The organism is Pseudomonas sp. 20-5 (genome assembly GCF_056782835.1).
This window is the reverse complement of the sequence record NZ_CM165584.1, coordinates 5397434-5452161: the sequence shown is the minus strand read 5'-3', so window position 1 is coordinate 5452161 and position 54728 is coordinate 5397434. Positions and strand designations below refer to the sequence as shown.

The window sequence follows — 54728 nt, the reverse complement described above, 5'->3', positions numbered from 1 at the left end:
GGGCTGCTGTTCGGCGAGGCCAACGACGGTCTGGTCGGCCAATGCTCCAGCCACCTGGGCAGCGTGGTGAAGGACAACTACCGGATGGACCATCTGGACGAAGTCAACCAGTTGCTCGGCCTGGTCAGCCTGTTCGAGAGCGACCCGACCCAGGTCTATCGGCAGCATGCCAATCGCCTCAGGAACGTCGGACTCTGATCCGCTCGCCGGGTCGCCGCAGCCCTAGGCGACCCGGCATTAGTCTTTGGTCTAATGGCACCTGGATATCACCTCCTGTTCGCGCGCCTCGCGGCGTTCGGACCTGTCCCGATTCCGCGCACCTTGCTGGACAAGGTTTGCGCCGCCGTGTAATGACTCCGGTCAAGGCAGAAAAACCCAGCGTTCGTGTAGGGTTCGCTGCCCCGTAGCCATGCCCGGCTGGCGTACCTCGCCAGGCTGGCTATCTTTTAACCAGAGACATCCGGCCATGTCCCGGGTGTCCTTTGCCTGATGCAGGAGATGCACGATGGATATGAACCGTCGGCAATTCTTCAAGGTCTGCGGTATAGGCCTTGGAGGATCGAGCCTTGCGGCGCTCGGGATGGCCCCCACGGAGGCCTTCGCCGACCAGGTCCGCCACTTCAAGCTGGCGCACACGGTCGAGACCCGCAACACCTGTACCTACTGTTCGGTCGGTTGCGGCCTGATCATGTACAGCCAGGGCGACGGCGCCAAGAACGTCGCGCAGAACATCATCCATATCGAGGGCGACGCCGACCATCCGGTCAACCGCGGCACCCTCTGCCCGAAAGGCGCCGGCCTGCTGGACTACATCCACAGCCCGAACCGCCTGAAGTATCCGGAAGTGCGCGAGGCCGGCTCCAGCGAGTGGAAGCGCATCGAGTGGGACGAAGCCCTCGAGCGCATCGCCAAGCTGATGAAGGAAGACCGCGACGCCAACTTCGTCGAGAAGAACGAGCAGGGCCAGACCGTCAACCGCTGGTTGACCACCGGCTTCCTCGCCGCGTCCGCCTCGTCCAACGAGGCCGGCTACATCACCCACAAGGTGATGCGCTCCCTCGGCATCCTGGGATTCGACAACCAGGCGCGTGTCTGACACGGCCCGACGGTGGCAAGTCTTGCCCCGACGTTTGGCCGTGGAGCCATGACCAACCACTGGACCGACATCAAGAATGCCGATCTGGTGCTGATCATGGGCGGCAACGCCGCCGAAGCCCACCCGTGCGGATTCAAATGGGTCACCGAAGCCAAGGCGCACAACAAGGCGCGGCTGCTGGTGGTCGATCCGCGTTTCACCCGTTCCGCCTCGGTCGCCGACTACTACGCGCCGATCCGGACCGGCACCGACATCGCCTTCCTCGGCGGCCTGATCAACTACCTGCTGGAAAACGACAAGATCCAGCACGAATACGTGCGCAACTACACCGATGTCTCGTTCATCGTGAAGGAAGGCTTCAGCTTCGAGGACGGCCTGTTCAACGGCTACGACGCCGAGAAGCGGACCTACCCGGACAAGTCCTCCTGGGGCTACGAGATCGGTGAGGACGGCTATGCCAAGGTCGACCCGACCCTGACCCACCCGCGCTGCGTGTTCAACCTGCTCAAGCAGCACTACAGCCGCTACACCCCGGACGTGGTGAGCAACATCTGCGGTACGCCGAAGGACATGATGCTCAAGGTCTGGGCGGAAATCGCCGAGACCTCCAAGCCGGGCAAGGTCATGACCATCATGTACGCCCTGGGCTGGACCCAGCACTCGGTAGGCGCGCAGATGATCCGCACCGGCGCGATGGTCCAGCTGCTGCTGGGCAACATCGGCATGCCCGGCGGCGGCATGAACGCCCTGCGCGGCCACTCCAACATCCAGGGCCTGACCGACCTCGGCCTGCTGTCCAACTCGCTGCCGGGCTACCTGACCCTGGCGATGGACGCCGAGCAGGACTACGACGCCTACATCGCCAAGCGCACGGCCAAGCCGCTGCGCCCGGGACAGCTGTCCTACTGGCAGAACTACGGCAAGTTCCACGTCAGCCTGATGAAGGCCTGGTTCGGCAAGTCGGCGACCAAGGAAAACAACTGGTGCTACGACTGGCTGCCCAAGCTCGACATGCCGGGCGCCGGCTACGACGTGCTGCGCTACTTCGACATGATGTACCAGGGCAAGGTCAACGGTTACTTCTGCCAGGGCTTCAACCCCATCGCCTCGTTCCCCAACAAGGCCAAGGTCGGCGCCGCGCTGGCGCGCCTGAAGTGGATGGTGGTGATGGACCCGCTGGTGACCGAGACCTCGGAGTTCTGGCGCAACGTCGGCGAGTACAACGACGTCGACACCGCCAGCATCAAGACCACGGTGTTCCGCCTGCCCACCTCCTGCTTCGCCGAGGAAGACGGCTCGATCGTCAACAGCGGCCGCTGGTTGCAGTGGCACTGGAAGGGCGCCGAGCCGCCGGGCCAGGCGCGTCCGGACATCGCCATCATGGCCGGGCTGTTCCACCGCCTGCGCGAGATGTACCGCAAGGACGGCGGGGCCTTCCCCGACCCGATCCTCGGCCTCGACTGGTCCTACCTCAAGCCCGACGAACCGGGCCCGGACGAACTGGCCCGGGAGTTCAACGGCAAGGCCCTGAGCGACCTGGTCGACCCGGCCAACGGCATGATCCTGGCCAAGGCCGGCGAGCAGTTGCCGGGCTTTGCCCTGCTGCGCGACGACGGCAGCACGGCGAGCGGCTGCTGGATCTTCGCCGGCTCCTGGACCCAGCAGGGCAACCAGATGGGCCGCCGCGACAACAGCGACCCCTACGGCATGGGCCAGACCCTCGGCTGGGCCTGGGCCTGGCCGGCGAACCGGCGGATTCTCTACAACCGCGCCTCGGCCGACGTCAGCGGCAAGCCGTGGGACCCGGAGAAGAAGCGCCTGGTGTGGTGGAACGGCAAGTCCTGGGGCGGCACCGACGTGCCCGACTACAAGGCCGACGTACCGCCGGAAGCCGGGATGAACCCGTTCATCATGAACCCCGAAGGGGTGGCCCGCCTGTTCGCCGTCGACAAGATGGCCGAAGGCCCGTTCCCCGAGCACTACGAGCCGTTCGAGACGCCGATCGGGGTGAACCCCTTGCACCGCGACAACCGCAAGGCGATCAGCAACCCGGCGGCACGGGTGTTCAAGAACGACATGGAACTGTTCGGCACGGCCGACGAGTTCCCCTACGCGGCGACCACCTACCGGCTCACCGAGCACTTCCACTACTGGACCAAGCACTGCCGGCTGAATGCGATCACCCAGCCCGAGCAGTTCGTCGAGATCGGCGAGGCGCTGGCCAAGGAGCTGGGCATCAATGCCGGCGACAAGGTCAAGGTCTCCTCCAACCGCGGCTACATCAAGGCGGTGGCGGTGGTGACCAAGCGCATCCGCCCGCTGCAGGTGGACGGCAAGACCGTGCACCACGTCGGCATCCCGATCCACTGGGGCTTCGCCGGCATGGCGCGCAACGGCTTCCTGGCCAACACCCTGACCCCCTTCGTGGGCGACGGGAATACCCAGACGCCGGAGTTCAAGTCGTTCCTGGTCAACGTGGAAAAGGCGTGAGGTGAAACATGAGTAGTCAGGACATCCACGCCCGCTCCGCGACCACCACGCCGATGCCCTCGGTGCGGAACCAGGAGGAAGTGGCGAAACTGATCGACGTGTCCAAGTGCATCGGTTGCAAGGCCTGCCAGGTCGCCTGCTCGGAATGGAACGAGCTGCGCGACGAGGTCGGCCACAACCACGGCACCTACGACAACCCCATGGACCTGACGGCCGACTCGTGGACGGTGATGCGTTTCACCGAGCACGAGAACGAGGCCGGCAACCTCGAGTGGCTGATCCGCAAGGATGGCTGCATGCACTGCGCCGAGCCGGGCTGCCTGAAGGCCTGCCCGAGCCCGGGGGCGATCGTGAAGTACGCCAACGGCATCGTCGACTTCAACCAGGACAAGTGCATCGGTTGCGGCTACTGCATCACCGGTTGCCCGTTCGACATCCCACGGATCTCGCAGAAGGACCACAAGGCCTACAAGTGCAGCCTGTGTTCCGACCGCGTCTCGGTGGGCATGGAGCCGGCCTGCGTGAAGACCTGCCCGACCGGCGCCATCGTCTTCGGCAGCAAGGAGGACATGAAGGAACACGCCGCCGAACGCATCGTCGACCTGAAGAGCCGCGGTTACGAGAACGCCGGCCTGTACGACCCCGAAGGGGTGGGCGGCACCCACGTGATGTACGTGCTGCACCACGCCGACAAGCCGTCGCTCTATGCCGGCCTGGCCGACCAGCCGAGCGTCAGCCCGCTGGTCAGCCTGTGGAAGGGCGTGACCAAGCCGCTGGCGCTGCTGGCCATGGGCGCCACGGTGCTCGCCGGGTTCTTCCACTATGTGCGCGTCGGTCCCAACCGCGCGGACGACGAGGAAGACCACGGGCAAGCCGAGGCACCGGTGCACCAGGTCGATCCGTCGGTACACACCTTTGACCCGCACGAGCGTCGTTGAGCCTGCGCGCGGGCGTTGCCGCCGGTCCTCCGCGACCCGGCGGCAGCGGCGGCGCTCTCGAGGAGTCGGAAATGAAAAATGAAATCCAGCGCTACAACGCCAACGAGCGCAGCAACCATTGGGCCGTGGCGATCCTGTTCTTCATGGCCGGGTTGTCCGGGCTGGCGCTGTTCCACCCGGCGCTGTTCTGGCTGACCAACCTGTTCGGCGGCGGTCCCTGGACGCGTATCCTGCACCCCTTCCTGGGGCTGGCGATGTTCGTCTTCTTCCTCGGCCTGGTGGTGCGCTTCGCCCACCACAACCGGGTGCAGAAGAGCGATATCCAGTGGCTCAAGCAGTGGCGCGACGTGGTCAGCAACCGCGAGGAGAACCTCCCGGAAGTCGGCCGCTACAACGCCGGGCAGAAGCTGTTGTTCTGGGTGCTGCTGCTGAGCATGCTGACCCTGCTGGTCACCGGCATCGTGATCTGGCGCCAGTACTTCAGCGCCTGGTTCGGCATCGAGGCGATCCGCCTGTCGGCGCTCCTGCACGCCTTCGCCGCCTTCGTCCTGATCGCCAGCATCATCGTGCACATCTACGCCGGCATCTGGGTCAAGGGCTCGATGGGCGCGATGCTCTACGGCAAGGTCAGCCGCGCCTGGGCGCGCAAGCACCATAACGGCTGGCTGAAGGAAGTCGGCAAGGGCGAGGAGCACTGACGCGTATAGTGTCGCCATCGCCCGACCGGAGGCCCCAGCGATGGGGCCTTTGCATTCATTCCGCGCCCCTCCGGGCGCCCGATCGTTGCGGCGCGGCCCACCGGCCCGCCGGCGCAGACCCGAGGAGTTCCCGTGTCACGCACCATTCTTCAGCCGGGGCAGATCGAAGCCGCCGCCAACATTCCCCCGCACCTGCACCAGCCGTCGCGCGACCTGTTCGCCCGCCGCGGCGAGCGTCTGCTGCAACTGGCCGAGGGGCACCCGATGGGCGACTACCTGCGGCTGGTCGCCGGTCTCTGCCGGCTCCAGCAGGCGCTGCTGGACAACCCGCCGGCCCTGGCCCCGCTCGACCCCGAGCGCCTGCGCAAGAGCCGCGAGCACGGCATGCCGCCGCTGGCCTACGACCTGCTGGTGCGCGAAGGCGCCTGGCTGCCCTGGCTGGATGCCCTGCTCGCGGGCTACCCGGCACCGGCCAACGCCGCCGTCGGCGCGGCACTCGAACAATTGCGCGAAGCCGATGAAGGCCAGCGCAAGGCCTGGGCCATCGCCTTGCTCAGCGGTCAGTTCGACCTCCTGCCGGCGGCCCTGGTGCCGTTCCTCGGCGCCGCCCTGCAGGTAGCCTGGAGCCATTGGCTGCTGGGACTGGAGGAGGGCGCGGTGGTCGAGACCGAGAGCCGGACCCTGTGCCCCGCCTGCGGCTCGCCGCCGATGGCCGGGATGATCCGCCAGGGCGGCAAGGAAACCGGTCTGCGCTACCTGAGCTGCTCGCTGTGCGCCTGCGAATGGCACTACGTGCGGATCAAGTGCAGCCACTGCGAGGAAAGCAAGCACCTGGCCTACCTGTCCCTGGAGCATGACGGGCAGCCGGCGGAAAAAGCCGTGCTGCGCGCCGAGACCTGCCCCAGTTGCCAGGGCTACCTGAAGCAGTTCTACCTGGAGTTCGACCGCCACGCCGATGCCCTTGCCGACGACCTGGCCAGCCTGGCGCTGGACATGCGCCTGGCCGAGGACGGCTACCTGCGGCGTTCGCCGAACCTGTTGCTGGCCCCCGGCGGCGAATAGCCGAAGACGCTGCGGGCCTGCGCCGACGCGTCTATGATGGGCGTGTCGGTGACCCTACCCTGTGGATAAGGTTTCTCCATGAGTTCCGTTCGCTTGCCTTCGGTCGACCGCCTGCTGCGCAGCGCGGCGGCCGCTCCCCTGCACCAGCGCTACGGCCGCGAGGCGCTGCTGGCGACCCTCCGCGACCTGCTCGAGGAACTGCGCGAGCCGGCCCGACGCGGTGCCCTCGCCGAGATCGAACTGAGCGAGGCGGTGCTCGCCGGGCGCGCCGGCGAACGCCTCGCCGCGCAGCATGCCAGCCGCGTGCGGCGGGTGTTCAACCTGACCGGCACGGTGTTGCATACCAACCTCGGCCGCGCCCTGCTGCCGGACGAAGCCATCGAGGCGATCACCCTGGCCGCGCGCTACCCGCTGAACCTGGAGTTCGACCTGGCCAGCGGCAAGCGCGGCGACCGCGACGACCTGATCGCCGGGCTGATCCGCGAACTCACCGGCGCCGAGGCGGTCACCGTGGTCAACAACAACGCGGCGGCGGTGCTGCTGGCGCTGAACAGCCTGGGGGCGCGCAAGGAAGGGATCATCTCGCGCGGCGAGCTGATCGAGATCGGCGGCGCCTTCCGCATTCCCGACATCATGGCCCGCGCCGGCGTGCGCTTGCATGAGGTGGGCACCACCAACCGCACCCACGCCAGGGACTACGAAGCCGCCATCGGCCCGCGCAGCGGCCTGCTGATGCGCGTGCACACCAGCAACTACAGCGTCCAGGGCTTCACCGCCAGCGTGCCCACCGCGCAACTGGCGTCCATCGCCCATGGCCACGGCCTGCCGCTGCTGGAAGACCTCGGCAGCGGCACCCTGGTGGACCTGACCCGCTGGGGCTTGCCCAAGGAACCGACGGTGCAGGAAGCCCTGGCCGACGGCGCCGACATCGTTACCTTCAGCGGCGACAAATTGCTCGGCGGGCCCCAGGCCGGGCTGATCCTCGGCAACCGCGAACTGATCGGGCGGATCAAGAAGAACCCGCTCAAGCGTGCCCTGCGCGTCGACAAGCTGACCCTCGCCGCTCTCGAGGCGGTGCTCGGCCTGTACCGCGATCCGGACCGCCTCGCCGAACGCCTGACCACCCTGCGCCTGCTCAGCCGCCCGGCGGCGGAGATCCGCGCCCAGGCCGAGCGTCTGGCGCCGGCGCTGGGCGAGGCGCTCGGCGAGGGCTGGGAGGTCGCTGTGGTCGACGCCCTGGGCATGATCGGCAGCGGCGCGCAGCCGGTGGCGCGGCTGGCCAGCGCCGCGCTGTGCCTGCGTCCGCGGCAGCCCAGGCGCCTGCGCGGACGCGCCCTGCGCAACCTCGAGGAAGCCCTGCGCGGGCTGCCGCTGCCGGTGATCGGTCGGCTCGACGACGACGCCCTCTGGCTCGATCTGCGCCAGCTCGACGACGAGCCGGCGTTCCTCGCCCAGTTGCCGCGACTGCGGAGCGAGCTGTCGTGATCGTCGGCACCGCCGGGCACATCGACCACGGCAAGACCTCGCTGCTGCGCGCCCTCACCGGCATCGAGGGCGACCGCCGCCCGGCCGAGCGCCAACGCGGGATCACCATCGACCTGGGCTATCTCTACGCCGACCTTGGCGACGGCAGCCCCACCGGCTTCATCGACGTGCCCGGCCACGAGCGCTTCGTCCACAACATGCTGGCCGGCGCCAGCGGCATCGATTGCGTGCTGCTGGTGGTGGCCGCCGACGACGGCCTGATGCCGCAGACCCGCGAGCACCTGGCGATCGTCGAACTGCTCGGTATCCGCCGGGCGCTGGTGGCGCTGACCAAGATCGACCGGGTCGAGCCGCAGCGGGTGCAGCAGGTGCAGACCCAGGTCGAACACCTGCTGGCCTCCGGACCGCTGGCGCGCTCGCCGATCTTCCCGCTCTCCAGCAGCACCGGGGAGGGCGTCGCGGCGTTGCGCGAAGCACTCGGCGGGCTCGCCGGCGAAGTCCGCGAGCGTAGCCGCGAGGGATACTTCCGCCTGGCGGTGGACCGGGCCTTCAGCGTCGCCGGCAGCGGCATCGTGGTCACCGGCACGGCCTTCTCCGGACAGGTCGCGGTGGGCGACGAACTGCTCCTCGGCAACGCCGGACGGCCGGTGCGTGTGCGCGGCCTGCACGCGCAGAACCGGCCCGCGCAACAGGCCTGGGCCGGCCAGCGCGTGGCCCTGAACATCGCCGGCGAGCGCCTCGCGCTGGAACAGATCCAGCGCGGCGACTGGCTGCTGCAGGCAGCGCTGCACGCGCCGACCACGCGGGTCGACATCGACTTCCGCCTGTTGCCCGACGAACTTCGCGACTTCACCCACTGGACCCCGGTGCACCTGCACCTGGGCACCCAGGACGTCACCGGACGCCTGGCCCTGCTCGAAGGCGAACAACTGGAGCCTGGCCACCGCGCCTTCGCCCAACTGGTGCTGAACGCGCCGATCCAGGCCCTGCACGGCGACCGCCTGGTGCTGCGCGACCAGTCGGCGCAGCGCACCCTTGGCGGCGGGCGGGTGCTCGACGGCGCCGCGCCGGCGCGCAACCGACGAACGCCGGCACGCCTGGCGCAGCTCCAGGCGCTGCGCCAGGAAAGCCTGGAGGAGGCGCTGCCGACCTTGCTCGGCGCGGCCGAGAACGGCCTCGACCCGCAACGCCTGGTGCAATCCTTCAACCGCCCGCGCGAGCACTGGCGGCTGCCGGAAGAGGTGGTCGAGGTGCAGACCCGCCTCGGCCCCCGGTTGTTCGCCGGGGAGCGCTGGTTCGCCCTGGTCGAGCAACTGCTCGCCGGCCTGCGGCGCTTCCACGAAGAGCTACCGGACGAACTCGGTCCCGACCGCGACCGCCTGCGTCGCTACGCCCTGCCGCAGCTGGAGCGGCCGGTGTTCATCGCCCTGCTCGACGCCGCCCTGGCCGGCGGCGATGTGCACAGCAGCGGGCCCTGGCTGCACCTGCCCGGCCACGAAGTGCGCCTGAGCGATAGCGAGGAGCAACTGCGCGCGCGCCTCTGGCCGCTGCTCGAAGCCGGCCGCTACGACCCGCCCTGGGTTCGCGACCTGGCCCGCGAGCTGCGCCAGGACGAAGCCGCCATGCGCAACCTGCTGCGCAAGCTGGCGCGCCTGGGCCAGTTGCAGCAGGTGGTGCGCGACCTGTTCTACCCGGAAGCCACCCTGCGTCAATTGGCCGAGATCGCTGTGCAGGTGCGCGACCCCGCCGGGCTGATCCGCCCGGCGGAATTCCGCGACCGCCTGGGCATCGGCCGCAAGCGCAGCATCCAGATCCTCGAGCACTTCGACCGCATCGGCCTGACCCGCCGCATCGGCAACGACCGTCGCCTGCGCGAGGGCTCGGCGCTGGCCGAACAGTTGCTCGGCGGCGTCTCGCCCTGAGTCTCAGGGGCCGACGCGCTGCCCCTGGCTCAGGCACTCGATGAACAGCGCGAACAGTTCCGACTGCGAGCCGACTTCCAGCTTGGTGTAGAGATTCTTCCGGTGCATGCGCACGGTCTCCGGGGAGATGTCCATCAGCCGCGCGCTGGATTTCGCCGAGTGGCCGCTGAGCAGCAGGTGGCAGGCTTCGCGTTCGCGGTCGGTGAGCACGCCGCGACCGAAGCCGCGCAGCACTTCCTGAAGGCGCGGGGCGAGGTCGGCCTGCGGGTTCGGCGAGAGGTTGGCGCGCCCGGCGCAGAACTGCCGGGCCAGCTCCAGCACCGGCGGCGCCAGGCCGGCGAGGGCGGCGACCTGGGCGTCGCTGTAGCGGCTCGCCGAAAGGCCGTTGTAGAGACAGATCGAGAGCTTCTCGGTGGGGCCGAGGTCGAGGATGTAGTAGACGTCCTCCACCGCTCCGGCGCCGAGGTAGTAGGTCTGGTAGTAGGCGCTCTGGAAGAAGTCGTCGGGGGCGATCTCGCCGAGGGTGTAGAAGCCTTCCGGAAGGCCTTCCTCCACCGCCAGGCAGAAAGGGTCGAGCAGGTAGCCGCGGGAGAAGTAGCGGCGGATGATCGCCTCGCGGAAGCGCTCGGCGATGCCGCGCTCGTAGAGCAGGGTGGGCGCGTGGCCCTTGCGTTCCAGGCTGATCATGCTCGACTCGATCGGCACCAGTTGGTGGATGGCGTCGACCAGCGCGGCGAGGAAGTCGGGTTGGCGCAGGCGCCGGATCGCCAGCGCCAGGTGTTCGTGCCAGCGGTCGAGCGCGTTCGGGGCGATGGCCTGCATGGACGGTACGGCTCGTTCTTGTCGTTGTCGCCGCAGGATAGCAAGCCGCGTCGGCCGCACCCAGCGCTTACCCCAAAATGGGGTATGGCCCGCCGCGCGGTGCTCTTGCACCCTCGGAGCATCCATCCGAGAAGAGCGACAGCCCGATGAACGCAAGACTGCACGCCACGTCCCCCCTCGGCGACGCCGACCTGGTCCGTGCCGACCAGGCCCACTACATGCACGGCTACCACGTGTTCGACGACCACCGCGTCAACGGCTCGCTGAACATCGCCGCCGGCGACGGCGCCTATATCTACGACACCGCCGGCAACCGCTACCTCGACGCGGTGGGCGGCATGTGGTGCACCAACATCGGCCTGGGGCGCGAGGAAATGGCTCGCACCGTGGCCGAGCAGACCCGCCTGCTGGCCTATTCCAATCCCTTCTGCGACATGGCCAACCCGCGCGCCATCGAACTCTGCCGCAAGCTCGCCGAGCTGGCCCCCGGCGATCTCGACCACGTGTTCCTCACCACCGGCGGTTCCACCGCCGTGGACACCGCGATTCGCCTCATGCACTACTATCAGAACTGCCGCGGCAAGCGCGCCAAGAAGCACGTCATCACGCGGATCAACGCCTACCACGGCTCGACCTTCCTCGGCATGTCGCTGGGCGGCAAGAGCGCCGACCGGCCGGCCGAGTTCGACTTCCTCGACGAGCGCATCCACCACCTTGCCTGTCCCTACTACTACCGCGCTCCGGAAGGAGTGGGCGAGGCCGAGTTCCTCGATGGCCTGGTGGAGGAGTTCGAACGCAAGATCCTCGAACTCGGTGCCGACCGGGTGGGGGCGTTCATCTCCGAGCCGGTGTTCGGCTCCGGCGGCGTGATCGTCCCGCCCGCGGGCTACCACCGGCGGATGTGGGATCTGTGCCAGCGCTACGACGTGCTGTACATCTCCGACGAAGTGGTGACCTCCTTCGGCCGCCTCGGCCACTTCTTCGCCAGCCAGGCGGTGTTCGGCGTACAGCCGGACATCATCCTCACCGCCAAGGGCCTCACCTCCGGCTACCAGCCGCTGGGCGCGTGCATCTTCTCCCGGCGCATCTGGGAGGTGATCGCCGAGCCGGACAAGGGCCGCTGCTTCAGCCATGGTTTCACCTACTCCGGCCACCCGGTGGCCTGCGCGGCGGCGCTGAAGAACATCGAGATCATCGAGCGCGAGGGCTTGCTCGCCCACGCCGACGAGGTCGGCCGCTACTTCGAGGAGCGCCTGCAAAGTCTCCGCGACCTGCCCATCGTCGGCGACGTGCGCGGGATGCGCTTCATGGCCTGTGTCGAGTTCGTCGCCGACAAGGCGAGCAAGGCGCTGTTTCCGGAAAGCCTGAACATCGGCGAGTGGGTCCACCTGCGGGCGCAGAAGCGCGGCCTGCTGGTTCGTCCGATCGTCCACCTGAACGTGATGTCGCCGCCGCTGATCCTCACCCGCGAACAGGTCGATACCGTGGTCCGGGTGCTGCGCGAGAGCATCGAGGAAACCGTGGAGGATCTTGTCCGCGCCGGTCACCGGTAAGCGCCGGGGCGCCGCCGGCGCCCCACCCGAACATTCAGGAGAACCCCAATGGACGACAACAAGAACAAGGTCCTGCGGTTGCGCGATGTGGTGCTCTACACGGTCTCGGCGATGCTCTTCATGGACCAGATCGCCCTGGCTTCCTCCCTCGGTCCGTCGAGCCTGTTCTGGTGGCTCTACGTGCTGGTCCTGCTGTTCCTGCCGATGGCCATGATGACCTCCGAGCTGGGCACCGCCTTCCCCGCCAACGGCGGCGTCTACCACTGGGTGCGCAGCGCCTTCGGCTTCCGCTGGGGGGCCCGGGTGTCATGGATGTACTGGGTCAACAACGCACTGTGGATGCCTTCGGTCTACACCCTGTTCGGCAGCATGCTCGGCGCCTTCTATTTCCCCGAGCTGAGCCTCTGGGGCAAGATCGCCATCGGCATCGCCCTGGCGCTGCTCACCGCGGCGTTCAACGTGGTCGCGCTGCGCCTGGGCAAGTGGCTGCCGAACCTCGGCGCGCTGCTCAAGCTGCTCGCGGTGCTCGCCCTGGGCGTCGGCGGCCTGCACTTCGGCTGGAACCATGGCTTCGCCAACGACTTCAGCCTGGACTCCATCGTCCCATCCTCGCCGGGCCAGATGGCCGCGCTGGGAGTGATGGTCTATGGCATCATGGGGACCGAGCTGGCCTGTTGCAGCGCCGCGGAGATGCGCAACGCGCGCCGCGACATCCCGCGCGCGGTGCTGATCTCCGGGCTGATCGTCGGCGCCTTCAACATCTTCGGCACCCTCGGCGTGCTGGCCGCGGTACCGGCCGAGGAAACCGACGTCACCCGGATCTTCGCCCATACCCTCTACAACATCTACGGCCACGACGGCGCCGGCGGGATGCTCGCCGATCTGGTCGGCGCCTTCGTCCTGTTCACCCTCTTCACCAACATGGTCACCTGGAGCATGGGCACCAACCGTGCCGCGGTGGAAGCGGCCAAGGCCGGCGAGCTGCCGGCGCTGTTCGGCGTGGTCCATTCGCGCCACGGCACGCCGATCGGCTCGGCGGTGCTGGCCTCGGCGGTGAGCATCGTCCTGCTGCTGCTCTACGGCCTGGTGGCGCACACTGCCGAGGAACTGTTCTGGACCCTGCTGTCGATCTTCGCCATGGTTTTCATGATGCCCTATGTGCTGATGTGCCTGGCCTTCGTCCGCCTGCGCCGCGCCGACCCGCGTCCACGGCCCTACCGGATGCCGCTGGGCGACCGCCTGGCCAGTCTCTGGGCGCTGTTCGTCGCGCTGCATGTGCTGGCCGGCATCTGCCTGTTCGTCGTCACCCCCGGCGCGCCGATGGACTGGGCCTACGCCGGCAAGATCGTCGGCGGCGTGGCGCTGGCCCTGGCCGTGGGCGAACTGCTGATCCGCCAGGCGGCGCGAAGGCGCGGCGTGATGTCGCTGCGCGGTGCCTACGGTTGAGGAGCGGCCCTGTCGCAACACCGCCTATGGCGTTAATGTGCCGTTAACGCCCTTGGTGGGTAATGGGTCGCAGCGCAACACGGAGAAGGTCGTCATGTCCGAACGAGAGCACTGGCAACGGGTATACGAGAGCAAGCCGTCCGACGCGGTGAGCTGGTTCCAGGCCGAGGCCACGCTGTCCCTCGACCTGATCCGACGCATCGGCGCGCCCCGCGAGGCGGCGATCATCGATGTCGGCGGCGGCGCCTCGACCCTGGTCGACGGCCTGCTCGCCGAAGGCTTCGGCGACCTGACGGTGCTCGACCTTTCCGACGCCGCCCTGCGCGTCGCCCGCAACCGCCTCGGCGCGCGCGGCGAAGAGGTGCGCTGGATCGCCGGCGACATTACCGGCGTCGACCTGCCGGAAGCCACCTATGATGTCTGGCACGACCGCGCCGTGTTCCACTTCCTTACCACTGCCGAAGCCCGCCGCGCCTACGTGCGCCAGGTGATGAAGGCGGTCCGCCACGGCGGCCACGTGATCGTCGCCACCTTCGCCGCCGACGGCCCGACCGAATGCAGCGGCCTGCCAGTCATGCGCTACGACGCCGACGAACTGCACGCCGAGTTCGGCTCCGCCTTCCAGCTCACCGAGCACCGCGACGAACACCACGTCACTCCCGCCGGCCGGGTCCAGCACTTCGTCTACTGCCATTGCCTGAAACGCCTGTGAAGTGCTCCGAGGCTGGGCTACGCTCTGCTCGCCCGGCCATGCGAACGACTTTCCATGACATCCGGCATTTCTTCTTCGGACCCCGGCCTGATAAGCTCCCGTCTCGAGGAAAACCTCTTGCAAATCAAAGAGGAAGGCAATCACGCCCGGTGGCGTGGCCGGACTTCAAATCCGGTGGGGGACGGCAGCCGTTCCTGGGTGGGTTCGACTCCCACTGCCTTCCGCCAATTCTCCGCTCGCTTTCGGCGGCCATCGTGTCTCACAGGATCAAGCGTCTATCTCGGTCCGTTCCAGCAGAAGCAGCGTCTCACCCGTCCCCGTCGTCTCCCTGACCAGCGCTCCCCGCTCATTCCAAAACGCACTCCTGCCCGCCGCCTTCCAGCCACCCGTCGGCCCGCCATGGTTGGCCAGCAGCACGCCCATTCCGTGCTCGCGGGCATAACCGGCCAGTAGGGCCGAGTCGGCCGGGTAGCCGTTTTCTCCGATCAGCGCGCTGGCGATGTAGAGGCGAGCGCCGGCACGGGCGGCGTGGGCCGGGTGGCTGGGTTGGCTGAAGTCGGCGCAGACCGCCAACGCCATCGGCAGGCCGTCGATCTCCAGCAGGGGGCCGCCGTCGCCGGCTGAGAAGTGGCGTTCCTCGCCCGCGTGCAGGTGCTGCTTGGCATAGACGCCGAGGCTGCCGTCGGCGCCGAGGATCAGGGCGGCGATCAGCGGCTTGGCATGCTTCGGCGAGCGCAGCGGCAGGCCGACCACCGTGGTCATCCGTGCCTGCTCGGCGAGCTGGCGCAGCGGTTGCAGCAGGGGCGTGTCCGCCGGCTGGGCGAGGGCGGCGGCAGCGCTGGGTTCGTAGCCGGTGAGCGACAATTCGGGAAACACCAGCAGGCGCACGCCCCGTGCCTGGGCGATACGCATCAGGCGCAGGTGGTCGTCGAGGTTGCGTGGCAGGTCGGCGGGGTGGGCGCAGCTCTGGGCGGCGGCGATCAGCGTCATGGGGCTGTCTCGGGTATGGATGGCACAAATTCGCCAGTAGAGCCGAAGGCAGCATTTCCGGGAAGAGGCGATTAGCGGCTGCGCTACGTTTGGCTGGGGAGGGCGCTTTCGTCGCCGCGAAGCCGTAAGATAACGCGCTTCATGGCGCGCCCGACGGACGGGTGCGCACGCTTGCCTCGGGAGAACAGGGATGGCCGAGATCAATCCGCTTTCAACGGACCTGCAACAGCAACTGGCGGAGCTGCAGGCACAGGGGCTCGCCTTGCTTGGCGTCGCCGCGGACGAGACGCCGGCGCAGATCGTCGCCGCCGTCACCGACTACGTGCGCGATGCGAGGGAGCAGGGGCGCAGCCTCGACGACGAGGCGGTCTTCGCCCTCGGCGCGCTGATCGGCGCGCAGTACGTGCGTGGCCTCGGCTGGCACTGGGGCGACGTGACCTGGGACGGCGACCCGGACAGCGCCGCCGTCGGCGTGCTCAGCCCCGACGAATCGCTGTTCAACAACCCCATCGGCTGGGTAGGCCAGATCGCCGAAAGCGGCGGCGGGGTGCCGTTCATGCTCAGCTACAACATGATCCTGGCCAACCAGGTGCCGCTGTTCGAGCGGGGCAGCGCCACCGGTCTCTATTGAGCATGCAGGCGGATCGCCGCGACGCGCCGGCGCATCCCGCCAGGCGGGGCCGACAACCTGAACGGCCGGCGTCAGGCGCCGCGACCCGCCGAGCAGCGCCAACCGGCGAACGAGGTGCGGGTGACCGTGGTGGAACAGACGCTGCCTCTGAGAAACCGCGCCTGCGGCGCTTTCCAGGAAGGCAGCCTGGAACGACGCGACTGCCGAGCCCATATCGGGCTGCAATTCCGCGATTGAGTGGGCTGCGGGTTCGCGACTCGGCTGGCCTTCCTGGGAACACTTCTGAGGTTTTCGCATGACGGATCTTGAACACGCGGTGGAAAGCAACCGACGCGCCTGGGACGCGTCCGCCGACAGTCACCTGCGTGGCAGTGGCTGGCAGGAATTGTCGCTGGCGGTACAGGAAACCGGCTTCAGTTGCCTGGACGAGACCCTGGCTGGCGTGCTGCGCAATCTGGACCTGGCCGGCAAGGCGGCGGTCCAGGTCGGCTGCAACAACGGCCGGGAAGTGCTTTCGCTGTACGCCTTCGGCGTCGCGCGGGCGGTGGGGATCGACCAGTCCGCCGCCTTCCTCGCCCAGGCGCGGCAACTGGCCGAGCGCTCGCCGCATCAGCCGCGTTTCGTCGAAGCCAATGCCTACGAGCTGCCGGTCGAGCTGAACGGTCAGTTCGACCTGCTGCTGATCACCATCGGTGTGCTCAACTGGATGCCCGACATCGCGCGCTTCTTCGCCTCGGTGAGCGGTCTGCTGAAGCCGGGCGGGCAATTGGCGATCTATGAGACCCACCCGTTCCTGGAGATGCTCGAACCCGAGTCGGAGCGACCGTTCGAACTGCGCAACGACTACTTCACCGACACGCCCCACGTATCCCGGGAGGCCATCGTCTACGAAGGCAGCGGCAGCGATACCGGCATCGCCAGCTACTGGTACGTCCACCCGCTCGGCGACATCCTCGGCGGGTTGCTCGGCGCCGGCCTGCGCCTGAGTCACTTCAAGGAGTACCCGCACTCGAACCGCGAGGAACTCTACGACCTCTACGAGGACGGACCGCTGGCGATCCCGATGTGCTACACGCTGGTCGCGGTCAAGGCATGACCTGCGTCGAGGCCGGGCGAGGCGCGCCGCTGCGTGTGGTGGTGGTCGGCACCAGCGGGGCCGGGAAGTCGACCTTCTCCGCCGCGCTGGCCGCCAGGCTGGGTTGTACGCATGTCGAACTCGACCGACTCTACTGGGGCCCCGGCTGGCAAGCCGTGCCCCACGAACGCTTCGAGCACGCCGTGGAGCGGGCGACGACGGCGCCGCGCTGGGTCGCCGACGGCAACTACAGCGCCGTCCGCGAGTTGCTCTGGGGCCGCGCCACCCACGTGGTATGGCTGAATTTCGGGCGCTGGACGGTGTTCTCCCGGGTCCTTCGCCGCACCCTGGCCCGGGGCCTGCTGCGCACCCGCCTGTCCCACGGCAACCGTGAATCGCTGCGGATGGCGTTCTGCTCCAGGGATTCGATCCTGCTCTGGTCATGGACCACCTTCGCAGGCAACCGCCGCAAATACACCGGCCTGCGCGAGGATCCGCGGTTCGCGCATTTGCGCTGGGTGGAGGTTGGCGAGCCGGGGAGGGTGGGGGAGGTGATCGAGAGGTTGGTGGAAGCCGTGCTCGCACAGTCGCAGTAGTGAGCGAAGCACGCTATCCGCCTCAGTCCTGGGGCTTGCTTACCCGGCTGCGCAGCGACTCGAAATAGGCTGTATCGGCGGGGCCGCCTGGCGTCGATTCCGCGCCGGCGACCAGCGTTTCACGCAGTTCCCTGGCGTGCATTTCGCGTTCTCCCCTTACCAGGCCACTCTGTATCATTGGGTGCCGCGTCGCCGCCAGCGCCCGGCCGAGAATCCTTGCGACGACCTCGTCCTTGCCACGGGTATAGGCCTCGCGGTCGGTGGGGTAGCGGCGGGCCAGAGTGTGCTTGGTTTCGGCGTAGAGGCGGGCGTCGTCGGGGTGGTTGCGCAGCCAGTCGCGGAACAGCAGGTAGCGGTCGGCCTGGGCCAGGGGCATGACGTGGACATGGTGGGTGCGGCCATGGCCGAAGGGCGGCATGCCTTTGACGAAGAACATCCGCTGGGTGTTCGGGTTCTCGCGCCAGAACTGGTAGCCGAGGCCCTCCAGCGGGGCTACCAGCCGCTGCGGATCGTGGCCGGGCGGCGGCAGCAGGAGGATGTCGATGATCGGCTTGGCGTCGAGCCCGGGCACCGCGGTGCTGCCGACATGCTCGATGCCCAGCCCGGGCAGCGCCAGTGCCGTGCGGATGGCCTCGGCTTCGGCGGCGAAGCGTTGTGGCCAGGCGGGGTCGGCGGGCAGCACCTCGATGCGGTCGTCGTCGGCGTTGCTCCAGCGTTGGCCGTCGAAGCGGGGCGGTTGGGGTGAGGACATGGCGGACTCCGGGGATATGCGGGAGATTGGCGGCGATGGGGAGCTGGGGTAGGGCGAATAACGCCAGCGGCGTTATCCGCCTTCCGCGAGCGGGGTGCGGGTAAAACCCGGGAGTCTCAGAAGTCCAGCGCCTGCACCCCTGGATGCTGCGGATCGAACCCATCCAGGCGCATGCGCTCGGCGAATGCCTCCCGCGCCGCGTTTCCCTGGAGAAACGCTCCCCGCGCCGAGGCCCAGTCGTCCGGTTGCAGCCGCACCATCCAGCCCTCGCCGTAGCAATCCCGGTTGATCAGCGCCGGGCGCTTGACCACCGCCGGGTTGCTCGCCAGCAGGGTCCCGGCCAACGGGCTGCGGGCCGAGGAGGCAGCCTTGGCGAACTCGACCACGCCGAAGCTGCGGTCGCGTTCGATGTGCCAGCCGTCGCGCTTGGGGGTGAAGGCGAAGATTTCGCCATACAACGCGCAGCCGTAGGCGCTCAGGCCCAGGGTCAGGCTGCCGTCGACTTCCTCGCGCAACCACAGGTTGTAGACCGGGGCGTAGAACAGCCCGTCGGGGAACTCCAGGCCGTGCAGGTTCGCGCTCATAGGGTCAGCACCCGCTCGGATTCGAGGATCAGCCGTGCCAGTTCGCCGCCGCTGGAGATTTCGTCGAGTTCCTCGATCAGTTCGCTTTCGTCGATGTTCACCCCGGGTTGGCGGCACATCAGCAGGCGCGCGCCGGCCTCGCGGGCCTGGCGGATGAAGTGGCGCAGCGGCTCGCCGCCGTCCAGCGCGCGCAACTGGTCGGCGACGGCGCGGCGGGCCAACTGCACGCCTTCGCCGCTGAGGAACAGGGTCACCTCGGCGTCCATGCAGGCCAGCAGGGTGGCGGTGTGGAAGGGCGCGGCGCAGCGGGCCGGGGTGCTCGGGCCGCTGGAGACGATGATGAGGACGCGCTGGGCGTGGGTGTCAGGGTTCAAGGGGCTTGTCCATCTGGATCAGCGCCACGCGCCGGCCGTCCGGATCGTGGCGTTCGGCGATGGCGCGCGGCTGGTAGCCGAGCTGGGTATAGAGCAGCAGCCCGGCGGCGTTGGCGTTGAAGCAGGAAATCTTCATCAGGCGCGCTTTGTACTGTTCGCGGGCGAGGTTTTCCATGACCCCGATCAGGTAGCGGGCCACGCCCAGGCCGCGCGCGGCGGGCGCCACCATCATGTTGCCGAGGGCGCAGAAGTCGCCGTGCTGCCACTGGTAGAAGTTGGCGAAGCCGAGCACCTGTCCGTCGTGCACGGCCACGGTGCTGCCGCGGCGTTCGGCGATGGCGGCGGCCAGCTGGGCGACGCTGAACGGCCAGATCGCCTTGGGGTAGCAATAGAAGAGTTCGTCGCGGTCCTGGGGGAAGCCGGCGACCGTCTCCAGGTCACCGGTCTCCGCCGGGCGGTGGCTGAGCTGCATGTCAGCGCGGCGGGTATTGCGACATGACTTTCTGCACCGTCTCGCGGATCGCCTGCTCGCGCTCGGCCGGGCTCGGCGGGCTGGTGCGCATGATCTGCTCGCCGTTGCCGCGCCAGACCAGCTTGCCGTCCTTGCCGTCGAACAGGTCGACCTGGAGGGTGGCAACCTTGTAATTCACGGTGCGCGTCTCGGCCATCGCCGGGCCGCCCCAGTATCCTCCCCAGTAGCCGCCCCAGTAACCGCCGCCGTAGTTGGTGGTGATCTGGTCCTGGCGATCGTCGACGATCAGGTAGGCGCGCACCGTGACGTCGCCCCTGGCGTTGCCCTGGGCCGGACGCAGGCCGCGCTGGTCGAGCTGCTGGGCGACGGCTTCGCGGATGCGTTGCTCGGTGAGGTCGCTCTTGATGCGTGGGTCGTCGGGGCGGTATTCGAAGGCGGGTTGCGACCAGCTCCAGCTACGGTAGGCGGCGAAGTCGCGGGAGCTGTCGAAGTCGCGGTCGAGCTGGGTGGTTTCGCAGGCTGCGAGGCTGAGGAGCAGGCCGAGCAGCAGGATTCGGCGGATCATGGTTTTTCTCCAGTCAGAGTTCACATCCAAGCTCAGCGCCGGATGAAAGGCAAGAGGAAACGCGGGTTTGAAGCGTCTCCACAAGTAACGTTGGCGAGCACCCGCCCTATAGGGCGCGACGGGAGAATGAAATGAATCGAAGTATTGCGATCCTGCTGCTGGGCCTGTCGCTGACCGGCTGCGTCGAGGCACGCTCGGTGGTACCGGCGGATGGCCCGGGCCCGCTGCTGGTGGCCCATCGCGCCGGCACCGCGGACTACCCGGAGAACACCCTGCTGGCGATCCGCAAGGCGCTGGACAACGGCGCCGACGCGCTATGGTTGTCGGTGCAGTTGAGCGCCGATGGCCATCCGGTGCTCTATCGCCCCGCTGACCTGGCGGTCCTGACCCAGGGCGCCGGCGCGGTCGGCCAGTCGAGCCTGGCCGAGCTGGCGCGCTTGAACGCCGGCTATATGTTCAAGGCCGAGGACGGCAGCTATCCCTACCGCCAGAAGCCGCTGCGGATTCCTACGCTGCGCCAGGCGCTGCGGGCGATCCCGCCGCAGGTGCCGGTGTTCCTCGACATGAAGTCGCTGCCGGTGGAGCCGCTGGTCGATGCCGTGGCCGGCGAGCTGGAGCGGCAGAAGGCCTGGTCGCGGGTGCGTTTCTATTCCACCGAGAAGGCCGCCAACGACTACCTGACGCAGCGCTACGCGGACCGCGCGCGACAGTTCGAAAGCCGCGATGCGACGCGCAACCGCCTGGTCGGCCTGGCCTTCGGCGAGCGCTGCGAGGCACCGCCGGCCGGCGGCACCTGGATGGGCATCGAGCTGCGCCGCGAACTGACGGTGACCGAGCGCTTCACCCTTGGCGAGTCTTCCTACAAGGTGCCGGCGGCGCAGTTGTGGACGCGCAAAGCGATGGACTGCGTGCGCCGCGAGCCGGTGAAGGTGGTGATGTTCGGCATCGAGACCGCCGAGGACTACCGCACCGCGCGCGCCCTGGGCGCCGACGCGGTGATGAGCAACTCGCCCAGGAAGATGGAGGCGATCCGCCGCCGGGTGCTCGCCGATCAGCCCGGCGGGTAGCTCGACAGCGCCCGTTTCACCGCTTCGCGCAGGGCCTTGGCCTGTTCGCTGGCGGAGTCGCCGGAGTCGAACTCGGCGCTGTTGCCCCACACCGGCTGGCCGCTGCGGGCGTCGTTCAGCTCGACGCGGACCACGGTGACCTGCACGGTGTAGCTGCGGGTCACCGGGTAGCTGGCGCCATAGCCGTACCAGGGATCGCGCCAGCCGCCGTAGTTGCCGTAGTAGCCGCCGTAGTAGTCGGTAACCTGGCGGGTGCGCAGTTCGTTGCGCAGGAACGCGCTGACCTGCAGGTCGGCCGCGCTGCCCGGCCGCGCCGGGCGCAGGCCGCGCTGGTCGAGCTGCTGGCTGACGGCGTCGCGCAACTGGTTGTCGTCCAGGCCCTGGGGAAAGCCGCTGACCCCGGCGGCGGCCCAGCTCCAGCTACGGTAGCGGGCGTAGTCGCGCGGCGCCGCCGGATAGGCGCCGGGATCGAGGCCGGGATTGGCCGCGGTGGCCGGCTGCGGCGGGTAGGGCAGAGAGCTGGCGCGGTAGGGATTGTCGCCCTGGCAGGCACCGAGGGCGGCCAGGCTGGCGAGTAACGGCAGGATCAACAGTCGCGATTGCATGCTCGACGCTCCGTGGCCGCGCTACGTCGGCGGCCCTTGCAGGCTCAGACTGCATTCTGCGCCTTTCATTGCGGGCGGCACAGCCAGTGCAGGTAGCGGCCAAGCCCGGCAAAGGCCGGGTGGCGGCGGTAGGCCAGTTCCATTTCTACCAGGTCGAGCCGTTCGGCCTTGGCCTGGAACTCGCTCGGCATGTAGTCGTGGAACACCCGCACGCCGCTGCGCGCCTCGATGCGCCAACGCGCTGCCAGCGCCTGTTCCAGCTCGCGCGGGTCGAGCGGGCGCTGCGGGGTCAGGCTCTGCCCCTCGCCAGCGAAGCGTTGCTTGCGCAGCTTGCGGAAGTGGCCCTTGAGCAGGTTGCGGTAGATCAGCGCGTCGCGATTGTAGAAGGCCAGCGACAGCCAGCCGCCGGGTGCGCAGAGTTGGTGCAGCACCGGCAGGATCGCATGGGGTTCGGCCAGCCACTCGAGCACGGCGTGGCAGAGCACCAGGTCGTAGGGCTCGGTGAGCTGGCCGAGCAGTTCCTGCCAGGGCGCCTGGATGAATTCGGCGGCCTGCCCGGCTTCGGCGAAGCGCTGGCGGGCGCCGTCGAGCATGGGTTGCGCTGGCTCGGCGAGGGTTACGCGGTGGCCGCGAGCGGCCAGCCAGAGCGACATGTGGCCGAGCCCGGCGCCGATGTCGAGGACCCGCAGAGGTCGCTCCGGGAGGGCCTCGGCGAGGTCGGCCTGGAGTACCGCGAGGCGGATCGCACCCTTGGCGCCGCCATAGATCTTTTCGGCGAAGCGCGTCGCCAGTTCGTCGAAATGGCGGTCGCTCATGGCAGGAAGCGCCGTTCGCAGTCGGCCAGCTTGGCGCGCACCACCTGTTCCAGGTCGAGGCCGGTTTCCCCGCAGAACAGCAGCAGATAAAGGACGATGTCGCCAACTTCCTGGCCAGCGTGTTCGAGCTGCTCGGCCGACAGCGTGCGCGACTGGTCTTCCGTCAGCCACTGGAAGATCTCCACCAGTTCGGCCATCTCGACGCTGGCGGCCATGGCCAGGTTCTTCGGGCTGTGGAATTGGCGCCAGTCGTTGCGGTCGCGGATGGCGTGCAGGCGCGCGGTGAGTTCGTGCAGGTCCATGGGGGATTCTTCGCGGTGGCGGTAAGCAGCCGCATAGCTTCGGGCTTTGCGCCCGAAGCTTCAAGGCATGGCGGACCGGCGTCAGCCCTGTAGCCGGCTCCAATGCCCGGCCATGTGCGGCAGGTCGTCCTTGCCGCGCAGGCTGAACTGGCCGTCCGCCGCCGCCGCGCTGGCCAGGAGGGTGAGGCTGGCCGGCAGCAGCACTGGCTTCTGGAAGCGCACCTCGACCCGATAGCCCGAGGCTGGCAGTCGCTCGCCGAGGGCGGCCAGGCTGCGAGCCTTGTTCCACAGGCCGTGGGCGATGGCGCGGGGAAAGCCGAACAGCTTGGCGCTGGGCGCCGACAGGTGGATCGGGTTGTAGTCGCCGGCGGCACGGGCATAGCGCCGGCCGATGTCGGCGGGCGCCTTCCAGTTGTCGACCGGCTCCAGCGGCAGCGGCTCCTGCTCGGCTTTCGGCGGAATTTCGCCGGGCACCTTGACGCCGCGGCAGAGCACCTTGCTGTCGCCGACCCAGAGCAGGCCAAGCTGGTCTTCCAGGCGGGTGACGATGCTGAAGGTGGCGCCCTTGTCGTGCGGTTGCAGGTTTTCCACCGCGACGCTCACGGTGAACGGGCCGAGGCCGCCGAGCGCGCGCAGCACGTCGATGCGGTTCTCCAGGTGGACCAGGCCGAGCAGCGGGAAGGGGAAGCGCTTGTCGGTGAGCAGCGCCATCTGCAGCGGGAAGGCGAGGATGTGCGGGTAGGTCGGCGGCAGCAGGCCGTCGTCGCGGAAGCCGCAGACCTGGCGGTAGCGCTCGAGGTGCTTCGGGTCCACCGTGACCTCGCTGCGCAGGCCGCGCTCGGGCAGGGCCTTGCCGCGGATGCCGCGGCGCAGTGCGGCGCGCAGGAACAGGCCGGGCAGGGCGGGTGGGGCGGGCAGGTCGAGCCAGGCGGTGGGCATTGGACATCTCCTCGAAATAGGTGGCTGTCAGCTTAGTCGAGCACCCGCAGCAGGCATTGGCCGCCTGGCCGACGCCGCTGGCAGGGCGGTCAATCGGCTCCGGGATGCGTCTGCATCGAGATTTTCGACCACGCCGGCGGCTAGTCGATCTGAGGGTTTTTCCGTCATGCGGGATGGGTTATTTCTATGGCCTCTCCTTGAGAGGGGATGGCAAAGCTGCCTAAGATGGGCCCGCCCCATGGATAACTAGAAAAAACACCATGCGTGATCTGACCGACGATGTAGCGCTGATGCGCCCGGTGATCGATGCCCTGCGCGCCAGCGGCTGCGATCCGGACCGGGTCCTGGTCCGTGTCGGGCTGCCGCCGGGTGGCCTGCCGGCCGGCCGTTTCCCCCATTCCGCACAGAACCTGTTCTGGAAGGCCGCCGCCGACGAGTGCGGCGAAGAGCATGTCGGCCTGCACCTGGCCGAGCACCTGCCGGCGTTCCACGGCCTGCTCCTGGAATACCTGTTCCTCTCCAGCGATACCTTCGGCGCCGGCCTGCGCCATTCCCTGCGCTACGTACGCCTGCTGTCCGACACCCTGCAGGCGCAACTGGAGGTGGAGGGCGAGCGCGCGGTGCTGTCGCTGGGCGAATCGCCGGCGATCAACCGCCACTTCCCGGAAATGCTCGCCGGCGCGGTGATCCGCCTGTTCGGCGCGCTCACCGAGGGCGAGTTCAAGCCGCTGGAAGTGCAACTGATGAACGAAACCGGCGCGCCGATGGAGCGCTACCGTGCGGTCTACGGCTGCCCGACGATCCTCGGCATGCCGCGCTACGCGCTGGTATTCGATGCCGCGGTGCTGGACAAACCCTCGCGCCACGCCGCCCCGGAACTGCTGCGCATGCACGAGTCGCTGGCGCGCCGGCAACTGGCCGAGGTGGAGCGCCTGGACCTGGTGCGCCAGGTCCGCGAACTGATCGGCGAGTTGCTGGTGGACGGAGGCGCCACCCTGGAGCAGGTCGCCGCGCGCCTCGGCATGCCGGCCCGACGTCTGCGCGAACGCCTGGCGATGGCCGGGGTGCGCTTCAACGATCTGGTCACCGACTACCGCTGCCGACTGGCCAAGGAACTGCTGCTGAAGACCGACGAGCGCATCGAAGTGATCGTCGAACGCACCGGGTTTTCCGAGCCGAGCACCTTCTATCGCGCGTTCAAGCGCTGGGTCGGCGAGACGCCGGTGGAGTTCCGCCGGCGCGGGCAGCAGGGGCGCGGGTAGGGCCTGTCCGAAAGGGGGCTACCGGTGTTTTCCTGGTGCAGGGCGCCTGCCCGTCGCCGGGGAGTCAGGGGCCGCCTCAGGCCCCCAGCAGGCTCTGCCCGCACACCCTCAGCACCTGGCCGCTGACCGCGCCGGACGACGGCTGGGCGAACCAGGCCACCGTTTCGGCGACGTCCTGCGGCAGGCCGCCCTGGCTCATGGAGTTCATCCGCCGGCCGGCCTCGCGGATGGTCAGCGGAATGGCGGCGGTCATCTGCGTCTCGATGAAGCCCGGCGCCACCGCGTTGATGGTGATGCCGCGCTTGCCCAGCGCCGGCGCCCAGGCCTGGGCCAGGCCGATCAGGCCGGCCTTGCTCACCGCGTAGTTGCTCTGCCCGAGGTTGCCGGCGATGCCGCTGATCGACGCCAGCAACACCACCCGGCCGTTGTCATGCAGCTTGCCGCCGTCGAGCAGGGCCTGGGTCAGCACCTGCGGGGCATTGAGGTTGACGTTGATCACCGAGTTCCAGAAGTCGCTGCTCATCTTCGCCAGGGTCTTGTCGCGAGTGATCCCGGCGTTGTGCACGACGATATCGACGCCCTCCGGCAGCGCCTCCACCAGTTGCTGCCCGGCGTCCGCGGCGCAGATGTCGAGGGCCACGGCACGGCCGCCGAGGCGCGCGGCGAGGCCTTCGAGGGCCTCCCTGGCCGGCGGCACGTCGAGCAGCACCACTTCCGCGCCGTCGCGCGCCAGGGTTTCCGCGATGGCCGCGCCAATGCCGCGGGCGGCGCCGGTGACCAGTGCGCGCTGGCCGGCCAGCGGCTTGCTCCAGTCGTGGACCTGGGCGCTGTTGGCGGCAAGACGGATCACCTGGCCGGAGACGTAGGCGCTCTTCGGCGAGAGGAAGAAGCGCAGCGCGCCTTCCAGTTGGTCCTCGGCGCCCTTGCCAACGTACAGCAACTGCACGTTGCCGCCGCGACGGATTTCCTTGCCCAGGGAGCGGGTGAAACCTTCCAGGCTGCGTTGCACGCTGGCGGTGACCGGGTCCTTGAGAGACTCGGGGGGGCGTCCGAGGACCACCACCTTCGGGCACTTGTCGAGGCCCTTGAGCACCGGCTGGAAGAAGTCGCGCAGCGCCACCAACTGCTCGAAGCGGGTCAGGCCGCTGGCGTCGAACAGCACCGCCTTGGCCCGCGGGCTGTGCTCGGCGGTCCAGCGCGGCAGCTCGAACTGTCCGTCGACGGCGGCGAACACCGCGTCGGTCAGCTTGCCGGCGAAGGGCAGCACGGCCTCGGCCAGCGCGCCGCTCCCGCCGATCACCAGCGGGCCGTCCACCGGCCGCACCCGGCCGGCCTGCCAGCGCTCCAGGCGCAGCGGGGAGGGAAGGCCGACGGCGCCAACCAGGCGGCGGCCGACGGGGGAGTTGGCGAAGGCGATGTAACGATCGGTCATGGAACGGGCTCCCGGTGGAAAGGCTCCAAGGCTGAAGGTGGATTCCGCCGGCCAACGATGCCGAGGGAACGCGGGTAACAGTGTGGACAACTCTACGCAGCCACCTGTTCGCCGCAATTGACCGCGCTGACCGGGATAACGGCAGGGCGGCCAATGCGACGCGACCGGCTAAGGTTAGCCTGTGCGCCACTGACCGCTCAGTTAACGGGTCGAGCCTCGGCTCGGCGTAAACGATTCCAGCAAGGAGTTCTTCCATGACCCAGCTGCGCCGGGTCGCCATTGTCGGCGGCAACCGTATTCCCTTCGCCCGCTCGAACACCGTGTACGCCACGGCGAGCAACCAGGAGATGCTCACTTCCGCCCTGGAAGGCCTGGTGGAGCGCTACAACCTGCACGGAGAGCGCCTTGGCGAGGTGGTGGCCGGCGCCGTGCTGAAGCATTCGCGCGACTTCAACCTGACCCGCGAATGCGTGCTCGGTTCGCGCCTGGCCCCGGAAACCCCGGCCTACGATATCCAGCAGGCCTGCGGTACCGGCCTGGAGGCGGCGATCCTGGTGGCCAACAAGATCGCCCTCGGGCAGATCGACAGCGGCATCGCCGGCGGCGTCGATACCACTTCCGACGCGCCGATCGGGGTCAACGAGGGCCTGCGCAAGATTCTCCTCGAGGCCAACCGCGGCAAGAGCAACCTGGACAAGCTCAAGAGCCTGCTGAAGATCCGCCCGCGCCACGTGGTCCCGGCCATCCCGCGCAACGGCGAGCCGCGCACCGGGCTGTCGATGGGGGAGTCCTGCGAACTGATGGCGCAGACCTGGCAGATTCCCCGCGACGAGCAGGACAGGCTGGCCTTCGAGAGCCACCACAAGCTGGCCGCGGCCTATGAGGAGGGCTGGCAGAACGACTTGATGACGCCATTCCGCGGCCTGACCCGCGACCAGAACCTGCGCCCGGATATCGACCTGGAGAAGATCGGCACCCTCAAGCCGGTGTTCGAGCGCGGTTCGCGCGGCACCCTCACGGCGGCCAACTCGACGCCGCTGACCGACGGCGCCTCGGTGGTACTGCTGGCCAGCGAGGAGTGGGCGAAGGCGCGCGGCCTGCCGATCCTGGCCTATTTCAAGGACGGCGAGGCGGCGGCGGTGAACTTCGTCGATCGCCAGGAGGGCCTGCTGATGGCGCCGGTCTACGCGGTGCCGCGGCTGCTGGCACGCAACGGCCTGAGCCTGCAGGACTTCGACTACTACGAGATCCACGAGGCCTTCGCCGCCCAGGTGCTCTGCACCCTGAAGGCCTGGGAAGACCCCGAGTACTGCAAGACCCGCCTCGGCCTCGACCAGCCGCTGGGCTCCATCGACCGCAGCAAGCTCAACGTCAAGGGCAGCTCGCTGGCCGCCGGCCACCCGTTCGCCGCCACGGGAGGACGGATCGTCGCCAACCTGGCCAAGCTGCTCTCGCTGGCGGAGCAGGGACGCGGGCTGATTTCCATCTGCGCCGCCGGTGGGCAGGGTGTGACCGCGATCATCGAGCGGTAATCCAATAAGGCGAGCGGCCTTGTCGCTCGACGATGTAAGCAACTCCGTGACTTGGGCGGTGCCGTGCGAACGGGACCGCCTTTTTTTTGCCGGTGCCCTACGGTTCGGGTTCGTCGGCGGCGTTGGAGACAGCGAATTCGACGCTTGTACGGAGAATCCCCTCTCTCTTCAGGGAGAGAGTTGGGGTGAGGGCGGCTCCGCTATCGGCCGGGAGTGCCGCTGCGGCGGATAACGCCGTTGGCGTTATGCGCCCTACGGTTCGGGTTCGTGGCGGCGATGAAGTACGGATCCCGACGCCTGCCGGATAACCCCGGCGCAGGGCTCACGCCGCACATCCGCCATTGCCGTCCTGCCCCCGCAGGCTTGCCGGCTGGCGGTCGGCGAAGGGGGTGGAGAGGATCATCGAGGTCTTGCTGATGCCGAACTTCATCAGCCGGTCGATCAGGTCCTGCAGCTCCGGCATCGAAGCCACGGCGGCCTTCATCAGCACGCAGGCGTCGCCGGTGATCCGGTGGCAGAGGGTCAGTTGGGGGATCCGGGCCAGTTCGTCGAGCACCGACTGGCAATCCTTCTCGGTGATCCGCAGTTCGATCACGCACTCGATGGGCAGGCCGAGCTTGGCCAGGTTCACCGAGGCGTGGTAGCCGGTGATCACCCCTTCGGCCTCCAGCTTGGCCACCCGGTCGGCCACCGCCGGGGGCGACAGGTTGATGCGCCGGGCCAGTTCGGCGAAGGTCAGGCGGCCGTTGTCGATCAGGGCGGCGAGGAGCGCACGGTCGTATTTGTCCATGATGGATCCCGGTTGTCGAATCGACGGAAAGCATGGCCGATTTCCATGGAAAGAAAAGTGTTACGTCCCGATAACCAGCGGCTGTGCCTTAACCGGCGGGTAGCGACCTCATAAAATGAAGTCTTTCTCCCGCCTGCCCTGTCGAGTGCTTTCCATGCCTGCCCGTCGCCTTCCGCTGTTGCTTTTCGGTGCGTTCTTCGCCCTGTACTTCATCTGGGGCTCCACTTACCTGGCGATCCGCTTCGGCGTCGAGTCCTGGCCTCCGATGCTGATGGCCGGGGTGCGCTTCGTCATCGCCGGCGGCCTGATGTTCGCCTGGTTGCGCTGGCGCGGCGCGCCGTTGCCGACCTGGCGCGAGTGGCGCGGCGCGGGGGTCGTCGGAATCCTCCTGCTCAGTTGCGGCAACGGCGGGGTGACGGTGGCCGAGCACTGGGGCGTGTCTTCCGGGGTGGCGGCCCTCGCGGTGGCTACGGTGCCGCTGTTCACCCTGCTGTTCAGCCAGTTGTTCGGCCAGCGCAACACCACCCTGGAATGGGGCGGCATCGTGCTCGGGCTGTTCGGCATCGTCCTGCTCAACCTCGGTTCGAACCTCCAGGCCAGCCCTGCCGGCGCCGGCCTGATCCTGTTCGCCGCCGCGTCCTGGGCCTTCGGCTCGGTGTGGAGCCGGCGCCTGTCGCTGCCGGCCGGACCGATGGCCAGCGCCGCGGAAATGCTGGTCGGCGGCGCGGTGCTGCTGGTCGGCAGCCTGGCCAGCGGCGAGCGCCTGGAGCATTGGCCGAGCACCAGCGGCTGGCTGGCGCTGGTGTACCTGATCCTGTTCGGCTCGATCATCGCCTTCAGCGCCTACCAGTACCTGCTGCGCAACGTACGGCCGGCGGCGGCCACCAGCTATGCCTACGTCAATCCGGCGGTGGCGGTGTTGCTCGGCACCCTGTTCGCCGGCGAGCGGATCGGCGGTATCGAGGGGCTGGCGATGGCGGTGATCATCAGCGCCGTGGTGCTCATCGGCCTGCCCCAGTGGCGCGCCAGCCGCGCCGCCGCCTGAATGCCTTAAGCGATCCCTAAGGCGGGCTGCGCCATGCTGCGGCGCAGCGCCCGGATGGGCCGGGCTGACGGGGGTACGAAGATGAAAGCGCTGGTCATCGGTGTGGTCCTGGTGTTCCTTGGCGGTTGCGCCAGTCACGTGAGCCCCGGCGGCAAGGCCATCGAGTCGCCGATCAAGGAGTATTTCGGCCAGGACCCCATCGAGCGCCGGGCCTTCGGCGAGAGCGAGAACGGCGCCGAGGCCGAGGATTCGCCACTGCGTTTCCGCCTGACGCCCTGAACGGTCGCCCCGGGCGCCTGACCGGACGTGCAGAAGTCGTCTCCAGCGTCTTCAATACGGAGTGACGGTCGCCGCCAGGCGGCCCCGTAGCGAAGGCCGGAGGGGCGATGGAGAGCATGCTGGACAGGCCCGAGCAGGAACTCGTGCTGGTGGTGGACGACACCCCGGACAACCTGCTGCTGATGCGCGAGCTGCTCGAGGAGCAGTACCGCGTGCGCACCGCCGGCAGCGGCCCGGCCGGGCTGCGGGCGGCCGTCGAAGAGCCGCGCCCGGACCTGATCCTGCTCGATGTGAACATGCCGGGCATGGACGGCTACGAGGTCTGCCGACGGCTCAAGGCCGATCCGCTGACCCGCGACATCCCGTTGATGTTCCTCACTGCCCGCGCCGATCGCGACGACGAGCAACAGGGCCTGGCCCTGGGCGCGGTGGATTACCTGGGCAAGCCGGTGAGCCCGCCGATCGTCCTGGCGCGGGTGCGTACCCATCTGCAATTGAAGGCCAATGCCGATTTCCTGCGCGACAAGAGCGAATACCTGGAACTCGAAGTGCGCCGTCGCACGCGCCAGCTGCAACAGTTGCAGGACGCCGTCATCGAAGCCCTGGCGACCCTTGGCGATCTTCGCGACAACCCGCGCAGCCGCCATCTTCCGCGTATCGAGCGCTATGTCAGGCTGCTCGCCGAGCACCTGGCGGCGCAGCGGGCGTTCGCCGACGAGCTGACTCCGGAGGCTGTCGACCTGCTGAGCAAGTCGGCGCTGTTGCATGACATCGGCAAGGTCGCGGTGCCCGACCGGGTCCTGCTCAACCCCGGGCAACTGGACGCCGCCGACACCGCCCTGCTACAGGGCCATACCCGCGCCGGGCGCGACGCCCTGGCCAGCGCCGAGCGGCGGCTCGGCCAGCCTTCCGGATTCCTCCGCTTCGCCCGGCAGATCGCCTACAGTCATCACGAACGCTGGGATGGCCGGGGCTTTCCGGAAGGCCTTGCGGGCGAGCGGATTCCCCTGGCGGCGCGGATCGTCGCCCTGGCCGACCGCTACGATGAACTGACCAGCCGGCACGCCTACCGGCCGCCGCTGGCGCATGCCGAGGCGGTGCTGCTGATCCAGGCCGGCGCCGGCAGTGAATTCGACCCACGGCTGGTGGAGGCCTTCGTCGCCGTGGCCGACGCTTTCGCCGAGGTTGCCCGGCGCTACGCCGACAGCGCCGAGGCGCTGGACGTGGAGATGCAGCGGCTGGAACAGGCGGTGGCGGAAAGCATCGAACTCACCGCGCCACCGGCCTAGTACGCCGATCGGTGCGCAGTCCGGCGGAAAGCCGGCGCGTCCGGCTGTGCTCGGCACGGCGTTTGCCGTATAACGTCAGACCCTTTGCCTTACACATTGGCCCCGAGGAACCGCGTAGCACCGATGAAGACACCCAGACGCCTGGAACCGTTGATCGAAGACGGTCTGATCGACGAGGTCGTGCGCCCGCTGATGAGCGGCAAGGAAGCCTCGGTCTATGTGGTGCGTTGCGGCGACAGCCTGCGTTGCGCCAAGGTCTACAAGGAAGCCAACAAGCGCAGCTTCCGCCAGGCCGCCGAGTACCAGGAGGGCCGCAAGGTCCGCAACAGCCGCCAGGCGCGGGCCATGGCCAAGGGCTCGAAGTATGGCCGCCGCGAACAGGAGGAAGCCTGGCAGAATGCCGAAGTGGCGGCCCTGTTCCGTCTCGCCGGGGCCGGTGTGCGGGTGCCGAAGCCCTATGATTTCCTCGATGGCGTGTTGCTGATGGAACTGGTGGCGGACGCCGACGGCGATGCTGCGCCGCGTCTCAACGACGTGACGCTGGAGCCCGACGAGGCACGGCGCCACCACGCTTTCCTGATCCGCCAGATCGTCGCCATGCTCTGCGCCGGCCTGGTGCACGGCGACCTCTCCGAGTTCAACGTCCTGCTCGGTCCGGACGGCCCGGTGATCATCGACTTGCCGCAGGCGGTCGACGCGGCCGGCAACAACCATGCGTTCAGCATGCTCGAACGCGACGTCGGCAACATGGCCGCCTACTTCGGCCGCTTCGCCCCGGAACTCAGGCAGACCCGCTATGCCAAGGAAATGTGGGCGCTCTACGAAGCCGGCGAGCTGACAGCGGAAACCCCGCTCAGCGGCACCTTCGTCGAAGCCGAAGAGGCCGCCGACGTGCGCGCGGTGCTCCGCGAGATCGAGGCCGCGCAGCGCGAGGAGGCGCGTCGCCAGGCGCTGCGCCAGGCCGACGACGCGCCGCGTGGCGAGCGCGAGGAACCGCCGCCGCCCTGGTTGCAGTGAGCGGCTGGCGGATGTTTTTTCCCGCCAACTGTATCGCGACCCTTGCGCACGCAACTGCTAGCGTGGCCTGAAGTTTTCCGGAGGCCGCCATGCCTGTTGCACATATCCTGCTCGCCCTGCTGGTGACCCTGATCTGGGGTCTGAACTTCGTCGTGATCAAGGTCGGCCTCGGCGACTTCCCGCCGCTGCTGTTCTGCGCCCTGCGCTTCGCCCTGGCGGCGCTGCCGCTGCTGGTCCTGCGCGGGCCGATGCCGGCGCCGTTCGGACGCATCCTGCTGATCGGCGTGCTCCTCGGGGTGGTCAAGTTCGGCCTGCTGTTCGTCGGTATGGCCCAAGGCATGCCGGCCGGGCTGTCGTCGCTGGTGCTGCAGAGCCAGGTATTCTTCACCATCCTCATCGCCGCCCTGTGGCTGGGCGAGCGGCCGACGCCGCGCGGGTTGTTCGGCCTCCTGCTGGCGGCGGCGGGGCTGGTCCTGATCGGCCTGGAACGGCCGCTGGGAGACAGCCTGCTGGCATTCCTGCTGGTGGTCGCCGCAGCGCTGGCCTGGTCCTTCGCCAATATCGCCACCAAGCGTTCCGGGGCCACCGACATGCTGCGCCTGATCTGCTGGGTCAGCCTGGTCCCGCCGTTGCCGCTGCTGGCGCTTTCCTATCTATTCGAAGGTCCGCAAGCCATCGAGCGCGCAGTGCTGAACATGAGCTGGGGCGGCTTCGGCGCGCTGCTCTACATCGCCTTCGGCGCGACCACGGTGGGCTTCGCCATCTGGAGTTTCCTCCTGCGCCACTACCCGGCCAGCCTGGTGACCCCGTTCGCCCTGGCGGTGCCGGTGTCGGGCATGCTCGCCGGCTGGCTGCTGCTCGGCGAACGCCTCGACCTGGACAGCCTGCTGGCCTGCGCGCTGGTGTTCGTCGGGCTGGCCATCACCCTGTTGCCGGCCAGCCTGCTGCGACGCTTCGCCTGGCCGGTGCGGCGGTTGGGATGAAAACGGCGGAAGACATCCTCGCGCTGATCGCCGCCGATTCCTCGCGCCTGCATCTGCTCCGCGTGCTGCGCGAGGTCGGCCCGGAGGGCGCCTGGATCGGCGCCGGCTTCGTGCGCAACGCGGTATGGGACCATCTGCATGGCTACGGCGAAGCCACGCCGCTGGCGGACATCGACGTACTTCATTTCGCCCCGCGGGCCCTCGACCCGCAGGCCGACGCCGACTTCGAGGCCGCGTTGCGCCGTCGCTGCGAGGTACCCTGGTCGGTGAAGAACCAGGCGCGCATGCACCTGCGCAACGGCGACCGGCCCTACCGGGATTGCGCCGATGCGCTGTGCCACTGGGCGGAAACGTGCACGGCGGTGGCGCTGCGGCTCGTCGGCGAACGCCTGGAGCTACTGGCACCGCTGGGCGTCGACGACCTGCTGGCGCTGAAGGTGCGGCCCACCGCGCATTTCGCCGGCAAGCCGGAGGTCTACCGGCGGCGCCTGCGGGAGAAGAACTGGACGGCGCGCTGGCCGCTGCTGGATATCAGTGGCAGCAGCCAGACGCCAGGTCCTTGAGGATCGGGCAGTCGGGGCGGTGGTCGCCCTGGCAGTGCTCGACCAGGTCCTGCAGGGTGTCGCGCAGGGTGCTGAGCTCCTCGATCTTGCGATTCAGCTCGCGCACGTGCTGCGCCGCCAGGGCCTTGACGTCGGCACTGGCACGCTGGCGATCCTGCCAGAGGGTGAGCAGCTTGCCGACTTCGTCGAGGGAGAAACCGAGGTCCCGCGAACGGCGGATGAACGCCAGGGTATGCAGGTCGTTCTCGTTGTAGTGGCGGTAGCCGCTGGCGCTGCGTCCGGCTGGGCGGAGCAACTCGATGGACTCGTAGTAACGGATCATCTTCGGCGTCAGTCCGCTTTTCTTCGCCGCTTCACCGATGTTCATCCGGGTCTCCTGGGAGGTTGCGAAGCCGCTAGCCTATCCCTTTCCCGGCCAATGCGCAGGCTATCAGATATGTGACCGCCCGCTGTCCGGACCTCTGGCCGGCGGCCGCGTCGCGTCCGGCTGGGTCTTCGGCAGGAACACCTGCACTTCCAGCCCTTTGCCCTCCAGTCCCTTGCCCAGGCCGATACTGCCGAAGTGCAGTTCGACGATGCGCTTGACGATCGGCAGGCCCAGGCCGCTGCCCTCGCCGCTGCTGGTGGCGGGGCTGCGGTAGAAGCGGGTGAAGATCGCCTGCTGCTCTTCCAGGGCGACCCCGGGGCCGTTGTCGCGCACCCGCAGCACGGCGTGCTGGGCGCGATTCTCGACGCGGATCTCGACCTGGCCCCCGGCCGGTGTGTAGCGCAGGGCGTTGCCCACCAGGTTGCCGACCATCGCCTTCAGCCACAGGTCGATGCCCATCACGTGCACGGTCTCCTGGTGCAACGACAGCTCGATGTCCTTGTCGATGGCCTGGCGCGCCAGTTCGGAGAGTACGTCTTCGGCCAGGGTGGCGAGGTTGACCGGGTGGAATTGCTCCAGCAGGGCGTCGCCGTCGAGGCGGGCGAGGAGCAGGATCTGCTCCATCAAGGTGCTGATCCGCTCGACGCTGCGACTGACTTGCAGCAGGCCGCGGGCGTGGGCCTTGGGGTCTTCCGAACGCAGCGCGACCTGGGCATGGGTGCGCAGGCTGGCCAGTGGCGTGCGGATTTCATGGGCGGCGTCGCTGGTCAGTCGGCGTTCGGCCTCGAGGGCGGTGCGCAGGCGCTCCAGCAGGAGGTTGAGTTCGTCGATGAGGCCGCGGATCTCCAGCGGCACCGCCTCCACCGCGATCGGCTGCAGGTGTCGCGCGGAGCGCTGCTGGACCTCGGCCTGCACTTCGCGTAGCGGCGCCAGGCCGCGGGCAACGCCGAACCAGACCAGGCCGCCGAGCAACGGCAGCGCCAGCAGCAGCGGGAACAGCGAGTAGAACAGCAGCAGGTTCATGGTGTGCTGGCGGTAGATCAGGTTTTCGCTGATCCAGATCTGGAAGCCGTCGATATTCAGCTGGAGCACCCGCCAGTGGGTGCCCTGGGCTTCCACGGTGCTGAAGCCGGGGCCCTGGGCCGTGATCTCCGGCGGCAGGTTGAGGCTCGACAGCAGCGGCTGGCCGTCGCGCCACAGGGCGTAGCCGAGGGCGCTTTCGCGGCGCAGCAGGGGCAGGCCCTGGATCGCCTCGCGGCTGCGTTCGATGATCTCGGTGATCGAGCCGTCCTCGCTGGCCTGGTCTTCGGTGGCAAGGTCGAGCAGGCGCAGGGCGGCTTCGCCGAAGTCCACCATGTCGTCGTCGAACAGGCGGTTCACCTGCTTCAGCGAGAGGTGGTAGGTCAGCGCCGCCACGCTCAGCCAGCACAGCACGAAGCCGACCAGCAGGTTGACCAGCAGGCGCCGGCGGACGGAGGGGACGGCGGCACGGGACATCGGGGGACTCCGGTAGGCGGTTTTCAGGGCGCCGGCTGGTCGATGCCGTAGCCGATGCCGCGGACGGTGCGGATCAACTGGTTGCCGAGCTTGCGCCGCAGGTGGTGGACGTGGACTTCGATGGCGTTGCTCTCGACGTCGCCGCTCCAGCCGTAGAGGCTCTGCTCCAGTTGGTTGCGCGAGAGCACCTTGCCGCTGTTCTCCAGCAGCAGGCGCAGCAGTGCGTATTCGCGCGGCGCCAGTTCCACCGCCTGCCCGGACAGGGTCACCTGGTGGGTCGCCGGGTCCAGGCGCAGCTCGCCGTGCACCAGTTGCGGCAGGGCGCGACCGGTGGTGCGGCGGGTCAGGGCGCGCACCCGTGCCTGCAGTTCGTCGAGATCGAAGGGCTTGGTCAGGTAGTCGTCGGCACCGCTGTCGAGCCCGGCGACCCGGTCGGCCACCTTGTCCCGCGCGGTGAGCAGCAGCACCGGGGTGAGCCGGCCCTGGTGGCGCAGGTTACGCAGGATGTCCAGGCCGCTGCGGCGCGGCAGTCCGATGTCGAGCACCAGCAGGTCGAACTCGTCGGTGACCAGCGCGTTCTCCGCGGCCACGCCGTCGGTCACCCATTCCACGGTATCGCCTTCCAGGCGCAGCCCGGCGCGGATGCCGTCGCCGAGCAGCAGGTCGTCCTCGGCCAGCAGTATTCTCATGGCAGCCTCGTTTCAGTGATTCCACAATTCCCACAGGCTCAGGCCGGCCTCCAGCAGGAGGATGGCGACGATCAGCCATTCGACCCGCAGTTCGCCCCGGAAGTAGCGGTATTCGCCGAGGCGGTCGGCGGCCAGTTCGTAGAGGTCCTGCAGCACTTCGATGCGGTCGTCCAGGGTCGCCAGGCGATCGTGCACTTCGGCCTGCATGGCCAGTTCGTTGTAGAGCCGGCGCACAGCGCCGTTCAGTTGCAGCGGCGGCTTCTCCAGGTGCGACTCCAGGCGGGCATAGGCCATGCGCCAGAGTGTAGTGCGTCGCACCTGCCGGTTCACATGTTCCTGGCGCCGCAGGGCGGCACGGCGCGGTAGCTGGGTCAGTTCGACATCGGCCTGGGCCGGTTCCCAGGCCGCCGCGGTCTCGCCTTCCAGGCGGCGCAGGTGACCTTCGTGCCAGGCGAAGACGGCCAGGCCTTCGAGCAGCTCCCGGCAGCGCTCGGGGTTGCCGATGACCAGCGCGCGGCCGGGGCGCCACAGCACCCGCTCGCCGAACGAGGGCGCTTCCAGGGTCGGCTGGCGCTCGTCCTCGCCGGCGGCCATCCAGGCTTCCAGGCGCTGGCGCCAGGCGTGCCCGGTCTGTAGCCCGGCGTTGGCGAAGATCACCAGCAGCTCGTCGTCGACGGCGGTCTCCGGCAGTTCCGCGTCTTCGCTCAGCTCGATGCGTTGCGCCAGGACGGCCAGCGCCGGCTGCGGATCGCGCAGGGTGGCCAGTAGCGGCAGGCCGCCGCCGTCCGCGGCGGAGCGGAAGCGTACCCGGTGCAGCAGGCAGGGCGCGCCGTTGACGGCCAGCGGTACGCTGGCCAGGGGAGCGGCGGACATCTTCAGGTCCTCGCCAGGGCCGGCAATTGTGCCGGGCCGAACTCGATCTCCTCGATATCCGGCGGTGCGACGAAGGGTACGCCGTCTTCCAGTACCGGTCCCGGTTGGGCGAGCAGGAAGCGGGTTTCCCGGTCCATCACGAAGCAGGCCTTGAGGTAGTCGCCGTCGAGGTGGTCGAGCCACAGCGGGCCGAGCTTGCGTTCGATGCGTCGGTCGATGTCCTCGGCCTGCCAGTGGTTCGTGTCGAGCCAGTCGGAAGCCAGCAGGAAGCCCCAGGAGGAGAGGAACGAGGGCACCGTGGCGCGGTAGCTGTGGACCTGGGAGAAGACACTGCGCAGGGTGCGGGCGAGGGCCGCGTGGGGCTTGTCGTCGCTGTGGGAGAACTCCAGCCCCTGCACCGCGACCACCCCGCCCGGTCGCAGGCGCGAATGCAGCAGCTCGTAGAACTGGCGGGTATAGAGAGCCTGGGCCGGGCCGTTGTCGAGCATGTCGACGACGTCGATGATGACCACGTCATAGAGCGACGGGTCGCGCTCGAGATAGGCCCGGCCGTCCTCGGCGAGCAGTTCGCAGCGTGGGTCGTCGAAGGCGCCCTGGTGCCACTGGAACAGGTGTTCGCGACACAGTTCCACCAACTCCCGGTCGAGATCGACCATCACCGCCCGCCGCACGCTGGCATGGGACAGCACCTCGCGCAGGGTGGCGCCTTCGCCGCCGCCGATGATCAGTACGTCGCGCGGCTCGTCGTGGGCGAGCATGGCCGGCTGCACCAGCAGCTCGTGGTACAGCGACTCATCGCTCTCGGCGCTCTGGATCGCGCCGTCGAGCATCAGCACGCGGTCGTAGTTGTAGGTGTCGGCGATCAGCACGTTCTGCCAGCGCGTGCGGCCCTGGTAGAGCACCCGGCGCAGGCGGTAGACGTACTGGTCGAAGGGGTCGCTGTCCTCGATCGCGGTGATCGCGCCGTCGCCTTCCAGCAGCGGGTCCGGCGGATAGAAATAGAAGTGGTTCGGCGGCAGCGGCGGCAGCCCGGCGGCGACCTCCGCCGGCACCAGGCCGGTGAGGTCGACGGCGTAACGGGTCTGGCTCAGGTCGGGAGCCAGCGGGGCGCGTTCGATCGGCGTATCCATCAGGCCACCCCCGTGCCCTGGCCCAGCGCCCAGCGCAGGGTCGGGCTGTCTTCGTCGACCGGGCCATTGCCGGCCAGGCTGCGGCTGAGCAGCCCCAGGCGATGGCCGCCGAGGCCGCGGTCCATGCTCGAGATCAGGTGCCGACGGCTGCCCAGGCGTTCGCTGAGCACGCGCACGGCCTGGGCGCCATCGAGCACGTCGCCGCAGGTGAACACGTCGACCGCGGCATAGCCGTACTCCGGCCAGGTATGGATCGCCAGGTGCGATTCGGCGATCACCACCACGCCGGAGATGCCGATCGGGCTGAACTTGTGGAACGCCGAGGTGATGATGGTGGCGTTGGCCTGGCGGGCGGCCTCGAGCATGCTTTCCTCGATCCACTGGATATCGTCGAAGCGCTGGTCGACGCAGTCGAACAGCTCGATGACCAGTTGCTTGCCGAGCACGGTGATCGGATCGAGTCGCAACGGTTGAATTGCCATGAAGGCCTCCTGCTTCCGTTTCGGCGAGGGATGTCCTCGCGGTGGAAGGCACGATAGGCGCGGCTGACTTAAGAGGTGCTTAACGACGGATTTTTTGCGCGACCCGGCGCGGGCCGACGACGCCGGAGCAGCCATTTCGCCTGACGTAGGGCGAACAGCGCCAGCGGCGCTATCCGCCGCTTCTGCGGAGCATGGCCCGGCGGATAACCGCGAGCGGTTATTCGCCCTACCGGTGAGAGTCGTGACGTAGGGCGAATAGCGCCAGCGGCGCTATCCGCCTCTTTTGTGGAGCATGGCCCGGCGGATGACCGCGAGCGGTTATTCGCCCTACCGGTGGGAGTCGTGAGGTAGGGCGAATAGCGCCAGCGGCGCTATCCGCTGCTTCTGCGGAGCATGGCCCGGCGGATAACCGCGAGTGGTTATTCGCCCTACCGAGGCGCGCCCTTCGCCTGCGTCACCCGGTCCACCAGGTAGACCACCCCGCGGTAGTCGATCCCGCCGTGCTCGCTGAGGCCGATCTCGCAGGTACGGCTGGTGGATACGCCTTCCTCGCAGAACTGCACGGCATCCTTCAGGCTGCGCAGGGAGTGAGCGTTCAGTTCCGGCGTGGTGAAGCCCTTGTCGCCGGCGAAGCCGCAGCAGTGGATGCCTTCCGGGATCACCACCTTGCGGGTGCAGCGGCCGACCAGGTCGATCAGCGCCTGGCTCTCGCCGAGGTGCTGGGTGCTGCAGGTGACGTGCACCGCTACCGGTTTGTCCTGCGGGATGAACTCCAGGCGATCGAGCAGGTGACTGCGGATGAATTTCACCGGGTCGTGGATCTGCAGCCGCGGATCGTCCAGACCCTGGACCAGGCGCAGGGTGCAGGGACTGGTGTCGCAGTAGATCGGGTCGAGGCCGCCGCGGCTGGCCTGGAGCAGGGCGGCGAGCAGCTCGTCGCGCTTGTCGTCGGCCTGCTTCGCATACCCCTTGGACGCGAACGGCTGGCCGCAGCAGAGGTTGTCCAGGTTATCCGGGAACACCACCTGGTAGCCGGCCTTTTCCAGTAGACGGCGGGTCTTGTCCAGCAGCGGCTCGCGCTCTTCGTCGCCGAAGGCCGGGCCCATGGCACGCGAGACGCAGGCGGCGAGATAGACCACCCTCGGCCGCTCGTCGTCGAGCGGGGCGGTCGGCGGCGCCAGGCGTACCGGCTGCGGCAGCGCCGGCGTCCATTGCGGCACGCGGCCGCCGCTGGCCTGGCTGAGGCCGCGGCTGGCCCTGGCCAGCAGGGGCGCGCCAAGCAGGCGCCGGGCGCCGTCGGCAGCGAGCAGGGCGAAGCGCGCAGCACGCATGGCTCCGGCAAAGTTGCGCGCCAGCCAGGTGGCGCCTTCGGCGTGGCGGGCGTCGGCGCCGCGCAGCTTGCGGATCAGCTCGCCGGTGTTGATGTTCACAGGACAGCGCTGGGCGCATAGGCCGGTGGCGGCGCAGGTGTCGATGCCCTGGTAGCGGTAGTCGCGCTCCAGCGCCGTGGTGTCGAGGCCGGCGCGCTTCTTCGCCTGGATGTCGCGCCACAGGACGATGCGCTGGCGTGGCGTGAGGGTCAGTCCGCGCGACGGGCAGACTGGTTCGCAGAAACCGCACTCGATGCACTTGTCGACGATCTCGTCGGCAGCCGGCAGCGGCTTGAGGTTCTTCAGGTGGCTCTGTGGGTCGTCGCTGAGGACCACACCCGGGTTGAGGATGCCGCGCGGGTCGAGCAGGCGCTTGAGCTGCCACATCAAGCGATAGGCGTCCTCGCCCCACTCCAGCTCGACGAACGGCGCCATGTTGCGCCCGGTGCCATGCTCGGCCTTCAGCGAGCCGCCGTACTCCACCGCCACCAGGTGCGCCACGTCGTCCATGAACGCCGAGTAGCGGGCGATCTGCTCGGGCGAGTCGAAGCCCTGGGTGAAGACGAAGTGCAGGTTGCCCTCCAGCGCGTGGCCGAAGAGGATCGCCTCATCGTAGCGGTGCTTGTCGAACAGCTCGATCAGGCGGTTGACTCCCTCGGCCAGTCGTTCGACGGGGAAGGTGACGTCCTCGATAATCACCGTGGTGCCGGTCTCGCGCACCGCGCCGACAGCCGGGAAGGTGTCCTTGCGGATGCGCCAGAGCTGGTTGTAGACCGCCGGGTCTTCGCTGAAGTCGACCTGCTTCTCCAGCGGATATTCGGCGATGGAGGCCATGATCCGCCCGAGCTGTTCGTGCAGCAGCGTGCGGCTCGCCGCGCGGGACTCGATGAGCAGGGCGCAGGCACCGGCGGAAAGACTCTTCACCCATTCCGGCATGCCCTGCATGTTCTCCACCGAGCGCAGGCTGCGCCGATCGAGCAGTTCCACCGCCGAGACCGGCTGGCGCTTGAGCACCGCGACCGCCGTGCAGCAGGTTTCCACCGTGGGGAAAACCAGCAGCGCCGAGGCCTTGTGCGGGTGTTCCGGGACGGTGTCGTAGGTCACCGCGCTGATGAAGCCGAGGGTGCCCTCGGAGCCGACCATCAGGTGGGTGAGGATGTCCAGCGGCTCGTCGTAGTCGACCAGCGCGTTCAGCGACAGGCCGGTGGTGTTCTTCAGCCGGTACTTGTGGCGGATCTTCGCGGCCAGTTCGGCGTTGGCGCGGGTCTCGCGGCCGAGTTCGGCGAGCCGTTCCAGCAGCTCGCCGTGGCTGGCGCGGAAGGCCGCGACGCTGGCCGGGTCCTCGCTGTCCAGACGGGTGCCGTCGGCCAGCAGCAGGCGCAGGCCGGCGAGGGTGTGGTAGCTGTTCTGCGCGGTGCCGCAGCACATGCCGCTGGCGTTGTTGGCGACGATGCCGCCGATCTTGCAGGCGTTGATCGAGGCCGGGTCGGGACCGATCTTGCGGCCGAACGGCGCTAGCCAGGCGTTCGCCTGGGCGCCGATGACACCCGGCTGCAGGCGGATCTGCGCGCCGTCGGCGCGGATTTCCCGGCCGTTCCAGTTGTCGCCGAGGACGAGCAGCACCGAGTCGCTGATGGCCTGGCCGGAGAGGCTGGTGCCGGCGGCGCGGAAGGTCACCGGGACCTGCTCGCGGTAGGCGGCGGATAGGATCGCGGCGACCTCGTCCTCGCTTTCGACGCGCAGCACCAGCTTGGGAATCAACCGGTAGAAACTGGCGTCGGTGCCGAAGGCCAGGGTCGACAGCGGGTCGTCGAAGCGGCGTTCGCGCGGTATCAGCCGCTCGACGGTCTCGAGAAAGGGAATCGGCAGGCTCATCGGCTTTCCTCGGCCCTGGGACGACGGTCACGCCCCGGGCGTTTTCAGGCTTTTCTGGTGGGCGTCTCAGGCGCCCAGTTCGCGGACCAGCGAGTCGGCGCTGATCTCGCCGATCGACTTGGCCCCGGTGAGGACCATGGCCACGCGCATTTCCTTTTCGATCAGTTCGAGCAGGTTGCGCACCCCGGCCTCGCCGGCGGCGGCCAGGGCGTAGACGAAGGCGCGGCCGAGCAGCACGCTGTCGGCGCCGAGGGCGATCATCCGCACCACGTCGAGACCGGTGCGGATGCCGGAGTCGGCAAGGATCGCCAGTTCGCCCTTCACCGCATCGGCTATCGCCGGCAGCGCGCGGGCGCTGGACAGCACGCCGTCGAGCTGGCGCCCGCCGTGGTTGGAGACGACGATGCCGTCGGCGCCGAACTTCACCGCATCCCTGGCATCCTCCGGGTCGAGGATGCCCTTGATCACCATCGGGCCGTCCCAGAACTCGCGGATCCACTCCAGGTCCTTCCAGGAAATCGACGGGTCGAAGTTGGCGCCCAGCCAGCCGATGTAGTCCTCCAGTCCGGTCGGGTTGCCGCGGTAGGCGGAAATGTTGCCGAGGTCGTGGGGCTTGCCCAGCAGGCCGACGTCCCAGGCCCAGGCCGGGTGGGTCATGGCTTGCAGGATGCGGCGCGGCGCGGCGTAGGGGCCGCTCATGCCGGAATGGGCGTCGCGGTAGCGGGCGCCGGGGACCGGCATGTCGACGGTGAACACCAGGGTGGTGACGCCGGCGGCCTTGGCCCGCTCCAGGGCGTTGCGCATGAAGCCGCGGTCCTTCAGCACGTAGAGCTGGAACCACATCGGCCGGTCGATGGCCGGGGCGACCTCCTCGATCGGGCACACCGATACCGTCGACAGGGTGAAGGGCACGCCCTTCGCCGCCGCCGCGCGCGCCGCCTGGACCTCGCCGCGGCGGGCGTACATGCCGGTGAGACCGACCGGGGCGAGCGCCACCGGCATCGCCAGGGTCTCGTCGAACAGGCGGGTTTCCAGGCTCAGCTCGGACATGTTCTTCAGCACCCGCTGACGCAGGGCGATGGCCGACAGGTCCTCGACGTTGCGGCGCAGGGTGTACTCGGCGTAGGCGCCGCCGTCGATGTAGTGGAAGAGGAACGGCGGCAGCTTGCGTTGGGCGGCGGCGCGGTAGTCGGTGGAAGCGGAAATGATCATTGGGCTCTTCCGTTGTGTCGAAAGGTTTTGCATCGAGCGCAGTGGAGCGGGACACGGCGGAAATGGCCAAGGGAGCCGGGCCTACGATCGTAGGCGAGCCTCCCCGGGCCATTTCCTGCGCAGTATCGCCGACGCGCGGCCGATCAGGGCGCGGTCAGTGCACCAGCATGCCGGTGAATAGGTATGCCTGGGCCAGGGTGATCAGTCCGACCAGCGCGGCGAAGATCAGGCTGTGCTTCAGGGTGAAGCGGAACAGGTCGGATTCCTTGCCGACCATCCCGGTCGCGGCGCAGGCCACGGCGATGGATTGCGGGGAGATCATCTTGCCGGTCACGCCGCCGCTGGTATTGGCGGCCACCAGCAGGGTGTCGCTGACCCCGATCTGGTGCGCGGTGGTCGACTGCAGGGAGCTGAACAGGGCGTTGGAGGATGTATCCGAACCGGTCAGGAATACCCCCAGCCAGCCGAGGAACGGCGAGAAGAACGGGAACGCCGCGCCGGTACCGGCCAGGACCAGGGCCAGGGTGGTGGACATGCCCGAGTAGTTGGTGACGAAGGCGAAGGCCAGGACCATGCCGATGGACAGGATCGGCCACTTCAGCTCCACCAAGACTTCCTTGAAAGTGGTAATACCAATTTTCGCTCCGATGCGCAGGATGAACATCGATACCAGCGCCGAGAGGAAGATCGCCGTGCCGGTGGCGGAGATCGGGTCGAACTTGAATACCGCGGCGATCGGCGTGGCGCTGGTGGCGATCGGCGCGCCCTTGACCACCAGTTGGTCGAGGTGCGGGATGGCGAAGTTGAACACCAGCCAGTAGAGCTCGCCGCCCGGGGCGAACAGGGCCTTGAAAGGTTTCAGGGTCCAGATGGTCACCAGTACGGTGAGCACCAGGAACGGCGACCAGGCCTTGAGGATCTCGCCGAAGCTGTAGGCGGACGGTTCGACGCTGCGTTGCCCGCCGTAGCCGCCACCGGCCACGGCCGCGCCGCCGCCTGCGGCGAGCGCTTCGCTGGCGCCCTGCGGCTGCCAGACCTTGAGGAACAGGGTCAGGGAGACCAGGCTGACCAGTGCCGAGGTGATGTCCGGCAACTCCGGGCCGATGAAGTTGGACGTCAGGTACTGGGTGATGGCGAAGCTGCCGCCGGCGACGATGGCGGCCGGCCAGGTTTCGCGGATGCCGCGCCAGCCGTCCATCATGAACACCAGCCAGAACGGTACCAGGATCGACAGGAACGGCAGTTGGCGGCCGGTCATGGCGCCGATCTTGAAGGCGTCGATGCCGGTCACCTGGCCGGCGACGATGATCGGGATGCCCAGTGCGCCGAAGGCCACCGGCGCAGTGTTGGCGATCAGGCACAGGCCGGCGGCGTAGAGCGGATTGAAGCCGAGGCCGACGAGCAGGGCGGCGGTGATCGCCACCGGCGCGCCGAAACCGGCGGCGCCTTCGAGGAAGGCGCCGAAGGAGAAGCCGATCAGCAGTACCTGCAGGCGCTGGTCGCCGGTAATCGACAGCACCGAGCTGCGGATCACCTCGAACTGGCCGCTCTTCACCGTCAGTTTGTAGAGGAAGACCGCGGCGACGATGATCCAGGCGATCGGCCAGAGACCGTAGAGGAAGCCGTAGCCGGCGGCGGCGAAGGCCATGTCGGCGGGCATGTGGAAGGCGAAGATGGCCACCGCGATGGCCAGCGCCAGGGTGATGCTGCCGGCGATGTGGCCCTTGAGGCGGAATACCGCCAGGGCGAGGAAGAAGAACACGATCGGGATGACGGCCGCGGCGGCCGACAGGCCGAGACTGCCCAGGGGGGTATAGAGTTGTTGCCAGGCTTGCATGGGGGTTGGCTCCCTAATTGTTGTTGGGTTTGCCTGTGACCAGATCGGATACGCGCCAAGACCTGTGTGTGCAAGGGCGCTGGGCAGCCGAACCTGGCAAAGCTCGCATAATTGGTAAGACCAATTTACAAAAGCGAGCGCTCAGGTTAAGAGTCGAGCGTTCGGCGTGTCAATTTGCCCGTCTACGACTTTTGTCTAAGGATGCTCGTGCGGGGCTCGTGGCGCCTCGCTTGTGGTGCGGGGAGCGGCTCGGTACGCTTCCTCTCTTTTTCGCGCTGGGCGCATGGCAGAGGCTTTGCGACGAAACTTCGGGTAAGGGTGTCGGGATATGGAATTTGGTCAGGTCAGGCAGCGCCGTCTGTCGGATGACATCGTTGCGCAACTGGAGGCGATGATCCTGGAGGGCACGCTGAAGTCCGGCGAGCGGCTGCCCGCCGAGCGCGTGCTTGCCGAGCAGTTCGGGGTTTCCCGGCCGTCGCTGCGCGAGGCGATCCAGAAACTGGTGGCGAAGGGGCTGCTGGTCAGCCGCCAGGGTGGCGGCAACTATGTGACCGAATCGCTGGGCGCGACTTTCAGCGATCCGCTGCTGCACCTGCTGGAGGGTAACCCGGAGGCCCAGCGCGACCTGCTGGAGTTTCGCCACACGCTGGAAGGGTCCTGTGCCTACTACGCGGCGCTGCGTGCGACCTCCCTCGATCACCAGCGCCTGACCGAGGCCTTCGAGGCGCTCCAGGCCTGCTATGCGCGCAACGACCAGGTCAGCGCGGAAGAGGGCGCCGCCGACGCGCGCTTCCACCTGGCGATCGCCGAGGCCAGCCACAACACCGTGCTGCTGCACACCATCAAGGGCCTGTTCGACTTGCTGCGGCGCAACGTGGTGACCAATATCGGCGGGATGTACGCGCAGCGCACGGAAACCCGCGCGCAACTGATGGAGCAGCACCAGCGCCTATACGACGCGATCATCAGCGGTCAGGCGGAGCTGGCCCGGGAGGTGTCCAACCAGCACATCCACTATGTGCAGGAGGTCCTGGCGGAGGTCCAGGAAGAGGCGCGCAGGATGAAGCGCTCGCAGCGCCGGCGCAGCGTGCAGGAAGACTAGCGAGGCGCGGGCAGGGACGCGCTCAGTCGTCCTTGCCGTGGCGCATGGCGCGCTGGATCTCCCGATCGGAGTCGCGCTCCTTCTCGGTGTGGCGCTTGTCGAAGTCCTTCTTGCCCTTGGCCAGGGCGATCTCGCACTTGACCAGGTGCTTCTTCCAGTACATCGACAGGGCGACGCAGGCGTAGCCCTTCTGTTGCACGGCGCCGAACAGCTTGCCCAGTTCGCGCTTGTGCAGCAGCAGCTTGCGCGTGCGCACCGGGTCGGCGATCACGTGCGTGCTGGCGGTGGTCAGGGGCGTGATGTGGCTGCCGAGCAGCCAGGCCTCGCCATCCTTGAGCAGCACGTAGCTGTCGACCAGCTGGGCCTTGCCGGCGCGCAGGCTTTTCACTTCCCAGCCCGCCAGGGCGACGCCCGCCTCGAAGCGTTGTTCGATGAAATAGTCGTGCAGAGCCTTCTTGTTCTGCGCGATGGTCCCCGAAGGGTGTTTCTTCTGCTTAGCCATAGGCGGCGCATTATAGGGAGTCGCCGGCTTCACCGCTATGGGGCGGCGTCGCGCTTGAGGGATAGAGGCGAATTTCGGACAATGCCCACTCTTTTCCTGGCCGCTGGCCAAGGTTTTGTAAGAAAAGTCTTCAAGTGGCGTCAGGCTGCGCTGAGCGTTTTTTCTGCCGAACCCTGGCCCCGGTCGACGGGCGCAGCGCGCCGCCGTGGCGGATGCCGCCGTCCCGCCGGCTATGCTTGGGGAGTCGCCCGCTCGACAGCAGAAGTGAGAGTTCTATGAGCACCCATATCCAGCGTTCGGCGCTGTTGCCTTATCCCGCCCGCGCGCTGTTCGATCTGGTGAACGACGTGAAGCGCTATCCGGAGTTCCTGCCCTGGTGTTCGGCCAGCCAGGTCCTGGAGGAGAGCGAAAGCCTGATGCGCGCCGAGCTGACCGTGGCCAAGGGTAGCCTCAGCCAGCGCTTCACCACCCGCAACGTGTTGGTGCCGGGAGCTTCCATCGAGATGAACCTGGAAAACGGACCGTTCACCGAACTGCATGGCGTCTGGCAGTTCAAGGCGCTGGGCGAGAAGGCCTGCAAGATCACCCTCGACCTGACCTTCGATTACGCCGGGCCGCTGGTCAAGGCGACCCTCGGGCCGCTGTTCACCCAGGCCGCCAACACCATGGTCGACGCGTTCTGCCAGCGCGCCAAGCAACTCTATGGCTGAGATCGCCGTCGAGGTGGTCTACGCGCTGCCGGAGCGACAGGCGTTACTGCGCCTGAGCGTGCCGGCAGGTACCAGCGCACGCGAGGCCGTGCTGCTCTCCGGCATCGCCGAGGCGTTTCCAGGGCTGGATGTGCAAGGTTGTCCGCTGGGTATCTTCGGCAAGCTCCTGGCACGCCCGGAGGAGCGGATGCTGGAGGCTGGCGAGCGGGTGGAGATCTACCGTCCGCTGATCGCCGATCCCAAGGAGGTGCGCAAGCAGCGTGCCGCACGTGCCCGGAGCGAGCGCGAAGGCGGTTAGCCGCGGGGTTTCCTGCGGAAATGAAAAAGCCCGGCGAATGCCGGGCTTTTTCGTGGAACGCCAGCCGTCATTGCGGGCTGGGGTCCAGAGGTTCGGGGGTCGGGACCGGTACCGGCTGGGCTTCGTCCACTTCGCGCTGGAGCTGTTCCAGGGTGGAGCCCGGTTTCGGCGGCTCTTCTTTCTGCGCTTCCGGTTTCTGCTGGTCGGCCGGCTGGGTGACGGTGGTGCTGCCTTCCTTGCCGAGGATCGCTTCGTCGCGGCTGACGCCGGGCATGAAGTCGCCGTTCAGGCCGGCCAGCTGGTCGCTGTCGTTGAAGAACAGGCTGACGCGCTCCTGCTGGCGACGACCGCCGCCCGGCTGGATGCTGTAGAGGTAGTCCCAACGATTGGCGTGGAAGGTATCGACGATGAGCGGGTTGCCCATGATAAACCGCACTTGGCGTCGGGTCATTCCGGGACGCAACTGGTCTATCATGTCCTGCGTTACGACGTTGCCTTGCTGGATGTCGATTTTATAGACGCCAGGAAACGAGCAACCGGCGAGTGCGGCAAGCCCCGCGAAAGCGAGACAGGTCAGCATGAGCTTGGCGTTTTGCATCGGTGAGCGACTTCCACTATCTTGGCTGGGCAAATAAAAGCCCGATCATACCCGTATTCCGGGATACTGCGAAACATCCCGCGCTGAGAAAGCAGACATGGTTGAAAATAGCGAACTTCGAAAAGCCGGCCTTAAAGTGACCCTGCCGCGGGTCAAGATCCTGCAGATGCTCGACTCGGCCGAGCAACGCCACATGAGCGCCGAAGACGTGTACAAGGCGCTGATGGAAGCAGGCGAGGACGTGGGCCTGGCAACCGTCTATCGGGTGCTGACCCAGTTCGAGGCCGCCGGCCTGGTGGTGCGTCACAACTTCGATGGCGGCCATGCCGTGTTCGAGCTCGCCGATAGCGGCCACCACGACCACATGGTCTGCGTCGATACCGGCGAGGTGATCGAGTTCATGGATGCGGAAATCGAGAAGCGCCAGAAGGAAATCGTCCGCGAGCGCGGCTTCGAGCTGGTCGATCACAATCTGGTGCTCTACGTGCGCAAGAAGAAGTAGTCGCGCAACGGTTCCATGCGAAAACGGCGACCCTGGGGTCGCCGTTTTCATTTTCCATTGAAGGAACGTTCAGTTCTGGGCGGCCAGGTTGACCAGTTTCTTCGCGTGGGCCAGGGATTCCTTGGTCAGGTCGACGCCGCCGAGCATGCGGGCGATCTCCTCGATCCGCTGGGCCTTGTTCAGGGTGGCGACCGCCGTACGGGTTTCGCTGCTGCCGCGTTCCTTGTGCACGAACAGGTGCTGGTGGCCCTGGGCGGCGACCTGCGGCAAGTGGGTCACGGTGAGGACCTGGCCGCGTTCGCCGAGGCGGCGCAGCAACTGTCCGACCACTTCGGCGGTGGGGCCGCCGATGCCGACGTCGACTTCGTCGAAGACCAGGGTGGGGATGCGCGAGGTCTGTGCCGTGATCACCTGGATCGCCAGGCTGATCCGCGACAGTTCGCCGCCCGAGGCGACCTTGGCCAGCCCTTTCAGCGGCTGCCCGGGGTTGGCGCTGACCAGGAACTCCACGCTTTCCAGTCCGTTGGCCTGCGGCTCGGCGCTGTCGCCGGGATGCAGGACGATGGCGAAGCGCCCCCCGGGCATGCCCAGGCGCTGCATCTCCTGCTCCACGCTGGCGGCAAGAGGTGCGGCCGCGGCCTGGCGCAGGCGGCTCAGTTCTTCGGCTTTTTCCTGGTAATGCCGGGCGTAGGCGGCCAGCTCGTCGCCCAGGCGTCCGACCGCTTCGTCGTCGGCGTTCAGCGCCTCCAGTTCGTCGAACAGGCGCTGCTGCAGGTCGGCCAGTTCGGCGGGCTGGACCCGGTGCTTGCGCGCCAGGGAGTAAATGACGTCCAGGCGCTCCTCGACCTGCTGCTGGCGATTGGGATCGGCATCGAAGTGGTCGACGAAGCGGTTCAGTTCGCCGATCGCCTCCTCGACCTGGATCTGCGCGCTGGACAACAGGTTGACCGCTTCGCCGAGAGCGGCGGGCTGGCCGCTGAACGAGGTCAGGCGGTTGAGGCTGGCATTGAGCGCGGAAAGGACGTTGCCGGCATCGCTCTCGCTGCACATTTCCACGACTTGGCGGCAGGCGGCGAGCAGGCTTTCGGCGTTGCTCAGGGTCTTCTGCTCCTGCTCCAGGCTTTCCAGTTCGTTTTCGCCGAGGGACAGGTTTTCCAGTTCTTCCAGCTGGTAGCTGAGCAACTGGTGGCGGGCGCGCTGTTCGTCGCCGCTACGCGACAGGCGTTCGAGTTCCTGGCTGGTCTGCTTCCAGCGTTGCGCGGCGAGCTGCACCTGGCGCGCCAGCTCCTGGCAGCCGGCGTACTCGTCGAGCAGGCGCCGGTGGGTCTCGCTCTTCAGCAGCGACTGGTGCTCGTGCTGGCTATGGATGTCGATCAGCAGTTCGCCCAGGCTCTTCAGGTCGCCCAGCGGGCAAGGCGTGCCGTTGATGTAGGCACGCGAGCGACCTTCGGCAGTGATCACCCGGCGCAGGATGCACGGACCGTCCTGTTCCAGGTCGCGCTCGGCGAGCCAGTCGCGGGCCTCGGCGATGGCGCTGACGTCGAAGCTGGCGAGAATGTCGGCCTTGTCCGCTCCGGGACGGACCGCGCCGCTGTCGGCGCGGTCGCCGAGGGTAAGGCCGAGGGCGTCGAGCATGATCGACTTGCCCGCACCGGTTTCGCCGGTGATCACGCTCATGCCGGTAGCGAGTTCGAGATCCAGGTGCTCGACGATGGCGTAGTTGTGAACGGACAGGTGAACCAGCATGGCGGGCGGCTCCGTGGGTTTTGTCTGGTTATTTATACAGTATTTTTTCCGGCTGGCAATTGCCGCTCGCCCCTTGAACCGTGGAAAGCCGTCCCCATATAGCCGGCAACGTTGCGAACTTATGCGTTCGCCTTGTATTTGCCAGCTTATTTTTGAAGGAGAGTGGCATGGCTGACGAACAGCAGACCCTGGATCAACAGACCCCCGAGCAGCCCACCGGCGCCGCCGAGGACCTGACCGCCCGCGTGCAGGAGCTGGAGGAGCAGCTGGCTGCCGCCCAGGACCAGGCGCTGCGCATGGTCGCGGATCTGCAGAACGTACGCCGGCGTGCGGAGCAGGATGTCGAGAAGGCGCACAAGTTCGCGCTGGAGAAATTCGCCGGCGACCTGCTGGCGGTGGTCGACACCCTCGAGCGCGGCCTGGAGATGTCCGATCCCAACGACGAGGCGATCAAGCCGATGCGCGAAGGGATGGAACTGACCCTGAAGATGTTCGACGACACCCTGCGCCGCTACCAGGTGGAGGCGCTGAACCCGGAAGGCGAGCCTTTCAACCCCGAGCAGCACCAGGCGATGGCCATGCAGGAAAGCGCTTCGGCCGAGCCGGGCAGTGTCCTCAAGGTGTTCCAGAAAGGCTACCTGCTCAACGGCCGCCTGCTGCGTCCGGCGATGGTGGTGGTCAGCAAGGCGCCGGCGGAAACCCCGCCTTCCATCGACGAGCAGGCTTGAAATTCGACGCGACGACCCCATCTGGGTAGTCAACCGAGCACGAGACCCACGGGCGGGTCGCACGGAATCAAAGTTTCTGGAGAGTGAATATGGGCAAAATCATTGGCATCGACCTGGGTACCACCAACTCCTGCGTGGCTATCCTGGAGAACGGTAACGTCAAGGTCATCGAGAACGCCGAGGGCGCGCGTACCACCCCCTCGATCATCGCCTACACCAACGATGGCGAAACCCTGGTGGGCCAGCCGGCCAAGCGCCAGGCGGTCACCAACCCGCAGAACACCCTGTATGCGGTGAAGCGCCTGATCGGCCGTCGCTTCGAAGAGAACGTGGTTCAGAAAGACATCCAGATGGTGCCGTACAGCATCGTCAAGGCCGACAACGGCGACGCCTGGGTGGAAGTGAAGGGCCAGAAGATGGCGCCTCCGCAGATTTCCGCCGAAGTGCTGAAGAAAATGAAGAAGACCGCCGAAGACTACCTCGGCGAGCCGGTCACCGAAGCGGTGATCACCGTTCCGGCCTACTTCAACGACAGCCAGCGCCAGGCCACCAAGGACGCCGGCCGCATCGCCGGCCTCGACGTCAAGCGGATCATCAACGAGCCGACCGCGGCGGCGCTGGCCTATGGCCTGGACAAGGCCAAGGGCGACCACACCGTGATCGTCTATGACCTGGGCGGCGGTACCTTCGACGTGTCGGTGATCGAGATCGCCGAAGTCGACGGCGAGCACCAGTTCGAAGTGCTGGCCACCAACGGCGACACCTTCCTCGGCGGCGAAGACTTCGACATCCGCCTGATCGACTACCTCGTCGACGAGTTCAAGAAGGAAAGCGGCATCAACCTGAAGGGCGACCCGCTGGCCATGCAGCGTCTGAAGGAAGCGGCCGAGAAAGCCAAGATCGAGCTGTCCTCGACCCAGCAGACCGACGTCAACCTGCCGTACGTGACTGCCGACGCGAGCGGTCCGAAGCACCTGAACGTCAAGGTTTCCCGCGCCAAGCTGGAGTCCCTGGTCGAAGACCTGGTGCAGCGCACCATCGAGCCGTGCCGCACCGCGCTGAAGGATGCCGGCCTGGATGTTTCCGATATCCATGAAGTGATCCTGGTCGGCGGCCAGACCCGCATGCCGCTGGTACAGAAGACCGTTGCCGAGTTCTTCGGCAAGGAAGCGCGCAAGGACGTCAACCCGGACGAAGCCGTGGCTGTCGGTGCCGCCATCCAGGGCGCGGTCCTGGCCGGCGACGTGAAGGACGTGCTGCTGCTCGACGTGACCCCGCTGACCCTCGGCATCGAGACCCTGGGCGGCGTGATGACCGGTCTGATCGAGAAGAACACCACCATCCCGACCAAGAAGTCGCAGGTGTTCTCCACCGCCGACGACAACCAGGGCGCGGTGACCATCCACGTGCTGCAGGGCGAGCGCAAGCAGGCCGCGCAGAACAAGTCGCTGGGCAAGTTCGACCTGGCCGACATTCCGCCGGCTCCGCGCGGCGTGCCGCAGATCGAGGTGACCTTCGATATCGATGCCAACGGCATCCTGCACGTCTCGGCGAAGGACAAGGCCACCGGCAAGCAGCAGTCCATCGTGATCAAGGCATCCTCCGGCCTGTCCGAGGATGAGATCCAGCAGATGGTCCGCGATGCCGAGGCGAACGCCGAGGAGGACCGCAAGTTCGAGGAACTGGCTGCCGCTCGCAACCAGGGCGACGCGCTGGTCCACGCGACCCGCAAGATGATCACCGAGGCGGGCGACAAGGCCACCGCCGAGGACAAGGCGACCATCGAGAAGGCGCTGGGCGAGCTGGAAGCGGCGGTGAAGGGCGACGACAAGGCCGAGATCGAGGCCAAGATGAACGCTCTGTCCCAGGCTTCCACCCCGCTGGCGCAGAAGATGTACGCCGAACAGGCCCAGCAGGGCGAAGACGCTCCCCAGGGCGAGCAGGCGAAAGCCGCTGACGACGTGGTGGACGCCGAGTTCGAAGAGGTCAAGGACAACAAGTAAGCCCCGGCTTGCTTCTGCCCCGCGTGCCGGCCAGGCCGGTACGCATGATCCGCCACGCGGGAGCCTGCTCCCGCGTTGGCGTGTCTGGAGGGTCCTTAATTGAGACGGAAAGGTTATGGCGAAACGAGACTTTTACGAGGTTCTGGGGGTTGAGCGTGGCGCCAGCGAGGCGGACCTGAAGAAGGCCTACCGCCGCCTGGCGATGAAATACCACCCGGACCGCAATCCTGGCGACAAGGAAGCCGAGGACAAGTTCAAGGAGGCCAACGAGGCCTACGAGGTCCTCTCCGATGCCAGCAAGCGGGCGGCCTACGACCAGTACGGCCATGCCGGCGTCGATCCGAATATGGGTGGGGGCGCTGGCGCCGGTTTCGGCGGGGCGAGCTTCTCCGACATCTTCGGCGATGTGTTCAGCGATTTCTTCGGTGGCGGCGGTGCCCGCGGTGGCTCGCGCGGCGGCGCGCAGCGCGGCGCGGACCTGCGCTACACCCTGGACCTCGACCTGGAGGAGGCGGTACGTGGCACCACCGTCACCATCCGCGTGCCGACCCTGGTCGGTTGCAAGACCTGCAACGGCAGCGGCGCCAAGCCCGGCACCACACCGGTCACCTGCACCACTTGCGGCGGTATCGGCCAGGTGCGCATGCAGCAGGGCTTCTTCTCGGTCCAGCAGACCTGCCCGCGCTGCCACGGCACCGGCAAGATGATTTCCGATCCCTGTGGCTCCTGCCATGGCCAGGGGCGCGTGGAAGAGCAGAAGACCCTGTCGGTGAAGGTGCCGGCCGGCGTCGACACCGGCGACCGCATCCGCCTCACCGGCGAAGGCGAGGCCGGCAGCATGGGTGGTCCGGCGGGCGACCTGTACGTGGTGGTCAATGTGCGCGAGCACCCGATCTTCCAGCGCGACGGCAAGCATCTGTACTGCGAAGTGCCGATCAGTTTCGCCGACGCTGCGTTGGGTGGCGAGCTGGAAGTGCCGACGCTGGATGGCCGGGTCAAGCTGAAGATTCCGGAAAGCACCCAGA

Annotated in this window: 54 protein-coding genes and 1 tRNA gene (2 of these 55 running past the window's edge); 30 read left to right on the top strand and 25 right to left on the bottom strand. The window is 67.8% G+C overall.

Annotated elements, in window-relative coordinates; genetic code table 11:
* From lipC to selB, 7 genes are all read left to right on the top strand, one after another.
* On the top strand, positions 1-198 hold the final stretch of the coding sequence (gene lipC, locus AC1RB9_RS25200; protein WP_003112346.1) for a lipase LipC. It extends 732 nt beyond the left edge of the window; 198 of the gene's 930 nt are visible here — the last part of the coding sequence; its start codon lies off the left edge, out of view; the stop codon is at positions 196-198.
* A gap of 307 nt (positions 199-505) precedes the next feature.
* Positions 506-3586: a formate dehydrogenase-N subunit alpha gene (gene fdnG, locus AC1RB9_RS25195; RefSeq protein ID WP_010895684.1), complete on the top strand. Its 3081-nt coding sequence runs from the start codon at positions 506-508 to the stop codon at positions 3584-3586.
* Between the two features lie 8 nt (positions 3587-3594).
* Positions 3595-4524 (top strand): formate dehydrogenase subunit beta, encoded by a 930-nt coding sequence (gene fdxH, locus AC1RB9_RS25190; protein WP_003106793.1) that lies wholly within the window; start codon positions 3595-3597, stop codon positions 4522-4524.
* A 71-nt stretch (positions 4525-4595) separates the two neighbouring features.
* Positions 4596-5222 carry a formate dehydrogenase subunit gamma gene (locus AC1RB9_RS25185; RefSeq protein WP_003095316.1) on the top strand — a complete coding sequence of 209 codons (627 nt, stop codon included), beginning with the start codon at positions 4596-4598 and terminating at the stop codon, positions 5220-5222.
* Positions 5223-5354: 132 nt separating this feature from the next.
* Positions 5355-6284, top strand: coding sequence for a formate dehydrogenase accessory protein FdhE (gene fdhE / locus AC1RB9_RS25180; RefSeq protein WP_003116089.1), 930 nt, complete (start codon positions 5355-5357; stop codon positions 6282-6284).
* A 78-nt stretch (positions 6285-6362) separates the two neighbouring features.
* Complete coding sequence (selA, locus tag AC1RB9_RS25175; protein WP_003457225.1) at positions 6363-7769, top strand: L-seryl-tRNA(Sec) selenium transferase; 1407 nt, start codon at positions 6363-6365, stop codon at positions 7767-7769.
* Positions 7766-9691, top strand: a complete 1926-nt coding sequence (gene selB, locus AC1RB9_RS25170; protein WP_003457223.1) for a selenocysteine-specific translation elongation factor — start codon at positions 7766-7768, stop codon at positions 9689-9691. Before selA ends, selB begins: the two co-directional genes overlap by 4 nt.
* Positions 9692-9694: 3 nt before the next feature.
* On the opposite strand, the gene AC1RB9_RS25165 is transcribed toward selB, so the two are convergent.
* Positions 9695-10378 (bottom strand): helix-turn-helix transcriptional regulator, encoded by a 684-nt coding sequence (locus AC1RB9_RS25165; protein ID WP_073650767.1) that lies wholly within the window; start codon positions 10376-10378, stop codon positions 9695-9697.
* A gap of 281 nt (positions 10379-10659) precedes the next feature.
* Between AC1RB9_RS25165 and AC1RB9_RS25160 the strand changes: the two genes are divergently transcribed.
* The 4 genes from AC1RB9_RS25160 (at position 10660) to AC1RB9_RS25145 (ending at position 14451) form a co-directional block, all read left to right on the top strand.
* Positions 10660-12066 (top strand): aminotransferase, encoded by a 1407-nt coding sequence (locus AC1RB9_RS25160; protein ID WP_003457220.1) that lies wholly within the window; start codon positions 10660-10662, stop codon positions 12064-12066.
* Positions 12067-12114: 48 nt separating this feature from the next.
* Positions 12115-13512: an APC family permease gene (locus AC1RB9_RS25155; protein ID WP_003102289.1), complete on the top strand. Its 1398-nt coding sequence runs from the start codon at positions 12115-12117 to the stop codon at positions 13510-13512.
* Between the two features lie 94 nt (positions 13513-13606).
* Complete coding sequence (locus AC1RB9_RS25150; protein ID WP_003095305.1) at positions 13607-14224, top strand: class I SAM-dependent methyltransferase; 618 nt, start codon at positions 13607-13609, stop codon at positions 14222-14224.
* 131 nt (positions 14225-14355) lie between these two features.
* A tRNA-Sec gene (locus AC1RB9_RS25145) sits at positions 14356-14451 on the top strand.
* A gap of 40 nt (positions 14452-14491) precedes the next feature.
* Here the strand turns inward: AC1RB9_RS25145 and AC1RB9_RS25140 are convergent.
* On the bottom strand, positions 14492-15214 hold the full coding sequence (locus tag AC1RB9_RS25140) for a carbon-nitrogen hydrolase family protein (RefSeq protein WP_003102286.1): 723 nt from the start codon (positions 15212-15214) through the stop codon (positions 14492-14494).
* Between the two features lie 262 nt (positions 15215-15476).
* Between AC1RB9_RS25140 and AC1RB9_RS25135 the strand changes: the two genes are divergently transcribed.
* The 3 genes from AC1RB9_RS25135 (at position 15477) to AC1RB9_RS25125 (ending at position 17516) form a co-directional block, all read left to right on the top strand.
* Positions 15477-15845, top strand: coding sequence for a hypothetical protein (locus AC1RB9_RS25135; RefSeq protein WP_003114628.1), 369 nt, complete (start codon positions 15477-15479; stop codon positions 15843-15845).
* A 295-nt stretch (positions 15846-16140) separates the two neighbouring features.
* Positions 16141-16941 (top strand): class I SAM-dependent methyltransferase, encoded by an 801-nt coding sequence (locus tag AC1RB9_RS25130; RefSeq protein ID WP_003457217.1) that lies wholly within the window; start codon positions 16141-16143, stop codon positions 16939-16941.
* Complete coding sequence (locus AC1RB9_RS25125) at positions 16938-17516, top strand: P-loop NTPase family protein (RefSeq protein ID WP_003111407.1); 579 nt, start codon at positions 16938-16940, stop codon at positions 17514-17516. The genes AC1RB9_RS25130 and AC1RB9_RS25125 overlap by 4 nt, the downstream gene beginning before the upstream one ends.
* Before the next feature lie 22 nt (positions 17517-17538).
* On the opposite strand, the gene AC1RB9_RS25120 is transcribed toward AC1RB9_RS25125, so the two are convergent.
* The 5 genes from AC1RB9_RS25120 to AC1RB9_RS25100 form a co-directional block, all read right to left on the bottom strand.
* Positions 17539-18267 carry a GrpB family protein gene (locus AC1RB9_RS25120; protein ID WP_003457214.1) on the bottom strand — a complete coding sequence of 243 codons (729 nt, stop codon included), beginning with the start codon at positions 18265-18267 and terminating at the stop codon, positions 17539-17541.
* A 116-nt stretch (positions 18268-18383) separates the two neighbouring features.
* Entirely contained in the window at positions 18384-18851 is a 468-nt protein-coding gene (locus AC1RB9_RS25115; protein ID WP_003457212.1) for a glycine cleavage system protein H, read from the bottom strand.
* Positions 18848-19225: a DsrE family protein gene (locus tag AC1RB9_RS25110; RefSeq protein WP_003095286.1), complete on the bottom strand. Its 378-nt coding sequence runs from the start codon at positions 19223-19225 to the stop codon at positions 18848-18850. Before AC1RB9_RS25110 ends, AC1RB9_RS25115 begins: the two co-directional genes overlap by 4 nt.
* Positions 19215-19697 (bottom strand): GNAT family N-acetyltransferase, encoded by a 483-nt coding sequence (locus AC1RB9_RS25105; protein WP_003111411.1) that lies wholly within the window; start codon positions 19695-19697, stop codon positions 19215-19217. Before AC1RB9_RS25105 ends, AC1RB9_RS25110 begins: the two co-directional genes overlap by 11 nt.
* Before the next feature lies 1 nt (position 19698).
* Positions 19699-20262: a DUF4136 domain-containing protein gene (locus AC1RB9_RS25100; protein WP_003457208.1), complete on the bottom strand. Its 564-nt coding sequence runs from the start codon at positions 20260-20262 to the stop codon at positions 19699-19701.
* 131 nt (positions 20263-20393) lie between these two features.
* Between AC1RB9_RS25100 and AC1RB9_RS25095 the strand changes: the two genes are divergently transcribed.
* A complete protein-coding gene (locus AC1RB9_RS25095) occupies positions 20394-21329 on the top strand; it encodes a glycerophosphodiester phosphodiesterase family protein (protein WP_003102260.1) in 936 nt (311 codons plus the stop codon).
* On the opposite strand, the gene AC1RB9_RS25090 is transcribed toward AC1RB9_RS25095, so the two are convergent.
* The 4 genes from AC1RB9_RS25090 to AC1RB9_RS25075 all read right to left on the bottom strand — a co-directional run bounded on the left by AC1RB9_RS25090 (position 21314) and on the right by AC1RB9_RS25075 (position 23990).
* The gene (locus AC1RB9_RS25090; RefSeq protein ID WP_003102259.1) at positions 21314-21934 is read right to left on the bottom strand and encodes a DUF4136 domain-containing protein; all 621 of its coding nucleotides are present in this window, start codon (positions 21932-21934) and stop codon (positions 21314-21316) included. The two genes, AC1RB9_RS25095 and AC1RB9_RS25090, sit on opposite strands and share 16 nt — an antisense overlap.
* A 65-nt stretch (positions 21935-21999) precedes the next feature.
* Complete coding sequence (locus tag AC1RB9_RS25085) at positions 22000-22749, bottom strand: methyltransferase domain-containing protein (protein ID WP_003116082.1); 750 nt, start codon at positions 22747-22749, stop codon at positions 22000-22002.
* Positions 22746-23051 carry a nucleotide pyrophosphohydrolase gene (locus AC1RB9_RS25080; RefSeq protein ID WP_003102255.1) on the bottom strand — a complete coding sequence of 102 codons (306 nt, stop codon included), beginning with the start codon at positions 23049-23051 and terminating at the stop codon, positions 22746-22748. Before AC1RB9_RS25080 ends, AC1RB9_RS25085 begins: the two co-directional genes overlap by 4 nt.
* Positions 23052-23132: 81 nt before the next feature.
* Positions 23133-23990, bottom strand: a complete 858-nt coding sequence (locus tag AC1RB9_RS25075) for a MaoC family dehydratase (protein ID WP_003116081.1) — start codon at positions 23988-23990, stop codon at positions 23133-23135.
* A gap of 260 nt (positions 23991-24250) precedes the next feature.
* On the opposite strand from AC1RB9_RS25075, the gene AC1RB9_RS25070 reads away from it, so the two are divergent.
* A complete protein-coding gene (locus AC1RB9_RS25070; protein WP_003095270.1) occupies positions 24251-25252 on the top strand; it encodes an AraC family transcriptional regulator in 1002 nt (333 codons plus the stop codon).
* 76 nt (positions 25253-25328) lie between these two features.
* On the opposite strand, the gene AC1RB9_RS25065 is transcribed toward AC1RB9_RS25070, so the two are convergent.
* Positions 25329-26684, bottom strand: a complete 1356-nt coding sequence (locus AC1RB9_RS25065; RefSeq protein ID WP_003112919.1) for a 3-oxoacyl-ACP reductase — start codon at positions 26682-26684, stop codon at positions 25329-25331.
* Positions 26685-26938: 254 nt separating this feature from the next.
* Here AC1RB9_RS25065 and AC1RB9_RS25060 point away from each other — a divergent pair, with 254 nt between their 5' ends.
* Entirely contained in the window at positions 26939-28216 is a 1278-nt protein-coding gene (locus tag AC1RB9_RS25060) for an acetyl-CoA C-acetyltransferase (RefSeq protein WP_003102247.1), read from the top strand.
* A 322-nt stretch (positions 28217-28538) separates the two neighbouring features.
* On the opposite strand, the gene AC1RB9_RS25055 is transcribed toward AC1RB9_RS25060, so the two are convergent.
* Positions 28539-29006, bottom strand: a complete 468-nt coding sequence (locus AC1RB9_RS25055; protein ID WP_003095262.1) for an Lrp/AsnC family transcriptional regulator — start codon at positions 29004-29006, stop codon at positions 28539-28541.
* A gap of 154 nt (positions 29007-29160) precedes the next feature.
* Here AC1RB9_RS25055 and yedA point away from each other — a divergent pair, with 154 nt between their 5' ends.
* The 6 genes from yedA to AC1RB9_RS25025 all read left to right on the top strand — a co-directional run bounded on the left by yedA (position 29161) and on the right by AC1RB9_RS25025 (position 34182).
* On the top strand, positions 29161-30051 hold the full coding sequence (gene yedA, locus AC1RB9_RS25050) for a drug/metabolite exporter YedA (RefSeq protein WP_003161350.1): 891 nt from the start codon (positions 29161-29163) through the stop codon (positions 30049-30051).
* A gap of 33 nt (positions 30052-30084) precedes the next feature.
* Entirely contained in the window at positions 30085-30330 is a 246-nt protein-coding gene (locus AC1RB9_RS25045) for a hypothetical protein (RefSeq protein ID WP_003102243.1), read from the top strand.
* Between the two features lie 107 nt (positions 30331-30437).
* Complete coding sequence (locus AC1RB9_RS25040; RefSeq protein WP_003102241.1) at positions 30438-31619, top strand: cyclic di-GMP phosphodiesterase; 1182 nt, start codon at positions 30438-30440, stop codon at positions 31617-31619.
* A 123-nt stretch (positions 31620-31742) separates the two neighbouring features.
* Positions 31743-32636 carry a PA4780 family RIO1-like protein kinase gene (locus tag AC1RB9_RS25035; RefSeq protein ID WP_003095255.1) on the top strand — a complete coding sequence of 298 codons (894 nt, stop codon included), beginning with the start codon at positions 31743-31745 and terminating at the stop codon, positions 32634-32636.
* An 89-nt stretch (positions 32637-32725) separates the two neighbouring features.
* Positions 32726-33619, top strand: a complete 894-nt coding sequence (locus AC1RB9_RS25030; RefSeq protein ID WP_003102239.1) for an EamA family transporter — start codon at positions 32726-32728, stop codon at positions 33617-33619.
* Entirely contained in the window at positions 33616-34182 is a 567-nt protein-coding gene (locus tag AC1RB9_RS25025) for a nucleotidyltransferase family protein (protein ID WP_003112922.1), read from the top strand. Before AC1RB9_RS25030 ends, AC1RB9_RS25025 begins: the two co-directional genes overlap by 4 nt.
* Here the strand turns inward: AC1RB9_RS25025 and cueR are convergent.
* The 9 genes from cueR to AC1RB9_RS24980 form a co-directional block, all read right to left on the bottom strand.
* Positions 34151-34549, bottom strand: coding sequence for a Cu(I)-responsive transcriptional regulator (gene cueR, locus AC1RB9_RS25020; RefSeq protein WP_003095248.1), 399 nt, complete (start codon positions 34547-34549; stop codon positions 34151-34153). The two genes, AC1RB9_RS25025 and cueR, sit on opposite strands and share 32 nt — an antisense overlap.
* A gap of 63 nt (positions 34550-34612) precedes the next feature.
* A complete protein-coding gene (gene pmrB / locus AC1RB9_RS25015; RefSeq protein ID WP_003457189.1) occupies positions 34613-36046 on the bottom strand; it encodes a two-component system sensor histidine kinase PmrB in 1434 nt (477 codons plus the stop codon).
* 23 nt (positions 36047-36069) lie between these two features.
* A complete protein-coding gene (pmrA, locus tag AC1RB9_RS25010; protein ID WP_003095244.1) occupies positions 36070-36735 on the bottom strand; it encodes a two-component system response regulator PrmA in 666 nt (221 codons plus the stop codon).
* Positions 36736-36747: 12 nt separating this feature from the next.
* Positions 36748-37608 carry an RMD1 family protein gene (locus tag AC1RB9_RS25005; protein ID WP_003102235.1) on the bottom strand — a complete coding sequence of 287 codons (861 nt, stop codon included), beginning with the start codon at positions 37606-37608 and terminating at the stop codon, positions 36748-36750.
* Between the two features lie 2 nt (positions 37609-37610).
* A complete protein-coding gene (locus tag AC1RB9_RS25000) occupies positions 37611-38738 on the bottom strand; it encodes a fused MFS/spermidine synthase (RefSeq protein ID WP_003457185.1) in 1128 nt (375 codons plus the stop codon).
* The gene (gene speD / locus AC1RB9_RS24995; RefSeq protein ID WP_003095236.1) at positions 38738-39220 is read right to left on the bottom strand and encodes an adenosylmethionine decarboxylase; all 483 of its coding nucleotides are present in this window, start codon (positions 39218-39220) and stop codon (positions 38738-38740) included. Before speD ends, AC1RB9_RS25000 begins: the two co-directional genes overlap by 1 nt.
* A 428-nt stretch (positions 39221-39648) precedes the next feature.
* Positions 39649-42465 (bottom strand): FAD-binding and (Fe-S)-binding domain-containing protein, encoded by a 2817-nt coding sequence (locus AC1RB9_RS24990; protein ID WP_003457182.1) that lies wholly within the window; start codon positions 42463-42465, stop codon positions 39649-39651.
* Positions 42466-42531: 66 nt separating this feature from the next.
* The gene (gene lldD / locus AC1RB9_RS24985; protein WP_003100494.1) at positions 42532-43677 is read right to left on the bottom strand and encodes an FMN-dependent L-lactate dehydrogenase LldD; all 1146 of its coding nucleotides are present in this window, start codon (positions 43675-43677) and stop codon (positions 42532-42534) included.
* Positions 43678-43831: 154 nt separating this feature from the next.
* Positions 43832-45514 (bottom strand): lactate permease LctP family transporter, encoded by a 1683-nt coding sequence (locus AC1RB9_RS24980; RefSeq protein ID WP_003457179.1) that lies wholly within the window; start codon positions 45512-45514, stop codon positions 43832-43834.
* Positions 45515-45842: 328 nt separating this feature from the next.
* Here AC1RB9_RS24980 and AC1RB9_RS24975 point away from each other — a divergent pair, with 328 nt between their 5' ends.
* Positions 45843-46616 carry an FCD domain-containing protein gene (locus tag AC1RB9_RS24975; protein WP_003095221.1) on the top strand — a complete coding sequence of 258 codons (774 nt, stop codon included), beginning with the start codon at positions 45843-45845 and terminating at the stop codon, positions 46614-46616.
* 22 nt (positions 46617-46638) lie between these two features.
* On the opposite strand, the gene smpB is transcribed toward AC1RB9_RS24975, so the two are convergent.
* Entirely contained in the window at positions 46639-47118 is a 480-nt protein-coding gene (gene smpB / locus AC1RB9_RS24970) for an SsrA-binding protein SmpB (RefSeq protein ID WP_003100496.1), read from the bottom strand.
* Positions 47119-47393: 275 nt separating this feature from the next.
* Between smpB and AC1RB9_RS24965 the strand changes: the two genes are divergently transcribed.
* Both AC1RB9_RS24965 and AC1RB9_RS24960 read left to right on the top strand, forming a co-directional pair.
* The gene (locus AC1RB9_RS24965) at positions 47394-47828 is read left to right on the top strand and encodes a type II toxin-antitoxin system RatA family toxin (protein ID WP_003100497.1); all 435 of its coding nucleotides are present in this window, start codon (positions 47394-47396) and stop codon (positions 47826-47828) included.
* A complete protein-coding gene (locus tag AC1RB9_RS24960; protein WP_003457175.1) occupies positions 47821-48126 on the top strand; it encodes an RnfH family protein in 306 nt (101 codons plus the stop codon). Before AC1RB9_RS24965 ends, AC1RB9_RS24960 begins: the two co-directional genes overlap by 8 nt.
* 67 nt (positions 48127-48193) lie before the next feature.
* Here AC1RB9_RS24960 and AC1RB9_RS24955 read toward each other — a convergent pair whose 3' ends face one another.
* Positions 48194-48724: an outer membrane protein assembly factor BamE gene (locus tag AC1RB9_RS24955; protein WP_003113904.1), complete on the bottom strand. Its 531-nt coding sequence runs from the start codon at positions 48722-48724 to the stop codon at positions 48194-48196.
* Between the two features lie 97 nt (positions 48725-48821).
* On the opposite strand from AC1RB9_RS24955, the gene fur reads away from it, so the two are divergent.
* Entirely contained in the window at positions 48822-49226 is a 405-nt protein-coding gene (fur, locus tag AC1RB9_RS24950) for a ferric iron uptake transcriptional regulator (RefSeq protein WP_003095216.1), read from the top strand.
* A gap of 69 nt (positions 49227-49295) precedes the next feature.
* On the opposite strand, the gene recN is transcribed toward fur, so the two are convergent.
* Positions 49296-50972, bottom strand: coding sequence for a DNA repair protein RecN (gene recN, locus AC1RB9_RS24945; RefSeq protein ID WP_003100507.1), 1677 nt, complete (start codon positions 50970-50972; stop codon positions 49296-49298).
* 167 nt (positions 50973-51139) lie between these two features.
* Here recN and grpE point away from each other — a divergent pair, with 167 nt between their 5' ends.
* The 3 genes from grpE to dnaJ form a co-directional block, all read left to right on the top strand.
* The gene (gene grpE / locus AC1RB9_RS24940) at positions 51140-51700 is read left to right on the top strand and encodes a nucleotide exchange factor GrpE (RefSeq protein WP_003095213.1); all 561 of its coding nucleotides are present in this window, start codon (positions 51140-51142) and stop codon (positions 51698-51700) included.
* A gap of 89 nt (positions 51701-51789) precedes the next feature.
* Positions 51790-53703, top strand: coding sequence for a molecular chaperone DnaK (dnaK, locus tag AC1RB9_RS24935; protein WP_003095212.1), 1914 nt, complete (start codon positions 51790-51792; stop codon positions 53701-53703).
* Between the two features lie 115 nt (positions 53704-53818).
* Positions 53819-54728 carry the 5' portion of a molecular chaperone DnaJ gene (dnaJ, locus tag AC1RB9_RS24930; protein WP_003095211.1) on the top strand. It continues 224 nt past the right edge of the window, so 910 of the gene's 1134 nt are visible here — the first part of the coding sequence; its start codon is at positions 53819-53821; its stop codon lies off the right edge, out of view.

Coding starts and splice junctions, on each gene's coding strand:
- AC1RB9_RS25155 (WP_003102289.1), top strand. CDS start 12,115: ATGGACGACAACAAGAACAAGGTCCTGCGGTTGCGCGATGTGGTGCTC.
- grpE (WP_003095213.1), top strand. CDS start 51,140: ATGGCTGACGAACAGCAGACCCTGGATCAACAGACCCCCGAGCAGCCC.
- AC1RB9_RS25165 (WP_073650767.1), bottom strand. CDS start 10,378: ATGATCAGCCTGGAACGCAAGGGCCACGCGCCCACCCTGCTCTACGAG.
- selA (WP_003457225.1), top strand. CDS start 6,363: ATGAGTTCCGTTCGCTTGCCTTCGGTCGACCGCCTGCTGCGCAGCGCG.
- AC1RB9_RS25075 (WP_003116081.1), bottom strand. CDS start 23,990: ATGCCCACCGCCTGGCTCGACCTGCCCGCCCCACCCGCCCTGCCCGGC.
- AC1RB9_RS25095 (WP_003102260.1), top strand. CDS start 20,394: ATGAATCGAAGTATTGCGATCCTGCTGCTGGGCCTGTCGCTGACCGGC.
- speD (WP_003095236.1), bottom strand. CDS start 39,220: ATGGCAATTCAACCGTTGCGACTCGATCCGATCACCGTGCTCGGCAAG.
- AC1RB9_RS25055 (WP_003095262.1), bottom strand. CDS start 29,006: ATGGACAAATACGACCGTGCGCTCCTCGCCGCCCTGATCGACAACGGC.
- AC1RB9_RS25040 (WP_003102241.1), top strand. CDS start 30,438: ATGGAGAGCATGCTGGACAGGCCCGAGCAGGAACTCGTGCTGGTGGTG.
- fur (WP_003095216.1), top strand. CDS start 48,822: ATGGTTGAAAATAGCGAACTTCGAAAAGCCGGCCTTAAAGTGACCCTG.
- AC1RB9_RS25005 (WP_003102235.1), bottom strand. CDS start 37,608: ATGTCCGCCGCTCCCCTGGCCAGCGTACCGCTGGCCGTCAACGGCGCG.
- pmrA (WP_003095244.1), bottom strand. CDS start 36,735: ATGAGAATACTGCTGGCCGAGGACGACCTGCTGCTCGGCGACGGCATC.
- AC1RB9_RS25065 (WP_003112919.1), bottom strand. CDS start 26,684: ATGACCGATCGTTACATCGCCTTCGCCAACTCCCCCGTCGGCCGCCGC.
- AC1RB9_RS25045 (WP_003102243.1), top strand. CDS start 30,085: ATGCTGCGGCGCAGCGCCCGGATGGGCCGGGCTGACGGGGGTACGAAG.
- yedA (WP_003161350.1), top strand. CDS start 29,161: ATGCCTGCCCGTCGCCTTCCGCTGTTGCTTTTCGGTGCGTTCTTCGCC.
- AC1RB9_RS25160 (WP_003457220.1), top strand. CDS start 10,660: ATGAACGCAAGACTGCACGCCACGTCCCCCCTCGGCGACGCCGACCTG.
- AC1RB9_RS24965 (WP_003100497.1), top strand. CDS start 47,394: ATGAGCACCCATATCCAGCGTTCGGCGCTGTTGCCTTATCCCGCCCGC.
- AC1RB9_RS25000 (WP_003457185.1), bottom strand. CDS start 38,738: ATGGATACGCCGATCGAACGCGCCCCGCTGGCTCCCGACCTGAGCCAG.
- AC1RB9_RS25120 (WP_003457214.1), bottom strand. CDS start 18,267: ATGTCCTCACCCCAACCGCCCCGCTTCGACGGCCAACGCTGGAGCAAC.
- AC1RB9_RS25130 (WP_003457217.1), top strand. CDS start 16,141: ATGACGGATCTTGAACACGCGGTGGAAAGCAACCGACGCGCCTGGGAC.
- AC1RB9_RS25060 (WP_003102247.1), top strand. CDS start 26,939: ATGACCCAGCTGCGCCGGGTCGCCATTGTCGGCGGCAACCGTATTCCC.
- cueR (WP_003095248.1), bottom strand. CDS start 34,549: ATGAACATCGGTGAAGCGGCGAAGAAAAGCGGACTGACGCCGAAGATG.
- AC1RB9_RS25030 (WP_003102239.1), top strand. CDS start 32,726: ATGCCTGTTGCACATATCCTGCTCGCCCTGCTGGTGACCCTGATCTGG.
- AC1RB9_RS25125 (WP_003111407.1), top strand. CDS start 16,938: ATGACCTGCGTCGAGGCCGGGCGAGGCGCGCCGCTGCGTGTGGTGGTG.
- AC1RB9_RS25100 (WP_003457208.1), bottom strand. CDS start 20,262: ATGATCCGCCGAATCCTGCTGCTCGGCCTGCTCCTCAGCCTCGCAGCC.
- AC1RB9_RS24980 (WP_003457179.1), bottom strand. CDS start 45,514: ATGCAAGCCTGGCAACAACTCTATACCCCCCTGGGCAGTCTCGGCCTG.
- AC1RB9_RS24990 (WP_003457182.1), bottom strand. CDS start 42,465: ATGAGCCTGCCGATTCCCTTTCTCGAGACCGTCGAGCGGCTGATACCG.
- recN (WP_003100507.1), bottom strand. CDS start 50,972: ATGCTGGTTCACCTGTCCGTTCACAACTACGCCATCGTCGAGCACCTG.
- AC1RB9_RS25150 (WP_003095305.1), top strand. CDS start 13,607: ATGTCCGAACGAGAGCACTGGCAACGGGTATACGAGAGCAAGCCGTCC.
- AC1RB9_RS25105 (WP_003111411.1), bottom strand. CDS start 19,697: ATGCAGCTCAGCCACCGCCCGGCGGAGACCGGTGACCTGGAGACGGTC.
- lldD (WP_003100494.1), bottom strand. CDS start 43,677: ATGATCATTTCCGCTTCCACCGACTACCGCGCCGCCGCCCAACGCAAG.
- dnaK (WP_003095212.1), top strand. CDS start 51,790: ATGGGCAAAATCATTGGCATCGACCTGGGTACCACCAACTCCTGCGTG.
- AC1RB9_RS24975 (WP_003095221.1), top strand. CDS start 45,843: ATGGAATTTGGTCAGGTCAGGCAGCGCCGTCTGTCGGATGACATCGTT.
- smpB (WP_003100496.1), bottom strand. CDS start 47,118: ATGGCTAAGCAGAAGAAACACCCTTCGGGGACCATCGCGCAGAACAAG.
- AC1RB9_RS25080 (WP_003102255.1), bottom strand. CDS start 23,051: ATGGACCTGCACGAACTCACCGCGCGCCTGCACGCCATCCGCGACCGC.
- AC1RB9_RS25035 (WP_003095255.1), top strand. CDS start 31,743: ATGAAGACACCCAGACGCCTGGAACCGTTGATCGAAGACGGTCTGATC.
- AC1RB9_RS24960 (WP_003457175.1), top strand. CDS start 47,821: ATGGCTGAGATCGCCGTCGAGGTGGTCTACGCGCTGCCGGAGCGACAG.
- AC1RB9_RS25070 (WP_003095270.1), top strand. CDS start 24,251: ATGCGTGATCTGACCGACGATGTAGCGCTGATGCGCCCGGTGATCGAT.
- AC1RB9_RS25085 (WP_003116082.1), bottom strand. CDS start 22,749: ATGAGCGACCGCCATTTCGACGAACTGGCGACGCGCTTCGCCGAAAAG.
- AC1RB9_RS25140 (WP_003102286.1), bottom strand. CDS start 15,214: ATGACGCTGATCGCCGCCGCCCAGAGCTGCGCCCACCCCGCCGACCTG.
- AC1RB9_RS25115 (WP_003457212.1), bottom strand. CDS start 18,851: ATGAGCGCGAACCTGCACGGCCTGGAGTTCCCCGACGGGCTGTTCTAC.
- fdxH (WP_003106793.1), top strand. CDS start 3,595: ATGAGTAGTCAGGACATCCACGCCCGCTCCGCGACCACCACGCCGATG.
- AC1RB9_RS25185 (WP_003095316.1), top strand. CDS start 4,596: ATGAAAAATGAAATCCAGCGCTACAACGCCAACGAGCGCAGCAACCAT.
- AC1RB9_RS25090 (WP_003102259.1), bottom strand. CDS start 21,934: ATGCAATCGCGACTGTTGATCCTGCCGTTACTCGCCAGCCTGGCCGCC.
- pmrB (WP_003457189.1), bottom strand. CDS start 36,046: ATGTCCCGTGCCGCCGTCCCCTCCGTCCGCCGGCGCCTGCTGGTCAAC.
- AC1RB9_RS25025 (WP_003112922.1), top strand. CDS start 33,616: ATGAAAACGGCGGAAGACATCCTCGCGCTGATCGCCGCCGATTCCTCG.
- AC1RB9_RS24955 (WP_003113904.1), bottom strand. CDS start 48,724: ATGCAAAACGCCAAGCTCATGCTGACCTGTCTCGCTTTCGCGGGGCTT.